Here is a 42927-nt window from a genome sequence, read left to right on the forward strand (position 1 = left end):
ACCGGCACCCACGAAAGCCTGCTCGACGCCAGCCAGTTCATCGCCACGATCGAGAAACGCCAGGGGTTGAAGGTGGCCTGTCCGGAAGAGATCGCCTTCCGCAAGGGGTGGGTCGACGCCGTACAACTGGAGAAACTGGCGCAGCCGATGCTGAAGAATCCCTACGGCCAGTACCTGGCCGGTCTGCTCAAGGAAAGGGTGTTTTGATGAAGGTTACACCGACCAGACTCGCCGGCGTGCTGATCATCGAACCTCGGGTGTTCGGCGACGAGCGCGGTTTCTTCTTCGAGAGCTTCAACCAGCGCGCCTTCGACGAAGCCGTCGGCGAGCATGTCGAGTTCGTCCAGGATAATCACTCCAGAAGCAGTCGTGGCGTGCTGCGCGGCTTGCACTACCAGTTGCCGCCGAAAGCCCAGGGCAAGCTGGTGCGGGTTGTCGCGGGCGAGGTCTTCGACGTGGCGGTCGACCTGCGAAAAGACTCGCCTACGTGTGGGCAGTGGGTGGCAGAGGTTCTTTCTGCAGCCAACCAGAAGCAGCTTTGGATTCCGCCTGGATTCGCTCACGGGTTCTTGACGCTAAGCGAAAAAGCCGAGTTTTTGTACAAAACCACTGATTATTATTCGCCCGAGCATGAGCAGTGCATTCGCTGGGATGACTGTCGGTTGGCGATTGATTGGCCATTGGAAAATAAGCCCATAGTTTCTGAAAAAGACAAAAATGGAATCTTTTTCGATAGCGAACTCCTGTTGCCGAGAGGTTAAGTCGATAGATGACGGGTTGCAACAATCTTATCGATAGTCCGTATCCAGGATGGCCGAACATCAGCTTTTTCGAATTTCCGTTTGAAGCTTGCCCCAGTTTCGCTATTGGGGGCGGCTGCAGTGGCCCGATGGCTGGTGAACCAGTCGGTCTCTTGGTAGAGGTGTAATTAATCATGCTGAATACCCCGTTTTCTCCCTGGCCCTGCTACTCAGCCGAAGAGGCTGATGCCGTTCAGCGTGTGCTGTTGAGCAACAAGGTCAACTACTGGACTGGTACTGAATGTCGTGAGTTTGAGGCGGAGTTTGCGGCCTGGGTCGGGTCCGGTTATGCGGTCTCGCTGGCCAACGGTACCTTGGCTCTGGATGTCGCTCTTAAAGCGTTGAATGTTGGGCCCGGTGACGAGGTGGTGGTGACGCCCCGTACTTTCATGGCCAGTGTGTCTTGTGTCGTGAACGCCGGCGCGGTGCCTGTGTTTGCAGATGTGGATTGCGATTCGGGTAATCTTACCGCCGAGACGATAGCCGCGGTTCTGACGCCGCGGACCAAAGCGGTGATCTGCGTTCATCTGGCTGGTTGGCCGTGCGATATGGACCCGATCATGGCGCTTGCTGAAAGGCATGGTATCCGGGTGATCGAGGATTGCGCCCAGGCCCATGGTGCTCGCTACAAAGGGAAGAGCGTCGGGAGCATCGGTCACATAGGCGCCTGGAGCTTCTGTCAGGACAAGATCATGACCACCGGCGGTGAGGGCGGTATGGTGACGACAGATGATGAAAGCCTGTGGCGTGCCATGTGGTCCTACAAGGATCATGGCAAAAGCTATGAAGCCGTATATGAACGGCAGCATCCACCGGGTTATCGTTGGTTGCATGAAAGTTTCGGCACCAACTGGCGCATGTTGGAAATGCAGGCGGTCATCGGGCGAATCCAGCTTCGTCGGATGGCTGAATGGACCGGTCTCCGTCAGGCTAATGCTGCCGCACTTTGCGAGGCCTTGAGGCCGTTTTCGGGAGAAAACGGTCCTGTGCGCTTGCCGAAGTTGGCCCTTGGTGGCGGGGCTGCAGGTTGCGATTCAGTTGGAGATGTCTCACGAATCGCTGGTTGCGTGCACGCCCAGTACAAGTTCTACGTTTACGTTCGTCCTGAAAACCTGCTTGCAGGCTGGAGTCGTGACAAAATCATAAGTGCGATTAATGCCAGAGGCGTGCCTTGCTACCAGGGGAGCTGCAGCGAGGTGTATTTGGAAAAGGCCTTTGATGGCACTGGCTGGCGCCCTGTCCGGCGCTTGCCTGTAGCCCGTGAGCTGGGGGAAACGAGTCTGATGTTCTTGGTGCACCCCACGTTGACGTCGAACGAGATCGATACGGCCTGCGATGTGATTGCAAGCGTCTTGAAAGAAGCAGGAAATGGCTGACCGACCGGGTATTGCATCATGAAGCAGCCGCTGCGCAAACTGGCTGTTCCCATTCTGGCCTTGCCTCGGGCGACAAAGCGCTTCGTCGCCCTGTCGGTGGATCTTGGATTGTGTGTGCTGACCGTCTGGCTGGCTTTTTACTTGCGGCTGGGAGAGTTCGTTACGCTCTCAGGCAGTGCTTCATGGGCGGTTTGGGGTGCAATCTGTATCGCTGTGCCGATTTTTATTGTTTCAGGTTTGTACCGTGCGATCTTTCGTTATAGCGGCTGGCCAGCTTTACTGGCGGTGGCAAGGGCAGTTGGTACATATGGTTTGCTGTATGCGTCTGTTTTTGCCGCGATTGGCGTGGCGGGCGTTCCGCGTACAGTGGGAATCATCCAGCCAATTCTTCTGTTGTTGTTCGTGGGGGCATCCCGTGCCATGGCGCGAGTCTGGTTGGGAGACCAGTACTTGAGTATCCTGAAGCAAGCCTCCCGTACAAAAGTGCTCATCTACGGCGCGGGAAGTGCTGGGCGTCAACTGGCTGCCGCCATGACTAACAGCCACGAAATGCAGGTTGTTGGTTTCCTCGATGATGATGAGCGCTTGCACGGTCGTGTTCTTAACGGGCAGCCGATCTACAACCCTGCCGATCTGGATACCCTTGCCACCACCTTAAATATCAACGATGTCCTGTTGGCCATGCCGGCGCTTTCTCGCAAGCGTCGTAACGAGATTCTTGGTCAGATTCGTAGTGCTCATGTTGCAGTGCGTACCTTGCCCAGTGTGACCGATCTCGCACAGGGGAAAGTGAGTATTTCCGACTTGCGAGATCTTGATATTGATGATTTGCTGGGGCGTGATCCAGTGGCGCCGAATCATGTTCTGCTGGAAAAAAATATATCCGGCAAGGTCGTTCTGGTCACTGGCGCAGGGGGGTCTATCGGCAGTGAGTTGTGCCGCCAGATACAGATTCTGGGCCCGAAGAAGTTGTTGCTGATCGAGCAGAGCGAATTTGCGCTCTATGCTATTCATCAGGAACTTGAGGAAAAGCAGTTCGAGCGGCGGGGGGGGGTTGTGCCGCTGCTGGCATCGGTTCAGGACGAACAGCGCATGAACGAGATCATGTCGACCTGGCGACCGGATACGGTGTATCACGCTGCAGCCTATAAACATGTGCCGCTGGTCGAGCATAACCCCGTGGAAGGTATCAAGAATAATGTCTTCGGTACGTTGCGCGCGGCGCAGGCTGCCGTGCGTAATGGCGTGGCCGATTTTGTCTTGATCAGCACTGACAAGGCGGTGCGGCCGACCAATATCATGGGCGCCAGCAAGCGAATGGCCGAAATGCTCTTGCAGGCACTGGCAATCACCGCTTCCGGAACCAAGTTCACCATGGTCCGTTTCGGGAATGTGCTCGGCTCGTCCGGTTCGGTTGTGCCGCGCTTTCGCCAGCAGATTCGCGATGGTGGGCCGATCACGCTGACCCATCCGGAAATCACCCGCTACTTCATGACCATTCCCGAGGCCGCTCAATTGGTTATCCAGGCGGGGGCGATGGCCAGAGGCGGTGATGTATTCGTTCTCGACATGGGGCAACCGGTGAAGATAATCGACTTGGCGCGGCGGATGATCGAGCTGTCCGGTCTGGAGCTCAGGGATGAAGACAATCCGGACGGCGACATCGCGATCGAGATTACTGGGCTGCGCCCCGGCGAAAAGCTCTATGAGGAATTGCTGATCGGGGATAGCCCGGAGCCGACTACGCATCCGCGCATCATGAAGGCGCATGAGGATTTCCTGGCTTGGCCAGCTTTGGAGCAGCGGCTGTTGGCCCTGCAGGCGGCACTTGAGATCAATGACGTTGTTGTCGTGAGGGCGATTCTTCAGGCGCTAGTCTCCGGCTATGAACCCTCCGGTGGCATTGTTGATTGGGTACATCGGGCGCAATCAGCCGAGGCTGGTTAAGCCAGAGGCGTCGTTGCATTGACAAAGCACGGTCCTTGCCCTAGCGTCCTGCCTCCTTCGATTTGAGCTCGCCGAACCATGGAATTCCTCGACCTTCCCCAACTGCTTTCCGCCGCCGGCAGCGTCCGCCTGCCCGGTTCGAAGAGTATTTCCAACCGCGTTCTGCTGCTCGCCGCGCTGGCCGAGGGTGAGACCGAGGTGCGCGACCTGCTGGCGTCCGATGACACCGAGCGCATGCTCGAAGCCCTGCAGACGCTCGGCGTCGGCGTCACCTCCCTGGGCGGCGAAGCCTGGAAGATCGTCGGTTGCGGCGGGCGTTTCCCGGTCCGCCAGGCGGAACTCTTCCTCGGCAATGCCGGCACCGCCTTCCGGCCGCTCACCGCGGCGCTGGCGCTGGCCGGCGGCGACTATGTGCTGAGGGGCGTCGCCCGCATGCACGAGCGGCCGATCGGCGACCTGGTCGATGGCCTGCGCCAGCTCGGTGCCGACGTCACCTACCTCGGCAACGATGGTTATCCGCCGCTGCAGCTGAAGCCGGCGACGATCCGGCCGGACGGCGCGGTGAAGGTGCGCGGTGACGTCTCCAGCCAGTTCCTGACCGGTCTGCTGATGGCGCTGCCGCTGACCGGCGAGACTGTCACGGTCGACGTCGTCGGCGAGCTGATTTCCAAGCCTTACATCGAGATCACGCTGGCGACCATGGCCCGCTTCGGCGTCGTCGTCGAGCGCGACGGCTGGCAGCGCTTCACGGTCAGGGCCGGCAGCCGCTACGTCTCGCCGGGTACGGTGTATGTCGAGGGCGATGCCTCGTCGGCGTCCTATTTCCTGGCGCTCGGCGCGATTGGCGGCGGGCCCATGCGTGTCGAAGGCGTCGGCGCCGATTCGATCCAGGGCGACGTCAAGTTTGCCGAAGCGCTGGCGCAGATGGGCGCGCTGATCGAAACCGGGCCGAACTGGATGGAGGCGCGTGCGCCGCAAGGCGGCCTGGTCGCGGTCGACCTCGATTGCAACCACATTCCCGATGCGGCGATGACGCTGGCCACGGCCGCGCTCTTCGCCAAGGGCACGACCACCTTGCGCAACATCGCCAGCTGGCGAGTCAAGGAAACCGACCGCATCGCGGCGATGGCGACCGAATTGCGCAAGCTCGGCGCGGTGGTCGAGGAGGGCGCAGATTTCATCAGGATCACGCCGTCGACCGTCAAACCCGCAGCCATCGACACCTACGACGACCACCGCATGGCGATGTGCTTCTCGCTGGCCGCCTTCGCGACGCCGTTGCGCATCAACGATCCGAAGTGCGTAGCCAAGACCTTCCCGGATTATTTCACCCGTTTCGCCGCGGTCACCCGGGCCGCGCCGGTGATCGCCATCGACGGCCCGTCGGCTTCCGGCAAGGGCACGGTGGCGGCGCGCGTTGCCGCGGCGCTCGGGTTTTCTTACCTCGATTCCGGTGCGCTCTACCGGCTGACCGCGCTCGCCGCAAAGCGGGCAAACGTCGCCTGGGACGACGAGGCCGCTGTTGCGGCGATCGCCGGCGGGCTCGATGTGGTGTTCACCGAAAGCGACATCTGCCTTGCCGGCGTGCCGGTGGGCGATGCCATCCGCAGTGAGGAAATCTCGGCCGGGGCCTCGAAAGTCGCAGCGCTGCCGGCCGTGCGCGAGGCGCTGCTGTTCCGCCAGCGTGCCTTCGGCAAGGCGCCCGGGCTGGTCGGCGACGGTCGCGACATGGGCTCGGTGATCTTCCCGCAGGCCAGCCTCAAGGTCTTCCTGACAGCCAGTGCCGAAGCGCGCGCTGAGCGTCGCTATAAGCAGTTGATCGAAAAAGGTTTCTCTGCTAATCTCCCGGACCTTCTGTCGGACCTGCAGCAACGTGACGCGCGCGATTCACAGCGCAGCGTGGCGCCGCTCAGACAGGAGGCGGATGCCCAGATGCTGGAAACCACGCATCTCACCATCGAACAGGCGGTGAAACAGGTGCTGGACTGGTACGCGGAAGCAACCGCGCAGTAAGGCGTTGCCGGCCATTCCGGTCGGCAGCTTGTGTGTAACCTCAACCCGCTGTGGGCTTCGCGGCTCGTGGCAAGGAACTCGCTCCGTAATGGAATCTTTTGCTCAACTTTTTGAAGAATCCCTGGCTCGCCAGGAAATGCGTCAAGGCGAAGTCATCACCGCCGAGGTGGTGGGCATCGATCACAATTTTGTCGTGGTCAACGCCGGCCTGAAATCCGAATCCTACGTTCCCGTAGAAGAATTCCTCAACGACCAGGGTGAAGTTGAAGTCGCCATCGGCGATTTCGTCCAGGTCGCCATCGAAATGCTCGAAGACGGCTACGGCTCGACCCGCCTGTCGCGCGATCGCGCCAAGCGCATCGCCTCGTGGAACTTCCTCGAGCAAGCCCTCAACGACGGCGCGCTGGTCTCCGGTACGATCACCGGCAAGGTCAAGGGCGGTCTCACCGTCATGTCCAACGGCGTCCGTGCCTTCCTGCCGGGTTCGCTGGTCGACATGCGTCCGGTCAAGGACACCACGCCGTACGAAGGCAAGACCCTCGAATTCAAGGTCATCAAGCTCGACCGCAAGCGCAACAACGTCGTCCTGTCCCGTCGTGCCGTCCTCGAAGCGACCGCCGACAAGGATCGCGAAAAGCTGATGGAGAACCTCAAGGAAGGTTCCGTCGTCAAGGGTATCGTCAAGAACATCACCGACTACGGCGCATTCGTCGACCTGGGCGGCATCGATGGTCTGCTGCACATCACCGACCTGGCCTGGCGCCGTGTCCGTCACCCGAGCGAAGTGCTCAATGTTGGTGACGAAGTTACCGCCAAGATCCTCAAGTTCGACGCCGAGAAGAACCGCGTCTCCTTGGGTATGAAGCAGCTTGGCGACGACCCGTGGGTCGGCATCGCCCGCCGCTACCCGGCCGGCACCCGCCTGTTCGGCAAGGTCACCAACCTGACCGACTACGGCGGCTTCGTCGAAATCGAACAGGGCATCGAAGGTCTGGTGCACGTCTCCGAAATGGACTGGACCAACAAGAACGTCCATCCGTCCAAGGTTGTTTCCCTGGGCGACGAAGTCGAAGTCATGATCCTGGAAATCGACGAAGAGCGTCGTCGTATCTCCCTGGGCATGAAGCAGTGCCAGCCGAACCCGTGGGACGAGTTCGCGATGAACCACAAGAAGGGCGACAAGGTGAAGGGCGCGATCAAGTCGATCACCGACTTCGGCATCTTCATCGGCCTGCCTGGCGGCATCGACGGTCTGGTTCACCTGTCCGACCTGTCCTGGTCGGCGACCGGCGAAGAAGCGATCCGCAACTTCAAGAAGGGCGACGAAGTCGAGGCAGTCGTGCTCGGCATCGACGTCGAGAAGGAGCGTATCTCCCTGGGCATCAAGCAGCTCGACGGTGATCCGTACGCCAACTTCATCGCCACGCACGAGAAGAACAGCATCGTCCGCGGCACCGTCAAGTCGGTCGACGCCCGTGGCGCCGTGGTCACGCTGGATGGCGAGAACGAAGCCTACCTGCGCGCCTCGGAATTCTCCCGCGAGCGTACCGAAGACCTGTCCCAGCACCTGAAGGTCGGCGACGAGATCGAAGCGATGATCATCAACGTGGATCGCAAGACCCGCGGCATCAACCTGTCGATCAAGGCCAAGGATCAAGCCGAGCAGCACGAAGCGATGCAGAAGTTCTCTTCTGACTCCTCCGCTGCCACCGGTACGACCAACCTCGGCGCGCTGCTCAAGGCCAAGCTGAACCAGCAAGGCTGATAGGCAGGCAACATGACCAAATCCGAGCTCATCGCCCGGCTGGCGGAGCGTTTTCCGCAGTTGGTGGCGAAGGATGCCGATTTCGCGGTCAAGATGATCCTCGATGCGATGTCCGAAGCGCTGGTGCGCGGGGATCGCATCGAGATCCGCGGATTTGGCAGCTTTGCGCTCAACTATCGGCCGCCGCGCGTTGGACGCAACCCCAAGTCGGGGGAGAAGGTCAGCGTGCCGGCGAAATGGGTTCCTCATTTCAAGGCCGGCAAGGAACTGCGCGAGCGGGTCGACCAGTCGATCTGAAGCCGGGCTTGGCCCAATGTGTTAGATTCGGGGCAGTGAGTTTCACTGCCCCTTTTCATTGAACGTCATGACAGCCCTGACCTGGTTCCTGCGCTTCATCATCTTTGCATTCCTGGTGGTCTTCGCCATCCAGAACACGGCACCGGTCACCCTGACCCTGGTGCTCGATCACCAGTGGCAGGCGCCGCTGGTCATCCTCCTGCTTGCCTTTTTCGCCGGCGGCGCCGTGCTCGGCGTGCTCTCGCTGATCGGACCGCTGTTCCGCCAGCGGCGCGAGATCGCACGCCTGAAGAAGGCGCTGGCCAATGCCGGGCAAGCGCCCGCGCCGGTGACGGACATTCTCCCCCCGCAGTCATGAACGAGCTTTTCGAATACTGGCAACTGCTGCTGGTCCCGGTGTTTTTTGCCATGGGCTGGGCGGCCGCGCGCGTGGACATGCGCCAGGTCGTGCACGAATCGCGGGCATTGCCGCGTTCCTATTTCAAGGGCCTGAATTTCCTGCTCAACGAGCAGCCGGACAAGGCGATCGATTCCTTCCTCGAGGTTGCCAAGGTCGACTCGCAGACGGTCGAGCTGCATTTTGCGCTCGGCAACCTGTTCCGCCGGCGCGGCGAGACCGAGCGGGCGATCCGCATGCACCAGAACCTGCTCGATCTGCCCGATGTCGAGGACAAGCATCGGCTGCAGGCGATGGTCGAGCTGGGCCAGGACTTCCTCAAGGCCGGTTTGCTCGATCGCGCCGAGGACATCTTCAACAAGCTCCTCGGTACCGCCCGCGAGGCCGATGCCAAGCGCTCGCTGCTCGAGATCTACCAACTCGGCAAGGAATGGCTGAAAGCGGTCGAGATCGCCCGCGAGATGCCCGATGTCGCCTCGCACAAGGAAATCGCCGAGTTCTACTGCGAACTGGCGGCCGGTGAGATCATGCGTTCGCGCCACGATTCGGCGCGCCAGTATCTCGACGTCGCGATGCAGGAAAACCGCAAGTGCGTACGGGCCGCGATGCTGCTTGGCGACCTGCACCAGCAGGCCGGGCGCAGCGAAGAGGCGATTGCCGCCTGGCAGGCGATCGAGCAGCAGGATCCGGCCTACCTGTCGCTGGTCGCCCAGCGCCTGCTCGATGCCTACCGCAAGCTCGACCGCCGTGGCGAGGGCATCGCGCTGCTGCGCGGCTACCTCGAGCATTACCCGTCGATCGACCTGCTCGAAGTGGTCTATCAGCTGGTCCTCGAGAGCGAAGGCAACGAGGCTGCCTACCGGCTGGTGCGCGGCGAACTGCAGCGCAATCCGACGCTGGTCGGTCTCGAGCGCCTGATGAGCGCGCGCCTGCCGCTGGCCTCGCCGGAAATGCGCGGCGATCTCGAACTCGGCAAGACCATCGTCCAGGGCTACACCCGCCGCCTGTCGCGCTATCGGTGCAATAATTGCGGCTTCAAGGCGCGCCAGTTCTACTGGCGTTGTCCGGCCTGCGGCGGCTGGGAAACCAGCCCGCCGCGACGCAGTGAAGAATTCGATCAATCCCTGTAGGTCCTCGATGCTGGAAAAACTCTCGCAGGTTCGCCTGCTCGTCGTCGGCGACGTCATGCTCGACCGTTACTGGTTTGGCGAGGTCAGCCGGATTTCGCCGGAAGCGCCGGTGCCGGTGGTCAAGGTCGAGCGCATGGAAGAACGCCTCGGCGGCGCCGCCAACGTCGCCCGCAATGCCGCCTCGCTCGGCGCGCGGACGACCCTGCTCTCGGTCGTTGGCGACGACGAGGCTGGGCGCTCGCTCGGCTGCCTGCTGGCCGAGGGTGGAATTTCGGCCGATTTGCAGGTCGACCGTGACATTGCCACGACGGTCAAGCTGCGCGTCATCGGCCGCCAGCAGCAACTGCTGCGCATCGATTTCGAGACGGCGCCGTCGCACGAGGTGCTGCAGGCCAAGCTCGCCGAATTCGAGCGCCGGCTGGCCGACTGCGACATCGTCATCCTCTCCGATTACGGCAAGGGCGGCCTCACCCACATCGCCGAGATGATCCGTCTCGCCCGCGCTGCTGCCAAGCCGGTGCTGGTCGATCCCAAGGGCGACGAGTGGGGCAAGTACGCCGGGGCGACGGTGATCACGCCGAACCGCTCGGAATTGCGCGACGTCGTCGGTCGCTGGTCGTCGGACGCCGACCTGTTCGCCAAGGCCGACAAGCTGCGCGGCGAACTCGGCCTCGAGGCCCTGCTGGTCACCCGCAGCGAGGAGGGCATGACGCTCTTCGCCGACGGCCAGACCTTCCACCAGGCAGCGCAGGCGCGCGAGGTCTTCGACGTCTCCGGTGCCGGCGATACCGTCATCGCCACGCTCGCCGTGATGCTTGCCGCCGGTGCCGACTGGGCCGAGGCCATCCGCATCGCCAACATCGCCGCCGGCATCGTCGTCGGCAAGCTCGGCACCGCCGTCGTCACCCGCGACGAAATCGCCGGCGCCCTGTAAAGGAGAGAACATGTACACCATCGTCACCGGTGCCGCCGGCTTCATCGGCTCCAATATCGTCAAGGCGCTCAACGAGCGCGGCGTGACCAAGATCATCGCCGTCGACAACCTGAGCAAGGCGGAAAAATTCAAGAACCTGCTCGATTGCGAAATCGCCGACTACATCGACAAGCAGGACTTCATTGCCCGCATCCAGGCCGGCCATTTCGACGGCGACGTCGATGCCATCTTCCACGAGGGCGCCTGTTCCGACACCATGGAAACCGACGGCCGCTACATGATGGAGAACAACTTCCGTTACTCCAGCATCCTGCTCGACTGGTGCCTCGACCAGGACGTCCAGTTCCTCTACGCCTCGTCGGCGGCAACCTACGGCGCGTCCAGCGTGTTCAAGGAAGAGCGCCAGTACGAGGGGCCGCTGAACGTCTACGGCTACTCCAAGTTCCTGTTCGACCAGGTCGTCCGCCAGCGTCTGGCGCAGCAGCCGTCGTCGCAGATCGTCGGCTTCCGCTACTTCAACGTCTACGGCCCGCGCGAGAATCACAAGGGGCGCATGGCCTCGGTCGCCTTCCACAACTTCAACCAGTTCCGTGCCGACGGCAAGGTCAAGCTGTTCGAGGGCTCGCACGGCTACGAGAATGGCGGCCAGATGCGCGATTTCGTCTTCGTCGGCGACGTCGCCAAGGTCAATCTGTTCTTCCTGGATCACCCGGAAAAGTCCGGCATCTTCAACCTCGGCTCGGGCCGGGCGCAGAGCTTCAACGACGTCGCCGTGGCTGCGGTCAACGGCTGCCGCAAGGCGCAGGGTGAAGCGTCGCTGGGTCTGGCGGAACTTCGGGCACAGGGCTTGCTCGAATACGTCGCCTTCCCCGAGGCGCTCAAGGGCAAGTACCAGGCGTTCACGCAGGCCGATCTGACCCGGCTGCGCGAGGCTGGCTACGAGGCGCCGATGGCGACGGTCGAGGAGGGCGTTTCCCAATACATCGACTGGTTGCACGCCCATGTATAAAACCCTGCAGGATTTTGTCGGAAACACGCCGCTGGTTCGCCTGCAGCGCATTCCCGGCGTCGATAACGAACGCCGTGGCAACGTCATCCTGGCCAAGCTCGAAGGCAACAATCCGGCCGGTTCGGTCAAGGACCGCCCGGCGCTGTCGATGATCCAGCGTGCCGAAGCGCGCGGCGACATCAAGCCGGGCGACACGCTGATCGAAGCGACCTCCGGCAACACCGGCATCGCGCTGGCGATGGCCGCAGCGATCAAGGGTTACAAGATGATCCTGGTGATGCCCGAGAACCAGAGCATCGAGCGCCGCCAGAGCATGCGTGCCTACGGCGCCGAACTGGTGCTGACGCCCAAGGACGGCGGCATGGAGCTGTGCCGCGACGTCGCCGAACGCATGCGCGACGAAGGCAAGGGCATCATCCTCGACCAGTTCGCCAACCCGGACAATCCGGTCGCCCACTACGAGGGCACTGGCCCGGAAATCTGGCGTGACACCGGCGGCCGTATCAGCCATTTCGTGTCGAGCATGGGCACCACCGGCACGATCATGGGCACCAGCCGCTACCTCAAGGAAATGAACCCGGCGATCACCATCGTCGGCTGCCAGCCGGACGAAGGCAGCCAGATTCCCGGCATCCGCAAGTGGCCGGAAGCCTACCTGCCGAAGATCTACGCGCCGACCAATGTCGACCGCATCGAATACGTCAGCCAGGCCGATGCCGAGGCGATGACCCGGCGCCTTGCCGTCGAGGAAGGCATCTTTGCCGGCATTTCGTCCGGCGGCGCGCTCGCCGTGGCGCTGCGCATCGCCGCCCAGGTCGAGAATGCGACCATCGTCTCGATCGTCTGCGACCGCGGCGACCGCTACCTGTCGACCGGCGTCTTCCCCGCATGAAGCCGGTCCTCGTCTTCGACATCGAGACCATTCCCGACGTTGCCGGTCTGCGCCGGATCAACGATCTGCCGGGCGAGCTGTCCGATGCCGAGGTCGCCGAACTCGCCTTCCAGCAGCGCCGGGCGAAGAACGGCAGCGACTTCCTGCCGCTGCACCTGCAGCGCATCGTCGCCATCTCCTGCGTGCTGCGTACGCTCGAAGGCTTCAAGGTGTGGTCGCTGGCCGAGCCGGATCTCGACGAAGGCGCGATCATCCAGCGCTTCTTCGACGGCATCGAGAAATTCACGCCGCAGATCGTCTCCTGGAACGGCGGTGGCTTCGATCTGCCGGTGCTGCACTACCGCGGCATGCTGCACGGCGTTTCGGCGCCGCGCTACTGGGACATGGGCGACGGCGACTACGCCGACTCGCGCGACTTCAAGTGGAACAACTACATCAGCCGCTACCACACCCGTCACCTCGACCTGATGGATCTGCTGGCGATGTACAACGGCCGCGCCAACGCGCCGCTCGACGAACTGGCCAAGCTGTTCGGCTTTCCCGGCAAGCTCGGCATGGACGGCAGCAAGGTCTGGGACGCCTGGCAGGCCGGTCAGGCCGCCGACATCCGCGATTACTGCGAAACCGACGTGGTCAATACCTATCTGGTCTACAACCGCTTCCGGCGCATGCGCGGCGAATTGAGCGCCGCCGAGGAGCTGGCCGAGCAGGCTTTCGTCAAGGCCCAGCTGGCCCGGATCGACGCCCAGCACTGGCGCGAGTTTCTTGCTGCCTGGCCAGAATGATGCCGGGCGACTGACGTTATAATTACGGTTTCACAAACCAGACGCAGAGAGCTCACGATGTCCCTGAACAACGTTTCTTCCGGCAAGTCCCTGCCCGACGACTTCAACGTCATCATCGAAATCACCGCCAATTCCGATCCGGTCAAGTACGAAGTGGACAAGGAATCCGGCGCCGTCTTCGTCGACCGTTTCCTCGGTACGTCGATGCACTATCCCTGCAACTACGGCTACATCAACAACACCATCGCCGGCGACGGCGACCCGGTCGACGTGCTGGTCGTCACCCCGTTCCCGCTGCCGCCGGGCGTCGTCATCCGCTGCCGTCCGCTCGGCATGCTGGCCATGGAAGACGAAGGCGGCCAGGACGCCAAGCTGCTGGCCGTGCCGGTTTCCAAGCTGACCCCGCTGTACAACGACGTCAAGACCTACGAAGACATCCCCGAGCTGCTGCGCAAGCAGATCTCGCATTTCTTCGAGCACTACAAGGACCTCGAGCCGGGCAAGTGGGTCAAGGTGGTCGGCTGGCAAGGCATCGAAGCCGCCCAGAAGGAAGTCATGGACGGCGTCGCCCGTTACCAGGCCGAAGCCAAGTAAGTCATGTTGCGTGTCGCCGTTGCCCAGTTCAACGCCGTCGTCGGTGACCTGACCGGCAACGTCGACCGCATCGTCGCCTGCGCAGCCGCGGCGAAAGCCCGCGGTGCGCAGGTGCTGCTGACGCCGGAGCTGGCGCTCAGCGGCTATCCGCCGGAAGACCTGCTGCTGCGCCCGGATTTCTACCGGGCCTGCCAGCGGGCGCTCGACGATCTGGCCGCCCGTGTCGACGGGATTGCCTTGGTGGTCGGCCATCCGGAAGAATTCAACGGCGTCTGCCACAACGCCGCCTCGGTCATCGAAAATGGCCGGAAAACCGCGGTTTACCGCAAGATTCGCCTGCCCAACTACGACGTCTTCGACGAGAAGCGCTATTTCGAGCCGGGCCACGAAGCCTGTGTCGTCACGCTCGGCGGCGTCAATGTCGGCATCAACATCTGCGCCGACATCTGGGAAGCGGGCGCCTATGAACTGGCCTGCGCCGCCGGCGCCGAGCTGGTCCTGGTGCTCAATGCCTCGCCCTGCCATCTGGAAAAACACCACGAGCGCGCCCGCGTGCTCGGCGAGCGGGTCGAGGCCACCGGCGTGCCCGCCATCTATTGCAACCTGGTCGGCGGCCAGGACGAACTGGTCTTCGACGGCGCCTCCTTCGCCATCGACGAGCGCGAGCAGATCTGCATGCGCCTGCCGCAGTTCGAGGAAGCGCTCGGCATCGTCGATTTCGATCGCGGCCGGCTGCAGTCCGACGAACATGCCGAACCGCTGTCGCTCGAGGCCGAAGCCTATGCCGCGCTGGTCCTCGGTGTGCGCGACTACATCGGCAAGACCGGCTTCAAGGGCGCGATCATCGGCCTCTCCGGCGGCATCGATTCGGCGCTGACGCTGTGCGTCGCCGTCGATGCGCTTGGCGCCGACAAGGTGCACGCGGTGATGATGCCGTCGCCCTACACCGCGCAGATGAGCCTCGACGATTCGCGCGAGATGATCCGCCAGTTGGGCTGCAGCTACGACGAGATCGCCATCGCCCCGGCCATGGCCACTTACGAGGCCATGCTGGCGCCGCTGTTCGCCGGCCTGCCCAGCGACACCACCGAAGAGAACATCCAGGCGCGCATCCGCGGCAACATCCTGATGGCGCTCTCGAACAAGACCGGCAAGCTGGTCCTGACCACCGGCAACAAGTCCGAGATGGCAGTCGGCTACTGCACGCTGTACGGCGACATGGCCGGCGGCTTCGCGGTGATCAAGGACGTCTACAAGACCCTGGTCTATCGCCTGGCACGCTACCGCAACACCTTGTGCAGCGGTGCGCCGGTGATTCCCGAGAACATCATCGTCCGCCCGCCGTCGGCCGAGCTGAAGCCGGACCAGAAGGACCAGGATTCGCTGCCCGAGTACGAGGTGCTCGACGCCATCGTCCGCGCCTACATGGAAGAAGACCGCAGCCCGCGCGAGATCATCGCCGCTGGCCTGCCCGAAGCCGACGTCCGGCGCGTCGTCCGCCTGCTGCGCATCGCCGAATACAAGCGCCGCCAGGCGCCGGTCGGCATCCGCATCACGCCGCGCGGCTTCGGCAAGGACTGGCGTTACCCGATCACCAATCGCTACGCCGACGAATTTTGAAGATCAAACAGAGAGAAGAGGGGTATCCAGCATGAAGAAGATCGAAGCCATCATCAAGCCGTTCAAGCTCGACGAAGTCCGCGAAGCGCTGTCGGAAGTCGGCATCACCGGTCTGACGGTCACCGAGGTCAAGGGTTTCGGCCGCCAGAAGGGGCACACCGAACTCTATCGCGGCGCCGAGTACGTCGTCGATTTCCTGCCCAAGATCAAGATCGAGATCGTCGTCGCTTCCGACCAGGTCGAGCCGGCCATCGACGCCATCGTCAAGGCGGCGCGCACCGGCAAGATCGGCGACGGCAAGATCTTCGTCACCTCGGTCGAACAGGTGGTGCGCATCCGTACCGGCGAGACCAACGAAGCAGCGATCTGATTTTTGCCCGGATCTGACGGTCGACCGTCAGATTTCAGCAAAAACCGACGGGGCGGCTCAGGCTGCCCCGTTGTTGTTTCTGGGGGCGCGCAGCAGCACCAGTAGGGCGCCTTCGCCGCCGTCCTGCGGTTTCGCCTGGCAGTAGGCGAGTACCTCGCTGCGCTGGGCCAGCCAGCCGCGCACCAGCTGGCGCAGGATCGAGAGCTTGTCCGGTGAGCCGTGGCCCTTGCCGTGCACGATGCGCAGGCAGCGCTTGCCCTGATGCAGGCAGGTGTGCAGGAAACCGGCGACGAGCTGGCGCGCCTGTTCGCGGTTGAGCCCGTGCAGGTCGACTTCGTCCTGGATCACCCAGCGGCCGCGGCGCAGGTCGCGCAGCACCGTCTGGGCCAGACCGGGGCGCAGGTAGGCGGCTTCGTCGCCGCCTTCGAGGCGGTCCTGCAGCGCGATCGGCGCATGCAGGCTTTCGTGCAGCACGGCCTGGCGGTCGGCCAGCGACTGCTGGGCTGCCGGTTGCGGCCGGGGCCGCTCGAGTTCGGCGAGGTTCCGGTCGGGGATGGGGGCGACGCCGGCCATCGCGAGCACGAAGGCGGCCTGTTCCGGGTCGTCGGGCAGACGCCGCGGCCGGCTGTCATCACGCCAGCTGGCCGGCAGGGCATCGTCGTCGGCGCGCCGCCGCGGTGCCTCGGCGGCGGTTGGCGTCGGCCTGGGCGCGATCCGCCGTGACGGCGGCCGCGCCAGGATGACCCGGTCGGATTCGGGCAGCGGCCGGGCGCCGGCGGCGGCGCGGCGGAACAGCGCAAGGTCGTCGTCGGCCGCCGCCGGGCTTGCCGGCGGTTGCGCGGCCGGCGGGCTGGCCGCTGGTTGCGCCCGGCGTTCTCGCCAGACGGCCCGCAGCCCGTCCTTCAGGGCCTTGGTTTCAGGCTTGGTGGCCAAGGTTGTCGAGGTAGCGCTCGGCGTCGAGTGCCGCCATGCAGCCGCTCGCCGCCGAGGTGCAGGCCTGCTTGTAGATCTGGTCCTGCACGTCGCCGGCGGCGAAGACCCCGGGGATGCTGGTCTGCGTCGCGTTGCCGTTGCGCCCGGCCTGGGTCACCAGGTAGCCGTGGTCCATCTCCAGCTGGCCGGCGAAGATGTCGGTGTTCGGCTTGTGGCCGATGGCGATGAAGACGCCATGCACATCGATGTTCTGCGTGCTGCCATCCTTGGTGCTCTTGACGCGCAGGCCGGTGACGCCGGAGTCGTCGCCGAGCACCTCGTCGAGTGTGCTGTTCCACAGGATCGTGACCTTGCCTTCCTTTTCCTTCTGGAACAGCTTGTCCTGCATGATCTTCTCGGCCTTGAACTTCTCGCGGCGATGGATCACGGTGACGTGGCTGGCGATGTTGGCCAGGTAGAGCGCTTCCTCGACCGCGGTGTTGCCGCCGCCGACGACGGCGACCGGCTTGTTGCGGTAGAAGAAACCGTCGCAGGTGGCGCAGGCGGACACGCCCTTGCCCTGGAAGGCCTGCTCGGATTCGAGGCCGAGGTACATGGCGGAAGCGCCGGTGGCGATGATCAGCGCATCGCAGGTGTAGGTACCGGCGTCGCCGATCAGTGTGAACGGCTTCTCGGTCAGCTTGGTCGTGTGGATGTGGTCGAAGATGATCTCGGTATCGAAGCGGGTGGCGTGCTTCTCGAAGCGCTGCATCAGCTCCGGCCCCTGGACGCCGTCGGCGTCGGCCGGCCAGTTGTCGACTTCGGTGGTGGTCATCAGCTGGCCGCCCTGGGCCATGCCGGTGATCAGTACCGGCTTGAGGTTGGCGCGCGCCGCGTAAACGGCGGCGGTATAGCCGGCCGGGCCGGAGCCGAGAATGATCAGCGGGGTGTGGCGGGTGGTTTTGGACATGTTCTTCTGCCTGTGAGTTGGACCGAAAAATTATAGCCGGCTAATGGAGAATCGTTTTGTGGAGGATCGTAACCGATCTATCAAACCGGTTTATAATTCCATGCTAACTGTATGACGCATAATGATTTAGCCCGTTTTCGACTTGCTCGGAAGCGGTCGAGGAAAAGCCGATGGCCAAGAGAAACGACCCCAGTCCGATGCCCGACAAGATCGGCAGCCTGCTGCAGGAGTCCCGCTGGCTCGGGGTAGGCGCGCTGGCGGTGTTCCTGGTGATGGCCCTGTGGGGTTTCCAGCGCAGCGATCCGGGCTGGTCGCATGCCGCCGGTGCGGCCGGCCTACAGAACCCGGCCGGCCGCGCCGGCGCCTGGGTCGCCGACCTGATGCTCTACGTCTTCGGGATTTCCGCCTGGTGGTGGGTGGTGCTGCTCGGCATGCTCGTCTGGTGGGGCTTCCGCCGCCTGCACGCCAGTGGCGGCGCGGCACATCCGGTCTATCTGGCAGCCCCAGGCTTCATCATCCTGCTGCTCGCCAGTTGCGCGCTCGAGGCGCTGCGCTTCCACTCGCTCGCGGCACAGTTGCCGCTGGCGCCGGGTGGCATGCTCGGCCTCGAACTCAGCCGCTGGCTGGCCGGCCTGCTCGGTTTCACCGGCGCCACGCTGTTCCTGCTCGGGCTGATGGCGGCCGCGTGGAGCGCGTTTTCCGGGATGTCGTGGATCTGGGCCTTCGAGAAGCTCGGCCTGATCCTCGAGGCGCTGACCCTGCTCGTCTACGGCCGCATCGACGCCTGGCGCGACCGCAAGATCGGGCGCGAGGTCGCGCAGCAGCGCGAAGTCGTCGTCGAGGAAGAGAAGCGTCGGGTCGAACTGCACGAACCGATCGTCATCGAGCCGCCGGCACCGGTCGAAGTGCCGGTCTCGAAGAAGGCCGAGAAGCGCGTCGAGCGTGAAAAGCAGGCGATGCTCTTCCCCGAGGCGATCGTCGGCGGCACGCTGCCGCCGCTGCACCTGCTCGATCCGGCGCCGCCGGCGACCGAGACGGTCAGCCCGGAAACCCTCGAATACACGTCGCGCCTGATCGAGCGCAAGCTCGCCGACTTCGGCGTCCAGGTCAAGGTGCTTGCCGCGATGCCCGGCCCGGTGATCACCCGCTACGAAATCGAGCCGGCGGTCGGCGTCAAGGGCGCCCAGATCGTCAATCTGGCGCGCGACCTGGCGCGGGCGCTGGCCATGGTCTCGATCCGCGTCGTCGAGACGGTCCCCGGCAAGTCGTGCATGGCGCTCGAATTGCCGAATCCGAAGCGGCAGACCGTCAAGCTGTCCGAGATCATCTCGAGCAAGCCGTACAACGACATGAGCAGCCCGCTCACCGTCTGCCTCGGCAAGGACATCGGCGGCCAGCCGGTGGTTGCCGACCTGGCCAAGACGCCGCACCTGCTGGTCGCCGGCACCACCGGTTCGGGCAAGTCGGTCGGGGTCAACGCGATGATCCTGTCGATGCTCTACAAATCCGAGCCGGAAAATGTCCGCCTGATCATGGTCGACCCCAAGATGCTCGAACTCTCGATCTACGAGGGTATCCCGCACCTGCTGGCGCCGGTCGTCACCGACATGAAGCAGGCGGCCAACGCGCTGCACTGGTGCGTCACCGAGATGGAGAAGCGCTACAAGCTGATGTCGGCCATGGGCGTGCGCAACATCGCCGGCCTCAACGGCAAGATCAAGGACGCCGAGAAGCGCGGCGAGCACATCCCGAACCCGCTCAGCCTGACGCCGGAAGCGCCCGAGCCGCTGAAGACGATGCCCTTCATAGTCGTCATCATCGACGAGCTGGCCGATCTGATGATGGTCGTCGGCAAGAAGGTCGAGGAGCAGATCGCCCGTCTGGCGCAGAAGGCCCGTGCCGCCGGCATCCACCTGGTGCTGGCGACGCAGCGGCCGTCGGTGGACGTGATCACCGGTCTGATCAAGGCCAACATCCCGACCCGCCTGTCCTTCCAGGTCTCGAGCAAGATCGACTCGCGCACCATCCTCGACCAGATGGGCGCCGAAGCCCTGCTCGGCATGGGCGACATGCTTTACCTGGCGCCGGGCACCGGCTATCCGACCCGCGTGCATGGCGCCTTCGTTTCCGACGACGAGGTGCACCGCGTCGTCGAGCACCTCAAGGCCACCGGCGCGCCGGAGTACGTCGAGGACATCCTCAACGGCGCCGCCGGCGATGACGAGGGTGGCGGCGAGGCCGGCGAGGGCGGTGGCGGCGATGCCGAGAGCGACCCGCTCTACGACCAGGCCGTCGATATCGTGCTCAAGAACCAGCGCGCCTCGATCTCGCTCGTCCAGCGCCACCTGCGCATCGGCTACAACCGGTCGGCGCGGCTGATCGAAGCCATGGAAAATGCCGGCCTGGTGTCGGCGATGGATGGCCGCGGCGGCCGCGAAGTGCTGATGAAGAAGCCGGCCGAATGAGCCGGCACACCGAACAATCGCTTACATACTGACACAGCGCCGGCGGCAGCGCCGGCGTAAGCTGCGCCCATGAAAATTGCCCGAAAAATCCTGTCGACCGTCATGTTCGCTGCCCTGCCGCTGTTCGCCCACGCCGGCGCCATCGACCAGTTGCGCGGTTTCCTCAACGACACCCGCAGCTACAAGGCCGACTTCGAACAGGCGGTGATCGGCCGCAATGGCCGCAAGCCGCAGGAATCCTCGGGAACGCTGGCGATCCAGCGGCCGGGCAAGCTGCGCTGGGAAGTGGTCAAGCCCTACCCGCAACTGGTCGTCGGCGACGGCGAGAAGATCTGGATCCACGATCCCGAACTGCAGCAGGTCACCGTGCGCAAGGCCGGCCAGGCGCTCGGCGGTTCGCCGGCGGCGCTGCTTGCCGGCAGCAACGAGCTGGAAAGGAACTTCACGCTGCGCGAAGCCGGCGAGGCCGACGGCCTGGCCTGGGTCGAGGCAGTTCCCAAGGTCGCCGACAGCGGCTTCGAGAAAGTCCGCATCGGCATGGCCGGGCGCGAGATGAAGGCGATGGAACTGCACGACAACTTCGGCCAGACCACGCACATCCGCCTGCTGCGCGGCGAACGCAACCCGGCGCTGGCGGCCGGACTGTTCCGCTTCAAGCCGCCGGCCGGCAGCGACGTCATCGGCGAGTAGGGGCGTCTGGCGGTCCCGGTATTCGTCCGGGATTGAGCTTCCGGCAAGGATTGGGCAGGATAGCGGCTTTTTGTCCGCCAGCTTGCCGTCATGCGCCACTTTTCGCCTTCGCTCGCCCTTGTCCTCGCCGCACTGGGAGTACCAGCTGCTGCCGAGGATGCCGTTTCGGCGACGACGGTCGTCGAACTGCCGCTGCTCAATGTCGTCAGTGCCCGGCGGCGGGAAGAAGCCGTGCAGGAGGTTCCGGCGCCGCTGTCGCTGGTCGACGGTCGACTGCTCGAGCGCCAGGGTATTTATCAGGTGCAGGATTTGCCACGCCTGCTGCCCGGTCTCAATGCCAATTTCTTTCATGCCCGCGAATCCAGCCTCGCCATTCGCGGCATTGGCAACAACACTGCCAACGACGGCCTGCAGGGAAGCGTCGGTCTGTATCTCGACAACGTCTATCTCGGACGCCCCGGCCAGCTGGCCGTGGACCTGCTCGACCTCGAGCGCGTCGAGTTGCTGCGTGGCCCCCAGGGGACCTTGTTCGGCAAGAACACCAGTGCCGGGGTGCTCAGCGTAAATACCCGCGAACCGATTTTTGCCAATGCCCAGCAGTTTGACCTGTCGACGGGGAGCCGCAATTACCGCCAGTTCAAGGCCATGATCAACGCGCTGGTCGCCGACGGAAATGCCTTGCGCTTGGCGGCCTATGCGACGCATGACGACGGATGGCTGAAAAACCTGCGCGACGGCGAAATGCTCAACGGCATCGACCGCCAGGGCGTGCGCCTGCAGTGGCTGCTTGCCGGCAGCGAAGGAACGCGCGTGCGCACCATCGTCGAACACCATCGTGATGATTCGTCGACCGGCACATTGCTGCCCTATGCTTACGGGCCGCTCAACTGGGGGGCGGCGGCCGGCAATCTGCCGCTGGGAACCCCGGGAAGCAATGCGACGACCTACGGCCAGCTGGCCGCGGCACTCGGGGCCGGCGGTCCGGTGCGGTCCCGGCCGTCTGCCTACGAGGTCAGCCTCGATGGCCGGCAGCGGGCGCGCGCCTGGCAGAGTGCGATGTCGGTGGAAGTGACGCGCAATCTCGGCGAGCACCGCCTGACCAGCATCAGCGCCTGGCGCGACTGGCATTTTTCGCCCGACAACGATACCGACAATACCAGCCTGGCGGCGGTGACCGGCGGCTTCGACGTCGATGAGCGCCAGTTCTCCCAGGAGTTCCGTCTCGCCTCGCCGAAATACGCCAGCCACGACTATCTGCTTGGCGGCTTCTTCCTGCATCAGGACGTCGCCAGCCGGAATGAATTCCTGACCGGACCCAATGCCCTGGCCATCGCGTCGGTGCCGAACAACGCCGTCCTGGCGGGCACAGGGCGGATGCAGATCAACAGCGCCGCGTTGTTCGGGCAGGTGACGCGGCGTTTCGGCGAGCAGTTCGAGTTGCTCGCAGGGCTGCGCTTCAATCATGAACGGCAACGGGCGACGGTCGTGCAGCATGCGGTCTCGCCGGCGTTTCCGGTCTCGCCGCTGTTCATGCATTACGATTCCGGGCCGCTGCGCGCGCTGGAAAATTCGCTTTCCAGCCAGTTGACCGTCAGCTGGCGTCCGCGCGACGCCTGGCTGGTTTACCTGTCGCATGCCCGGGGCGAGAAGTCGGGCGGCTTCAATCTCAACGGCGCGCTTTCCCCGGGATCGGTGCTGGGCAATGCCGCCTTGCGGGTGCGCCCGGAACGCGCCGCTGCGTTCGAACTCGGCCTCAGGCACGCCAGCGACGACGGCCGCTTCAGCGTCTCCGGCAACCTCTTCGAGAGCCGGGTCAGCGACTATCAGGCGATCACCAATACGACCTGGAACGGGACCTACATCAGCTACCTGGGCAATGTCGGCGACCTGACTTCGCGCGGCGTCGAACTCGAGCTTGCCTACCAGCCGGCCGACCGCCTCGATGCCCGGGCCAGCCTTGCCTACACCGACGCCCGCTTCGACAACGGTCGGGCGCCGACGCCGGCCGAGGTCTTCAACGGCAGCGGCGGTACCGCCGATAGCGGTTACGGCAAGGGCACCCGCAGCATCGCCGGCAATCGCGTCAACGGTTCCCCGCGCTGGAGCGCCGCGCTGGCGCTGCACTACCGTTTCCCGTCGGCTTTCGGCGAGCAGTACGTCAACGCCAGCTATGCCTGGCGCTCGATGGCTTATGGCGACATCAACAATTCGATCTATTCCCGCTTGCCCGCCTACGGCCTGGTCAACCTGGCCACCGGCTGGCGTTTCGGCGGGAGCGGGCGGCACTGGGATATCTCGCTGTGGGCCAGGAACCTGCTCGACAAACGCTATTACCTTGCCTTGCTCGGCGGGCAGAATGGCTACTTTGCCTCGGCCGGCCAGCCGCGAACGCTGGGTGTCTCGGTGCAACTGGCGTTGTAGGCATGTGATCCCGGATGTGATGCGGAGCGAGGCTTTGGCAGCTAGATTCGACGGTTTTTTCTTGGTGGAGGCGTGATGCTGGGACCGCGGGTTGGGTTGCTTGAAGATGATCCGCGCGTACGCGCGCGTTTCGAACAGGCGATTGCCTGCATGCCCGGATGGCGCCTGGCATTCTCCGTCGGCAGCATCGCCGAGGCGGCGCAGGTCCTGCGCAACGGGATTCCCGATGTCCTCCTGGTCGACCTCGGCCTGCCCGACGGTTCCGGACTCGACGTCATTCGCTACGCTTCGTCGACGTCGGCCGCCTGCCAGATTCTGGTCATTTCGGTCTTCGGTGACGATGACAAGATTTTCCAGAGCATTGCCGCCGGCGCTGCCGGCTATCTGCTCAAGGGGGTGACCGAGGACGAACTGGTCGCCCACCTGCACGACCTGCACGCCGGCGGTTCGCCGATGTCGCCAAAGATTGCGCGGCGGGTGCTCAGCGAGTTCCGTGGCAGCATGGCCCGGGACAATCCGCCGCTGGCCGCCGTGAGGCGCGATCCCCTCGATCCTGATTTGACCGGCAAGGAGCAGGAAATCCTTGGCGCCCTGGCCCTCGGCCATTCCTACGGGGAGGTGGCGCAGATGCTCGGGATCAGCCTGAATACCGTTCGTCACCACGTCAAGAGCATCTATGGCAAGCTGTTTGTCCATTCGCGCTACGAGGCGGTGCGGGTTGCCAGTCAGCGCGGCTTGATCGACCGGGTGGGCAGTGGCTGATCCTCGGGCGCTGCTTCGCTGGCTGCTCGGCGGCTGCCTGCTGACGCTGGCCCTGCTGGTGCAGGCGGGCGAGGTCTGGCATGCGCAGATCGCACCGGGGCGGGTGATGCCGGCCCAGGTATCGGCCGCCACCTGGGCGCCGGTGCCCCTGGACGACAGCTGGCGCCGCCAGAAACCCTGCCGGAGCGGCGACTGGACCTATGCGAGCGAGCTGTGGCTGGACGGGCCGCCAGGGCAGCCCTACGGCATCTTCATCCACCGTGCCGGCAATCGTCTGCATCTCTGGCTCAATGGCACGCGCGTTGCCGCTTTCGGTGATCTCGACAATCCCCGTGCCGATTATTCGAACGCACCGCTCTACGCGCAGCTTCCCGTTTATCTGCTGCGTCCCGGCAGCAATCAGATACTGATCCAGGTGGCGGGAGACTGCCGGCGCTACGCCGGGCTGTCGCATTTCGAGATCGACAGTCACGAGGTGCTCGAGGAGCGCTGGCGGCAAAGCAGCCGGATGTTCGCCTGGCAGAGCGCCGCGATCATCAGCATCTGCTGCACCTTGAGCCTGGTCAGCTTCGGTGTCGGCATCTGGCGGCGTGACCGCTTGGCCATGCTGCTCGCGGTCGCCTCTGCGTTCTGGGCCTTGCGTGCCGGTTTGTGGGCGATGAACGAGTTGCCGGTCAGCTACGAGTTGTGGTTTTTCCTGATCGACTTCTGCTACGGCATCTGGATGGTGCTGATTGCCCTGCTGGCAACCGGCATTACCGGTGTTGACGGCCCCTTCCTGCGGCGCCTCCAGTGGTGCTGCCTGGCTTTTTTCTGTGCCACGTCGATCGCCAGCGCGCTCGGCGCGCCGATCTATCTCAAGGCGCTCGGCATCGATGTGACCGTACTTGGCGGCTTTGCCGGGATTTCGCGTGTGTGGTACGAGGCTTTCCGGCGCCCCAACGGTGCCAACGTGGCGATCAGCATCGCCGGGGTCTTCATGCTCATCCTCGGTCTGATCGATCACTGGAACGTCTGGTTCTCGGATGCGCGCGACGCCTACCAGCGCTTTTACTACACGCCCTCGATCGTGCTTTTCTTCATTCTTTCGATCGGCGTCGTCCTCGCCCGTCGCTTCGATCATGCCCTGAAAAGCGAAGCCCGCTACCGCGAATCGCTGGAGCAGGAAGTCAAGCGCCAGCGGGCCGAGCTGGAGCGCAGTTACCGCGAAGCGCAAGCGCAGATCCGCCAGGAAGCCGTCGATCAGGAGCGCCAGCGCATCGTCCGGGAAATGCACGACGGACTGGGGTCGCAACTGGTTGGCATTCTTTCCTCGGTGCGTCATGCCGATGCACCGACCCCCGAGGTCGAACGGGAAATTCAGGAAGCACTCGATCAGCTGCGCTATACCATGGATACCTTGAGCGGCGATTTTGAAGACCTGTCGACGGTACTGGCGCAGTTCCGTTTTCGCAGCGAGGCACGTCTAAAGCGTGCCGGGATCGTCCTGAACTGGACGGTTCGTCCGCTGCCGCCGGGGGAATGGGAGGCACCGGCGCTGCTTCACTTCGAACGCATCCTGCGGGAAGCCCTGGCCAACATCCTCAAGCATGCCGGCGCCAGCGAAATCAGCGTCGATGCCGGATGCGACGGCGACGCCTGTCACATCGCGATCCGCGACAACGGGCGCGGCTGCGATCCGGCCACCCTGGCCCCGGGGCGTGGCCTGCGCCACATGCGCGAACGGGCCCGCGAACTTGGCATCGCGTTGACCTTCACCTCGGCGCCTGGTGACGGGGCAACGATCACCCTGAGCTGGCGCCAGACGGTCAAGGCATAGTTTTTTGCATGCTGATCACATCGATATGTGATGTGGCGGGGTGCGCATTGCGAAATACTTCGGGCGAAATTTTTGCCCGGCGTGATGCGCCGAAACCCAGTTCACATCAGGAGATAACGCATGCAACACAACAAGCGCCACCCGCTATTCCGGCCGACTGCCATCGCCCTGGCTGTCGCCGGCGTGCTGGCAGCTCCGGTCGCCATGGCCGCAAGTTTCAACACCGGGGCAGTCACGCAGGGCGTCGTCGCTAGCGGTAGCAACAGCGAATTGTCCGCAGTTGTCGACATGCCAGTCGGCTCGGCCGTCCTTACGCCAAGAATCCGCCTCAGCGCTGATGGCACTACCGTTGCCGGGGTCTATGACACACAGTCTGGCGGCGCTGTCGATGTATTTGTTGCCACTAGCAGCGGTTCGCAAAAAAATTCGACGAATCTTTCTTCCGTCGCATTTCTTGGGGCCACAGATGATGGCAAGAACGTTCTGGTGAGTGGCGTCAGCGGCGGTGTCCGGCGCTTGGTCGTCTATAGCCAGAATTCTGCAACTACGAATCTTGGCGTCACTCAGTTGACCGCGCCGAGTTCGCTGAACGGCAAGACAGATTGGGAAATCCTGGACGGGGCGATCTCCAGCGACGGCATCATGGTTCTCGCCAATCTCCGGAGTTCGGCTGGCGCCGACGAGCAGGGGATCGTGTTTAACGGTACTGGCATGTTGACGAGTGCTTCGCCGCAGATCGTACTGCGTGATGACTTCGGTAACGTCGCTAACGGCAACACCGTGAACACCCGGGGCAAGGCCTTTGCCACGACATCCAGCGGCTATCGTCTGGCCGGTGAACTGGAAAACAGGATGGCCGACACCATAACGGCAGCTGTCTGGGACTTCGGCAACACGGCCGGTGGGGTCAATGCCGAGGTAATCGATGCCACTTCGATGTTCTCCACGCTTGGAATTGTCTCTTTGAGGAAAACCCGTGCTGATGCCATTTCGGCCGATGGCGAGGTGGTGGCCGGTCAGATCTATGGCAATGACAATGGTGGCAACCAGATCGACAGCGTCTACGCATGGCGCCATCCGGGTGCCGGAGGTAGCACGACGCAGTTGCTGCAGCCGGGTTCAACCATCAGTAACAGCACCAATTACTACCGTGTCGCAGGTGTTTCCAGTACTGGTAACGTGATTGCGGTGAATGGCGAAAACGGCACGGCGACCAACCAGAGTATCCGCGAAGCCTTTGTCTGGACTTATGACAACGGCACCGGTCTTTACTCGGGACAGAGTATCGGCGAACTCGATGCGACGCTGCCCAACGCCGATCGCAAGACGGTGATCAAGGCCGTTTCGGGAGATGGCACCACCGTTGTCGGGAACGGCATGCGGACAGCTTCCGGTGGCGGCATTGAAGCGGCAGCCTTCCGCTGGACGGCCAGCAGCGGCATCAAGGCGATCAGCCAGTGGCTGACCGATGCCGGTGTCAATGTCGGCAACCAGCAAATGGTGACCGCTGAAGACGTCAGTGACGATGGTAGTGTCGTTGTTGGCTATGCCAGCAATGGCGATACCGGCAACGACTACTACTACGTGGCGCGAGTCGGCGGCAGCGGCTGGTCGTCCGGCGTCATCAATGTCGGCCAGTTCAACGGTACCCTGGCGCAGGGCGGCGAGCGTCTGGTGGCGCTCAACGATCGCCTGGTCAACATGGGGCTCAATGGCGCCCATCACCGGGTGTTGATGGATAACGGCATCGCCGCCGGTCAGCGTTGTGCCTGGGCCGTGGCCGATGTCGGTGGTGGTCGCGACAGCTCGCAGTATCTTGCCGAATCCGGTCTTTGCGGCGATTTCGGCAACTGGCGCCTGGGCCTCGGCATCGGTGCCGCCAAGGGGCGTTATGACCTGAGCCAGGGCGGGCGTGCCCAGCTCGACGGCTATTTCGTCACCGCTGAAGCCAATTATGGCTGGGCCGAGCGCTCGCGCATCCTGAGTGCCACCCTGTTCTACGGGAACTGGGATGCGTCGATCAAGCGCGGCTACCTGAACGGGGCGGCAAGCGACCACTCGCGTGGCGGCGATGGTGTCCAGAGCGCTGCGCTGCGCATGCGCTTCGACTGGAAGGATGTCGCCCGCTACCAGCAAATGGCCTTCTCGCCCTTCGTTTCCTACACCTACAGCCATAGCCGGATCGATGGCTACACCGAGCGCGGTGGTGCCTTCCCGGTGCGTTACGACGACCGCACGATCTCGGTCAACGAAGGGCGCGTCGGCATGATCGGCAAGGTGGCCCTGGGCGAACGCAGCGACCTGCGCCTGACCGCGGAGGCCGTCAGCCAGTTCGGGCGTAGCGACGACAAGGTGCGTGGCCAGATCGTCGGCCTCAACAGCTTCAACTTCGATTCCGGCAACCGTGCCAAGAGTTGGGGTCGTGTCGGCGTCGAGCTCGATCACCGCCTGAGCAGCAGCACCTTGCTGTCGGCCAGCCTGACGGCCTCCGGCAGCGGTGCCGATTCGGCCTTCGGCGGCAGCGTCGGCGTCAAGATGGCTTTCTGATCGCCTCTGCTTTTCCCCCGGCCCTCCGGTCGCTTCGGCGTCGGGGGGCCATTTTCATTGGTGGCCGGCTTTCGGCCTAGACGCTGATCCTGCCCTTGAGATAGCTGACGCAGGCGCCCGATACGAAAACGCTGTCCTCGCCCAGCCGGCAATGGAGCACGCCGGAACGCCGCGACGCCTGGCAGGCAAGCAGTTCCCGCTTGCCCAGGATTGCTCCCCAGTAGGGCGCAAGGCCGGCGTGAATCGAACCGGTCACCGGATCCTCGACGCCGCCGTTGGCCGGCCAGAAATAGCGCGACACGAAGTCGAAGCCATCGCCGCGCGCGGTGACCACCACGTCGAGCGGCCCCAGCGATTTGAGCCGCTCGAGGTCCGGCTCGACCAGGCGGACTGCCGCCTCGTCGGCCAGCACCGCAAAATACGCCTGCTGGTTTTTCAGGTAGGCGACCGGGGCGATCGACAGCCCCCGGCGCAAGGCCTCGGGCACCTCGGTCAGCGGCTGCGGCGCCCGGTTCGGGAAAGCCATCTCGATCAGGCCGTTGCCGGTCTTCCTGACCGGCAACCTGCCGACCGCCCTGGCTTCGAAAACGATTTCGCTCAGCGCCGGGTCGGCGGCGAAGATGACAAAGGCGCTGGCCAGCGTTGCGTGGCCGCAGAAATCGATCTCCTTGAGCGGCGAAAACCAGCGGATTTCATGGATGCCAGCCGCGTTGCGGACCACGAAAGCGGTTTCCGAGAGGTTGTTCTCGCTGGCGATGCTCTGCATCAGCTCGGGCGCAAGCCAGGCGTCAAGCACGACCACCGCCGCCTGGTTGCCGGAGAACTGGCGGGTGGTGAAGGCATCGACGATCTGGATGTTCAATTCGGGCATGGTTTTTTCGTCTCCTGGCGAAGGCGTCCGCGCTGCGCGCCGGAAAATCGGCAAATATCACGGTCGACCGTCAGAATGGCATAAAAACCCGCCTGGAGGGCTTGCCTGTGATGCAGGCAAGCGCGGTCATTTGCCGCCAGTCCGTTTGCTAGCCGTGTTGGGTGGGAGATATACGTACTGCTCGTGTTCATTTCCCTTGCGCTTCCTGTCGGCCCCGTCGCAACTGCCGCATTCGCAACAATTTGCGAAATCGAAAATCGACGAACAGGACTTGCTGGCCGGCGTATTGCAATTGAAATCGCCCGGCAGGTCGCACCCCAGGTCACAGTCGCCACGTTGTCTGCGATGCGGCCGTCCATGCACTGGCGAAAAGCGGCGATGGGCTACGCCACAAAGGTAAGTGCGACGACGCAGCACCGCCAGACCTGCGATAACGCCGTAGCGGCGAACGGCACGAAACCCCAGCGCCGAACAGCTTTCGCGGCCGGTGTGAATGCGATAGGCGCAGCAGAAGCCTTTATACGGCGATACGTAGCGTTGGTAGGCCGATATTGCTCCGAGGACAAATCTGCGCATTCGGGTTTGGCGACCTAATGCTGCAAAGCAACGGAGACAGAAAACATAGCGTAGCGGCACTTTGGGCGTCCTTGTGCACTTGTGTCGTTAGCCATTATTTGATGCTACTGCTTTAATTTTTTTTGAGAGATACCAATAGTAGGCGGCTACTATTGCTGATATAAGGGCAACCCGCATCGGATTGTTTTTCAAATTCTCTTCGGTAAGAGATTCTGGATAAAAAATAAAAAATTCCAGAATTCCAGCAACGATAAGTACAGGAAACATCACGGCCAGCAGGCGAATCGCTACAGGGAGGCCAATACATATCACTCTAACAAGGAAGTCCTTGTTGTCGCCACGTGAATTTATCTTGTAACAGTAGTGGACGCCAATTATTGATATGCAGAGCGTTATGACCGATAGTATGGTGTCGTAATGATTATAAGATCGTCCAATATGCAAGGCTGGTTCTGATGCAAAAACCATGGCAATGGAAAAAAACAGCATGTACTTGAACTCTTCCTTTTGGCTGACGTTTCCTGACTTGAAATCTTCAACGAGAGAATCAACTTTCCATAAGTACATTGATTTTTCCTTTTATGGTTAACATTTGAGGTAAAAGGCGGCCCATTTGCGGGACGTTCAGCGATCGGAGGGGGCGAGGTTGATGGTTAGATATTTCTCTTTGCCGATCAAAGTACGCGACGAGTTCGTCGTTTGCGTCGGTTAGCCATTTGGCTAGAGCTTCAAAGTGGCCTGAATTTCAAAACGTTTCAGCAGGTCTTGAATGCGAGGATCAGTACAGCCATTTGTGCGAATGGCCTCGTCGATTGCCTTTTCTACGGCGCTGGAACGTTGTTTCAAACCATCAATGATCTGTTGCTCCGATTGGTTTGAATTTCGTTTTTTCAATTCTTCAACAGCGCGGAAAGAAACCACCTTGAAGTTTGCGAGGAAATTTGAAAGGGTTTTTTGATCGGGCTTCGAGCATCGGCTGGTTGCGTAACTCGCTTGAACAAACTGCCCCATGATTTGCACGATGTCGAGTTGTTGAGCAACTGCGAAGGGCGAAATTGTCAGTACGATTACAGTAAGAGCCGTTGTAAGTAAGCGTTTCATGTGTGTTCCCTGGATTGAATGGCTAACGAAGCTTTAGAAAAAGTATCCTCATGCCCGCATCGTGCCGTGAACCATATGGAATAACAAGGCTCCGGGCTGCACTTGAGTTCAGCAGGCGGCAATGGCACGCTACGAAGCAATCGACGCCAGCCCGAGCTTCCTGGCGGTGGATCTGGCCCAAGACCAGCGAAGCACTGCCAGCGTTGATGTGAAGCGGGTTGGACCCGCGCGGGGAGAGCCTGATCACCTCCAGGAGATGAAGTCACTCTCGGCTAACGAATGAGTCCCCCGCGCGCGTCTTTCATCAGGGTCCGGGCAAATGCCCAACATGACCGGTTGTAGTACCGCAGTCCTTCACCTTCTCGCATCGACACGGCAGGAATGGATGAGTCGCAGGAACACAGGATCAGGAATGAAACGATAAAAATTCAGAATGCCGCTTGCGGAAAACGGGGAAGCCCTTGTAGTAGAGCTAACCGGCGCTGCGCCGCGCCGCTTTTTGGCGCAGCGTCTAGCGACCGCAGGGAGCGAGGTTGAGCGCAGGGTTAGGCATTTAGCAAGGCCGCTATTTTTTTTGAGAAGGAGCCATCTACGGCTTCTTGTCCGGGGATAAATTCGTGCTTACTAACGAGTTTAAGTTGCGGATCATATAAAGATAACTCAAGGGGGATGGACTGAAATATGTGGCGAACATTAACGTCAAAAGCATGAACTCCCTCAATAAACTCTTTGATAGCGCTGTGATAACGAGGATCGGCTACTGCTACAAGGCATACCATCTCGGCCGTGTTGGAGCGGACACGGTACCAATCTTGGACAATTGACGAGAATTCACCAGCCTCGGGTAAAAGCTTATCGATGTCTTCCAAATTGGCGACGAGGATGATCGAAAATTTTTCCGCTGTTCCGTTTTGTCCTTGACGAACCATTTCTCGTTGATCCATATGCTCTTTCGAAAATGCCTAACGTTCGAGATCAGGGGCCGCCGAGGAGCGCAGCGACGAGGGAACCGGCAAGCAAGCGAAGCGCCGCTTGCCGGCGGTCCCCTGGATCGAAGGGTTATGCATCGGGCGTACCGCCATTTGGCGCAAGCGACTTGGCGGCCTCAAGGAAAGCCAGTTGCGCCTTCGCGAAGTCACCAAATGTCTTGGTGGTGTGATTTTTTGCGCTCAGTACCCAAGGCCGCGAGCGCTCCCTGTGGTTTGTTTCGACAACGTCTTCACCATCGAATACTAGGTCGTAAGCGATGGCCTCAAAGTTAAGCGAGACGTCAGGGGTCTTTATGAGCTTTCCATTCTTGAACATCCGGTGCAGCGAGATAGCCTCCCCATCGCGCTGAACAATCCACCCCAACTGCTGGAGGTTGTTGGTGTGGCAAGCGGCAAACTCCTCAACGGATGAGCAGATGGTCGGAGGAACGGGAAGCGTACCCGCCAACACAGAGGGAACGCCTTCAACGGCAAGTTCCATTTTTTCGAGCAAGAACGTCTTGGTCTCACCGGTAGGAATGCAGCGAGCGCGAACCTTTCCGTCTTTCAACGACAGAGGATGCAATTCGCGTTCAGCGCCGGGAGAGGAGCCGCCGAAGTAGCGCACGCGAATGGAGCCTCCGCTATCAATGGCTTTGAGGATCGCCTCTTGGACCATCACTGTGCCTCTGTGATAGATGCATAACGTTAAATGTGGAACCTAATTGACGGGAAGCTATCCGTCATATAGGCTGGATAAAAAAACAGTATCATGTTGTTTCAGTGACTTGGCAGATTTTAGGGGGGCGCGATGAACACCTTGAATCCTTCGTCGCAGAAGCCTCCTGGCACTACGGCCCCCAGGTTGCTTGACCGAGTGCGCGAGAAAATTCGCTTGAAGCACTACAGCTTGCGTACCGAAGAGGCTTATACCGATTGGATTAGACGATTTATCCTGCATCATGGCAAGCGTCATCCTGATGGGATGGGTGCTGTCGAGGTGGCGGCGTTTCTGACGCATCTTGCCGTGGCGGGAAAGGTGGCGGCGTCGACGCAGAATCAGGCCAAAAGCGCCTTGCTGTTCCTGTATCGCGAAGTTCTTGAAATTGACCTTCCGTGGCTGGATAACGTCGAGCGCGCCAAGGCGCCGAAACGTTTGCCCGTGGTCCTGACCAGGGGCGACGGCAAGGGCTTCAAGGATCGGGGCACCATGCTGCCCGCCTCCGCCATTGAACCTCTACAGGCGCATTTGCTGCGGGTTCGCGAACTGCATGAGCGCGATCTGGCGGATGCTGTGGCGCCGGTTTTCCTGCCTTATGCCCTGTCGCGGAAGTATCCGGGGGCCGGGCGTGAATGGGGGTGGCAGTACGTGTTTCCGGCTGCCGGGTTGTCGGAAGATCCGCGCAGTGGCGAGGTTCGGCGCCATCATCTCCTTGACCAGGCATTCCAGCGTGCGATGAAGCAGGCTGTCCGGGAGGCAGGTCTTGTCAAGCCAGCGACGCCGCATACCTTGCGCCATTCCTTCGCCACCCATCTGCTGGAATCGGGTTACGACATCCGTACCGTGCAGGAACTGCTGGGCCACTCGGACGTGTCGACGACGATGATCTACACGCATGTGCTCAATCGGGGCGGGCGGGGTGTGGTGTCGCCGCTGGATGCGGTGCGCGCTTTACAGTAGCCGGCGTTGGCAATACTCTCCGGCAAAACTTGGATGTTGAACCTTGAGCGATTTGTTTTCTTCTACCGAAGTCGACCGTTCCGCCCCGCTGGCCGAACAGTTGCGCCCGCAGACGCCGGACGAGGTTATCGGCCAGCAGCATCTGCTCGGGCCGGGCAAGCCGCTGCGTCTGGCGTTTGCGTCCGGGCAGCCGCATTCGATGATCCTGTGGGGGCCGCCGGGCGTTGGCAAAACCACCTTGGCGCGGATGATGGCGACGCAGTTCCAGTGCGAGTTCATCGCCCTGTCGGCAGTGTTTTCCGGGATCAAGGAGGTGCGCGAGGCGGTGGCGCAGGCCGAACTGTGGAAGGCGCAGGGCAAGCGGACCATCCTCTTCGTCGATGAAATCCACCGCTTCAACAAGTCGCAGCAGGACGGCTTTTTGCCCTTTGTCGAAAGCGGGCTGTTCACCTTCATCGGTGCGACCACCGAGAATCCCTCGTTCGAGGTCAATTCGGCGCTGTTGTCGCGGGCTTCGGTCTATGTGCTGAAGTCGCTCGACGAGGCCGAGATGGGGCAATTGTTCGACCGCGCCCAGGCACGGGCGCTGGCCGACCTGGCGTTTGACGACGAGGCGAAGACGCGCCTGACCGGGCTGGCCGACGGCGACGCGCGGCGCCTGCTCAACCTGCTCGAACAGGTGCGCACGGCGGCGCGGGCGGCCGGCGTGGCGACGGTCGACGGCGGTTTCATCGAAGAAACCATGGCGCAGAACCTGCGTCGTTTCGACAAGGGCGGCGACGCCTTCTACGACCAGATTTCGGCGCTGCACAAGTCGGTGCGCGGTTCCAGCCCGGACGGCGCGCTTTACTGGTTCGGGCGGATGATCGATGGCGGCGCCGATCCGCGTTACCTGGCCCGGCGCATCGTGCGCATGGCCTGGGAGGACATCGGCCTGGCCGATCCGCGGGCGATGCAGATCGCCAACGACGCGGCCGCCACCTACGAGCGCCTAGGTTCGCCCGAGGGCGAGCTGGCGCTGGCCCAGGCAGTCATCTATCTGGCCGTCGCGGCCAAGTCGAACGCCGGCTACATGGCCTGGAACCAGGCCCGTGCCTTCGTCGCCAAGGATGCGTCGAAGCCGGTGCCGGTGCATCTGCGCAACGCGCCGACCAAGCTGATGAAGGAACTCGGCTACGGCAAGGAATACCGCTACGCGCACGACGAGCCGGAGGCCTACGCCGCCGGCGAGAGCTACCTGCCGGACGGCATGGCCGAGCCGCGCTGGTACCAGCCGACGCCGCGCGGGCTGGAAGGCAAGATCGGCGAGAAGCTGGCCCACCTGCGCGAACTCGATCGCAAGGCGGGCAAGAAGTAGGCGGTTTTTCGGTCGATTTGACGGTCGACCGTCAGCGGTCAGTGTTTTTCGCCAGCCTTGATGTTGCGGCCCATCCAGCCCAGCATGTCGTCCCACATCGCCCGCTGGTCGCGCGCCGGCGGCATCGCGCTGGCGTGCGGCAGTTCGATGGTGACCACCGGCACGCTCTTGTAGTGGCCGCCGTAGTTGCCGAGCGAGCCGGGGTAGACGCCGAGCCGGTTGAGCGCCAGCCGGCCGAAGCGCAGCGGCTGCGGCGCCGGGCCGTCGTAGTCGAGCAGGTTGTAGGGGGCGTGCACGCTGATGATGACGTCCGGCTTGAAATCGTCGATCTGCTTTTCCAGCCACTGCGTCTCGATTTCCGAGCCGGCGGCGTCGCCCGGGTAGCGGCGCGGGTCGCGCTTGGTGCGCTCGATCCAGTACTTGTGCGCGTCGCTGTTCCAGTCCGGGGTCGGGAAGTTGCGGTTGAGGTCGACGCCGCGCGCGTTGGCGCGGGTCGGCGGGCGCTGGTAGAGGCCGTCCGGGTTGGCCAGCGGGATCACCCGCCAGCGGTACTTGCCGGCCTCGGCTTCGCCGATCCAGTCGAGCCAGCGGAAGACGATCGAGACCGAGGTCAGCTCGTCGCCGTGGATGCCGCCGATGACCAGCACGCGCGGCGCCTGCGCCAGAGGCTTGGTGCGCGGGGCGATGTCGCGCCAGACCAGGGCACGCTTGCCCTCGGTCCGTTCGGCGCCGGCGACGAAGGCCTGGGCACGGCAATTGTCGGCATTGACGCTGCGCAGGCGGTGACCGAGCGCGGCACACCAGGCGTCGGTGGCCGGGTCGCTGGCGTGGGCGGCGGGGGCGAGGCAGAGGGTGGCAAGCAGGCAGGCGAGGGGACGCAACATGGGCAAGGCGGGCAAGGCAAAAGCGGAATGATAGCGCGGCCGCGGCTGCCGGTCCCGCGCAATCCGCCCTCGCGTATAATCGCCGGCTTACCGAAAGCCGCGGTTTTTGCGATCAAACCACGGTCGACCGCAAGAAAACAGGAAAAACCATGCTCGACATCCAACAACTCCGCTCCAACCTCGATGCCGTCGCCGCCGGTCTGGCCAAGCGTGGCAAGCCGCTCGACTTCACCGCCTTCTCGGCGCTCGAAGCCGAGCGCAAGACACTGCAGACGCGCACCCAGGACCTGCAGGCGCAGCGCAACAGCCTGTCCAAGCAGATCGGCATGCTGAAGGGGCAGGGCAAGGATGCGTCCGAGGTGATGGCCCAGGTCGGCGCGCTGGGCGACGAGCTGAAGGCGTCCGAAGCCCGCCTGGCCGAACTGCTCGGCGAGTTCAACGCGATCCTGGCGGCGCTGCCCAACATTCCCGACGAATCGGTGCCGGTCGGCGCCGACGAGAGCGCCAACGTCGAGATCAAGCGCTGGGGCACGCCGCGCGTCTTCGACTTCCCGGTCAAGGACCATACCGATGTCGGCGAAGCCCTCGGCCAGCTCGACTTCGCCACCGCCGCCAAGATTTCCGGCGCCCGCTTCTCGCTGCTGAAGGGCGGCCTGGCCCGCCTGCACCGCGCGCTCGCCCAGTTCATGCTCGACACGCACACCGCCGAGCACGGCTACACCGAGCTCTACGCGCCCTACCTGGTCAACGCCGCCAGCCTCTACGGCACCGGCCAGCTGCCCAAGTTCGAGGAAGACCTGTTCAAGGTCCTGCGCGGCGAGCAGGATCCGCTCTACCTGATCCCGACCGCCGAAGTGCCGGTGACCAACATCGTCCGCGACGAGATTCTCGACGCCGAGGCGCTGCCGCTGCGCTTCGTCTGCCACACCCCCTGCTTCCGTTCCGAAGCCGGTTCGGGCGGGCGCGACGTGCGCGGCATGATCCGCCAGCACCAGTTCGACAAGGTCGAGCTGGTCCAGATCGTCCATCCGGAGCAGTCCGCCGCAGCGCACGAGGCGCTCACCCGTCACGCCGAGGTGATCCTCGAGAAGCTTGAGCTGCCCTATCGCCGCATGGTGCTGTGCACCGGCGACATGGGTTTCTCCGCCGCCAAGACCTACGACCTGGAGGTCTGGCTGCCGGCACAGAACACCTATCGCGAGATTTCCTCGTGCTCGAACTTCGGCGCCTTCCAGGCACGCCGGATGCAGGCCCGTTTCCGCAACGACAAGAACAAGCCGGAAATCTGCCACACGCTGAACGGTTCCGGCCTGGCCGTCGGCCGCACCCTGGTCGCGATCCTGGAAAACAACCAGAACGCCGACGGCAGCGTCACCATCCCGGCCGTGCTGCGTCCCTACATGGGCGGCCTGGACAAGCTCAGCGTCTGAGCCTGAGGCCGGGCATGCCGGCGCCGATGCCGATCTTGCCGTCGGCCGGCGCCACGCCCGGCAGCGCCGCCTCGTTGCGCAGCAGGATGTCGTAGTAGCTGCGGATGTTCTCGACCAGGATCACCGCCTCGCCGCCGCGCGCCCGTCCCGATTTCAGCCGGCTGTAGTACTGCGGCTTGGCCAGCAGCGGCAGTACCCGCTTCATGTCGTACCAGGCGTTGGGGTCGACCTTGAGCTGCTTGCCGATGGTCCGCGCCGCGTTCAGGTGGCCGGGGCCGATGTTGTAGCCGGCCAGCGCCAGCCAGGTCCGGTCGGGTTCCTCGACCTCGGGCGGCAGCGTGTCCTTGAGCAGGTTCAGGTAGCGGGCGCCGCCGATGATGCTTTCGCGCGCGTCGAGCCGGTTGCCGACGCCGAGCCGGTCGGCGGTTTCCTCGGTCAGCATCATCATGCCGCGGACGTTGGTGTAGCTGGTGGCGAACGGGTCCCAGTGCGATTCCTGCCAGGCCAGCGCGGCGATCAGCCGCCAGTCGATGCCGGTTGCCTTCTCGGCTTCGTGAAAGAAGGGGCGTAGCGTCGGCAGCGTCGTGCGCAGCTGGCCGAGGAATTTCTCGACGTCGCCCTGGGTCAGCCGGCGGACGTGGCCGAAATAGCGTTCCTCGAGCCGCGCCAGCGTACCGTCCTTGCGGATGCGATCGATGAATTCGTCCACCCGCGCGGCCATTTCCGGATTCGGGTGGCGGCCCAGCCACCAGGCGATCGGTGCCCGCTCGCCCAGCTTCAGCGTCGCCCGCAGGGTCGGGAAATACTGGTTGGCGAGGTCTTCGAGGCGGCCGTCCATGGCCACGTAATTGACCTTGTGGTCGCCCAGCGATTCGAGCAGGTCGAGGATGTCGCCCTGGCCGACCTCGATCAGGCGCAGGTCGGGAATGCTCTCGGCCAGCCGGCGGATGGTCAGCGCCTGGCGCGAGCCGGCCAGCGCGTGCACGGTCTTGCCGGCGAGCTGTTCGAGCGCGGTCAGCGGCAGCGAGGCTTCGTGCTGGGCGAGGACGTCGTCGGTGAAGAACAGCGCCGGGCTGGCACGGACTTCGGCATCGTCGCTCGGCGACAGCCAGGCCGCGGCCAGGTGGTAGCGGCCTTCAGCCAGCCGGGCGTCGAGCGCTTCCGGCGGCAGCACCTCGAATTCGACGCGGACACCGAGTTCGGCGGCGAAGGCGCTGACCAGATCGTATTCGAGTCCGCTCGGTTGTCCGTTGTCGTCGACCGCGTAGGTCAGGGGCCCGGGACGGGTGACGACGACGAGGTCCTGCTTGCCCGGTGTCGGGAAGGGCAGGGGCGGTCGCCAGCCCTCGCCGCAGCCGGCGATAAAAAGAATCGCCAAAAGAGCCAATAGACGGTGGATTCCGCGCATACCTGTGCTATTATCTCGGCCGCTGCGGAGAGGTGGCAGAGTGGTCGATTGTACCTGACTCGAAATCAGGCGTACTGAAAGGTACCGAGGGTTCGAATCCCTCCCTCTCCGCCAGCATTACACGATGTACGACGGCCAGCGCAACGCTGGCTTTTTTTTCGTCGGTCGTCATCGGGCGGTTCCGGCGCGTCATCGGGTTTCCTGTGCATTCGCGGATGGCGGCGATCTTACCGCATCGCTCCGGCAGGATTTGTATCGAAATGCTAAACCGGGTGAAGCTGCCGCAGCAGTGGTCAGCGCCTGTTTGCGCGCCTTGCCTGCGCGTGCCGGGCGCCGCCCGGCTGGCCGGGGAAGGGGATCGGTGCGTGCGCTTCGGCGTCGGCGGCCGGGTCGTGGCGGGTGGCTCCCGGCCAGATCCAGCCGAGCACGTAGATCAGCAGGGCGGTGGCGAGGATGACGGCGAGCGGCGGGATGAAGAATTGATCGAGCATGCTGGCGATTATCCTTTTTTCATTATGCGGGATGGATTGTACGGAGGTCGCGCCCGGCCCGGAAGAGGCGCCGGCGCGAAATCTGACGGTCAACGGGTCAATTGGGCATAAAACAACGGCAGGCGCAGCGGCAGTTCTTCCGGGCTGCGCAGCACCGCGTAGCCGGTGGCGCCGAACAGGTGCGGCAGGTAGCCGCCGCCTTCGCGGTCGATTGTCAGGCAGAAGGGAACGAGGCCGAGCCGGCGCGCCTCGTGTACCGCGGCGCGGGTGTCCTCGATGCCGTAGCGGCTGTCGTAGAGGTCGAGGTCGTTCGGCTTGCCGTCGGAGAGCAGGATCAGGATCCGCCGCGCTGCCCTTTCCTCGGCCAGCAGCTGCGTTGCCCGCCGGATCGCCGCACCCATGCGCGTGTAGTAGCCGGGGCGGATGGCGCTGACGCGGCCGCGCACGCTGTCGTTGAACGGCTCGGCGAATTCCTTGAGGCGATGGAAGCGGACCTGGTTGCGACGCACCGAGGAGAAGCCGCAGATCGCGAAGCGGTCGCCGGTGGCGCGCAGGGTTTCGCCGAACAGCAGCAGGGCGTCGCGGATCACGTCGATGACGCGGGCGTCGCTGGAGACCCAGGTGTCGGTCGACAGCGAAAGGTCGGCGAGGACCAGGCAGGCGAGGTCGCGTTCGCGCTTTTCCAGCGACAGGTGCAGCTGGCCGGCCGGGTGCAGGCCGCAGCGGCGGTCGGTCGAGGCGCGCACGACCGCGTCGAGGTCGAGCTCGCTGCCGTCGGGTTGTCCCTTGAGCCAGCGGCGACCGGGCTGCAGCGCGGCGAACTGCTGGTGCAGGCGCCGTGCCGTGCGTGCCAGGCGCGCCGGCAGCGGCGTCGGGGTCGCGTGGCGCGAGGCCATTTCCTGCAGGCAGACGTGGTCCGGCTGCATCTTGTCCTTGCGGTAGTCCCATTCCGGCAGCGCGATGCCGGCGCCGATCGGGATGTCGTCCTCGGCCGCCGACGGCAGGTCGAGGTCGAAGCGGATGCGCGAGGCGATGCGCTCGCCGTCCTCCGGCGTCGCCAGCGCCAGCTGGTCCATCTCGCGGGCGGCTTCCTCGGCGTTCTCGTCGGGGTCGTCGTCGACGCTGCGGTTGACGCGCAGGAACTCGGCGACCGAGAGCAGGCTTTCGGCGCGGAAGAACATCAGCACGCCGTTCTTTTCCTTGGGCATGTCGACGCGCTCGGCGCGGTGGGCGTCCTTGTTGGCGTCGCGGACTTCGCCGCCGCCATTGGCTTCGCTGCCGCCGCCGTCGCCGGCACGGGCGGCGGCGAGGGCGATGTCGTCGCGCCATTGCAGCCAGAGCAGGACCGGCTGGTACGGCGGCGCCTCGGCCGGCACCGCCGGCAGCGCGGCGACGCTGCCGGGATCGGTGAGCGCCTGGCGGATCGCCCGTTCACGGTCGACCTCGCCTGGCGGCAGTTTTTCAGGCGCCAGGCGTTCCTTCAGGTAGTGCTCGACCAGGCGCCGGTAGCGCGCCTGCAGCCCCGGCCAGGTGGCGAGCGCCGCCTGCGTCGCCAGCTGGTTGCGGCGGAAGTCATCGCCGGCCTCGGCCGGCAGGCGGTCGAGGCTGGCGGCGAGCGCGGCCAGCCAGTAGTAGAGGTCGCGGTTCAGCGCCGGCTCGGCGAAGGCGTCGATCTGCGGCGGCAGGCGCAGCGTGCTGCTGTCGCGACGGGCCAGGGTGATCCGCTCGCCGCTGCCGGCGACCCGCGCCAGCCAGCGCCGGCGGCTGCCATGGACGTCGGCGGTGGCGGCGGCGACACGCAGCCCGGGATCGCCGCCGAGGGCGCGGAAGAAGATGCCGAGCGGGCGTTCCATCGTCTTCAGTTCGACCGCCGCCTGCGGATGACTGCCGCCGGCGGCGCGGGTGATCCAGCGGTGCCAGACCTTGCCGACCCATTCTTCCATCAGCGTATCTCCTCTTTGCCGGGGCGGAAGCCGGCTTCGTTGCTGCGCGCCTGGGCATCCTTGACCCAGTGCAGCAGCGCGCCGCCCGGGTTGTCGGCCTGTGTTTCGGCGCAGGCGCTCAGGCATTGCCCGCACTGCGTGCAGGTGAACATGTGGCGTTTGATGTTGCGCGGGTTGAGCCGCATCGGGCAGACCATGTCGCAGGCCGAGGCCCGTTCCGGCAGGCATTGCGTGCACGCGGCGCCGCGCTTGCGTTCGAAACCGACGACCATGCCGTCGCGGTTGCCGATCCAGATCAGCGACTGGAACAGGCCGACGGCGCAGGCATAGCGGCAGAACAGGTGGCGCGCGAAGAGGAATTCGATGCTCAGGGCGACGGTGCCGGCGCCGATGAAGATCGCCTGGTTGCGCGTCAGGCTGCCCTGCCACAGGTTGGCGTAGATTTCGGCCGGCGGCAGCAGGTAGGTGAGGAAGGCGACCGCCCAGCAGAAGGCGAAGCCGACCGCCGCCGGCAGCACCAGCAGCCACCAGCGCCAGTCGTGGCGGCGCGGCTGGCCGTCGGGCAGCCACGGCGGCAGGATTTCCTTTTCCCACAGGCTCGGCTTGCCGCTGGCGCGCAGCATCAGGCCGTTGATCGCCTCGACCACCGAGAAATGCGGGCACAGCCAGCCGCAATAAAGCCGGCCCCAGCGCCGGGCGACCAGCAGGAAAGCCGCGGCGCCGGCGAAAAGCGGCAGGAACAGGCGCAGCAGCACATTGGCGGCGGCTTCGCCGGCGCCGATGCGGCCGGCCAGGAAATCGTCGAGGCCGAGCCGCCATTCCCAGCCGAGCAGCCAGGCATGGCCGGCGTCCAGGTCGTAGCGGAACAGGTTGAGCACCGGCGCCACCAGGAAGAGCACGAAGAAGCCGGCCTGGAAGGCCAGCCGCTTGCGTTGCAGCGCGTCCTTCATGGCAGCGGCGGCCCGATCAGCGGGAAGCGCCAGGCATGGCCGTTCATCGCCCGGATCATGCCCATCACGCCGAGGTAGATCAGGCCGGCATGGACGAGCACAAAATAGAGCACGCCGATCACCCAGGTCCACGGATTGGCGAAGCCGCCGAGGCCGATGATGGCCAGGCTGAAGCCGACCAGCACGGCGCCGCCCCACAGGCTGGCGACGACGTTCTGCTGCAGGTGGTTGCGCACCAGCGGATCGGCATGATCGCGGTGGCGCAGCCAGAGCACGAGCAGGGCGACGAAGCCGAGGCCGGGCAGCAGCATCAGGTTGACCAGGAAGAGCACGCCGGCGGCGATCGCCAGCGGCGGGCCGGGCATGACGTGGTTGAGCGGATCGGGGCGTTCGATGGTCAAGGAATTTCCTGGTGACGGATGGGTGCAGGCAGTCTAGGAAGGGCGGCGGCCAGCGGCCTTGATGCGCGCTAAGAAAGCGCCGGTAAACAAAAAAGGGCGGCCGAAGCCGCCCGAAAACTCAATGAGGAAGGGTTTTTCACTGAGCTGTTGCTTTGTCCTCGCCCTTGACGAAGAAGGAGACGATGTAGGTGACGAGGCCGACGAGGAACATGAGGCCAGCCCATTCGCGCATCCAGTAGAAGAGGACGACCTGATCCTGGGTTGCCATGAAGCCCATGGGGGTGTCGGAGACGCGTTGGAGCCAGACCTGGAGGATGCCGGCGGCGGTGAGGAAGAGGGTGATGAAGACCA

At 63.6% G+C, this 42927-nt stretch carries 38 protein-coding genes, 1 tRNA gene and 2 pseudogenes; 26 read left to right on the forward strand and 15 right to left on the reverse strand.

Features of this window, described 5'->3' with window-relative positions; translation table 11 throughout:
• The 16 genes and pseudogenes from DFR40_RS12615 to DFR40_RS12690 all read left to right on the forward strand — a co-directional run.
• Positions 1-207 (forward strand): annotated as a pseudogene (locus DFR40_RS12615) (glucose-1-phosphate thymidylyltransferase RfbA); the annotation flags it as partial.
• Positions 207-761, forward strand: coding sequence for a dTDP-4-dehydrorhamnose 3,5-epimerase (gene rfbC, locus DFR40_RS12620; RefSeq protein ID WP_121458871.1), 555 nt, complete (start codon positions 207-209; stop codon positions 759-761). The pseudogene DFR40_RS12615 and the gene rfbC, both read left to right, overlap by 1 nt.
• Before the next feature lie 173 nt (positions 762-934).
• The gene (locus tag DFR40_RS12625; RefSeq protein WP_121458872.1) at positions 935-2176 is read left to right on the forward strand and encodes a DegT/DnrJ/EryC1/StrS family aminotransferase; all 1242 of its coding nucleotides are present in this window, start codon (positions 935-937) and stop codon (positions 2174-2176) included.
• A gap of 18 nt (positions 2177-2194) precedes the next feature.
• Positions 2195-4123: a polysaccharide biosynthesis protein gene (locus DFR40_RS12630; protein WP_121458873.1), complete on the forward strand. Its 1929-nt coding sequence runs from the start codon at positions 2195-2197 to the stop codon at positions 4121-4123.
• 78 nt (positions 4124-4201) lie between these two features.
• The gene (locus DFR40_RS12635; RefSeq protein WP_121458874.1) at positions 4202-6136 is read left to right on the forward strand and encodes a bifunctional 3-phosphoshikimate 1-carboxyvinyltransferase/cytidylate kinase; all 1935 of its coding nucleotides are present in this window, start codon (positions 4202-4204) and stop codon (positions 6134-6136) included.
• A gap of 88 nt (positions 6137-6224) precedes the next feature.
• Complete coding sequence (gene rpsA, locus DFR40_RS12640) at positions 6225-7901, forward strand: 30S ribosomal protein S1 (protein ID WP_121458875.1); 1677 nt, start codon at positions 6225-6227, stop codon at positions 7899-7901.
• Between the two features lie 12 nt (positions 7902-7913).
• Complete coding sequence (locus DFR40_RS12645; RefSeq protein ID WP_028995306.1) at positions 7914-8198, forward strand: integration host factor subunit beta; 285 nt, start codon at positions 7914-7916, stop codon at positions 8196-8198.
• A gap of 67 nt (positions 8199-8265) precedes the next feature.
• A complete protein-coding gene (locus DFR40_RS12650; RefSeq protein WP_245985682.1) occupies positions 8266-8556 on the forward strand; it encodes a LapA family protein in 291 nt (96 codons plus the stop codon).
• Entirely contained in the window at positions 8553-9725 is a 1173-nt protein-coding gene (gene lapB, locus DFR40_RS12655) for a lipopolysaccharide assembly protein LapB (protein ID WP_121458877.1), read from the forward strand. Before DFR40_RS12650 ends, lapB begins: the two co-directional genes overlap by 4 nt.
• A 7-nt stretch (positions 9726-9732) precedes the next feature.
• Complete coding sequence (gene rfaE1 / locus DFR40_RS12660; RefSeq protein ID WP_121458878.1) at positions 9733-10659, forward strand: D-glycero-beta-D-manno-heptose-7-phosphate kinase; 927 nt, start codon at positions 9733-9735, stop codon at positions 10657-10659.
• A gap of 10 nt (positions 10660-10669) precedes the next feature.
• A complete protein-coding gene (rfaD, locus tag DFR40_RS12665) occupies positions 10670-11668 on the forward strand; it encodes an ADP-glyceromanno-heptose 6-epimerase (protein WP_121458879.1) in 999 nt (332 codons plus the stop codon).
• Complete coding sequence (gene cysM / locus DFR40_RS12670; protein WP_121458880.1) at positions 11661-12560, forward strand: cysteine synthase CysM; 900 nt, start codon at positions 11661-11663, stop codon at positions 12558-12560. Before rfaD ends, cysM begins: the two co-directional genes overlap by 8 nt.
• On the forward strand, positions 12557-13345 hold the full coding sequence (locus tag DFR40_RS12675) for a 3'-5' exonuclease (RefSeq protein WP_121458881.1): 789 nt from the start codon (positions 12557-12559) through the stop codon (positions 13343-13345). Before cysM ends, DFR40_RS12675 begins: the two co-directional genes overlap by 4 nt.
• A gap of 57 nt (positions 13346-13402) precedes the next feature.
• Positions 13403-13939: an inorganic diphosphatase gene (ppa, locus tag DFR40_RS12680; RefSeq protein ID WP_121458882.1), complete on the forward strand. Its 537-nt coding sequence runs from the start codon at positions 13403-13405 to the stop codon at positions 13937-13939.
• 3 nt (positions 13940-13942) lie between these two features.
• A complete protein-coding gene (locus tag DFR40_RS12685) occupies positions 13943-15559 on the forward strand; it encodes an NAD+ synthase (protein WP_121458883.1) in 1617 nt (538 codons plus the stop codon).
• A 31-nt stretch (positions 15560-15590) separates the two neighbouring features.
• Positions 15591-15929 (forward strand): P-II family nitrogen regulator, encoded by a 339-nt coding sequence (locus tag DFR40_RS12690; protein WP_121458884.1) that lies wholly within the window; start codon positions 15591-15593, stop codon positions 15927-15929.
• 57 nt (positions 15930-15986) lie between these two features.
• Here the strand turns inward: DFR40_RS12690 and DFR40_RS17395 are convergent, their stop codons facing one another.
• Both DFR40_RS17395 and trxB read right to left on the reverse strand, forming a co-directional pair.
• Entirely contained in the window at positions 15987-16862 is an 876-nt protein-coding gene (locus DFR40_RS17395; RefSeq protein ID WP_121458885.1) for a Smr/MutS family protein, read from the reverse strand.
• On the reverse strand, positions 16846-17811 hold the full coding sequence (gene trxB, locus DFR40_RS12700; RefSeq protein WP_121458886.1) for a thioredoxin-disulfide reductase: 966 nt from the start codon (positions 17809-17811) through the stop codon (positions 16846-16848). The genes DFR40_RS17395 and trxB overlap by 17 nt, the downstream gene beginning before the upstream one ends.
• Before the next feature lie 170 nt (positions 17812-17981).
• Between trxB and DFR40_RS12705 the strand changes: the two genes are divergently transcribed.
• The 6 genes from DFR40_RS12705 to DFR40_RS12730 all read left to right on the forward strand — a co-directional run bounded on the left by DFR40_RS12705 (position 17982) and on the right by DFR40_RS12730 (position 28515).
• A complete protein-coding gene (locus tag DFR40_RS12705; protein ID WP_121458887.1) occupies positions 17982-20276 on the forward strand; it encodes a DNA translocase FtsK in 2295 nt (764 codons plus the stop codon).
• A gap of 69 nt (positions 20277-20345) precedes the next feature.
• A complete protein-coding gene (lolA, locus tag DFR40_RS12710) occupies positions 20346-20966 on the forward strand; it encodes an outer membrane lipoprotein periplasmic chaperone LolA (protein WP_121458888.1) in 621 nt (206 codons plus the stop codon).
• A 90-nt stretch (positions 20967-21056) separates the two neighbouring features.
• Complete coding sequence (locus tag DFR40_RS12715; protein ID WP_121458889.1) at positions 21057-23387, forward strand: TonB-dependent receptor; 2331 nt, start codon at positions 21057-21059, stop codon at positions 23385-23387.
• A gap of 75 nt (positions 23388-23462) precedes the next feature.
• The gene (locus DFR40_RS12720) at positions 23463-24149 is read left to right on the forward strand and encodes a response regulator (protein WP_121458890.1); all 687 of its coding nucleotides are present in this window, start codon (positions 23463-23465) and stop codon (positions 24147-24149) included.
• Entirely contained in the window at positions 24142-25968 is a 1827-nt protein-coding gene (locus DFR40_RS12725) for an ATP-binding protein (protein ID WP_121458891.1), read from the forward strand. Before DFR40_RS12720 ends, DFR40_RS12725 begins: the two co-directional genes overlap by 8 nt.
• 120 nt (positions 25969-26088) lie before the next feature.
• On the forward strand, positions 26089-28515 hold the full coding sequence (locus DFR40_RS12730; RefSeq protein WP_121458892.1) for an autotransporter domain-containing protein: 2427 nt from the start codon (positions 26089-26091) through the stop codon (positions 28513-28515).
• Between the two features lie 76 nt (positions 28516-28591).
• Here DFR40_RS12730 and DFR40_RS12735 read toward each other — a convergent pair whose 3' ends face one another.
• The 6 genes from DFR40_RS12735 to DFR40_RS12745 form a co-directional block, all read right to left on the reverse strand.
• On the reverse strand, positions 28592-29386 hold the full coding sequence (locus DFR40_RS12735; protein WP_121458893.1) for a PhzF family phenazine biosynthesis protein: 795 nt from the start codon (positions 29384-29386) through the stop codon (positions 28592-28594).
• A gap of 126 nt (positions 29387-29512) precedes the next feature.
• Positions 29513-29962 carry a membrane protein insertion efficiency factor YidD gene (gene yidD, locus DFR40_RS17590; protein ID WP_121458894.1) on the reverse strand — a complete coding sequence of 150 codons (450 nt, stop codon included), beginning with the start codon at positions 29960-29962 and terminating at the stop codon, positions 29513-29515.
• An 87-nt stretch (positions 29963-30049) separates the two neighbouring features.
• Positions 30050-30529 carry a hypothetical protein gene (locus DFR40_RS17040; RefSeq protein WP_147431327.1) on the reverse strand — a complete coding sequence of 160 codons (480 nt, stop codon included), beginning with the start codon at positions 30527-30529 and terminating at the stop codon, positions 30050-30052.
• Positions 30530-30682: 153 nt separating this feature from the next.
• Positions 30683-31063 carry a hypothetical protein gene (locus tag DFR40_RS17045; RefSeq protein ID WP_147431328.1) on the reverse strand — a complete coding sequence of 127 codons (381 nt, stop codon included), beginning with the start codon at positions 31061-31063 and terminating at the stop codon, positions 30683-30685.
• A 545-nt stretch (positions 31064-31608) separates the two neighbouring features.
• Entirely contained in the window at positions 31609-32007 is a 399-nt protein-coding gene (locus DFR40_RS17050; RefSeq protein ID WP_147431329.1) for a hypothetical protein, read from the reverse strand.
• 115 nt (positions 32008-32122) lie between these two features.
• The gene (locus tag DFR40_RS12745) at positions 32123-32713 is read right to left on the reverse strand and encodes a WYL domain-containing protein (RefSeq protein WP_170160218.1); all 591 of its coding nucleotides are present in this window, start codon (positions 32711-32713) and stop codon (positions 32123-32125) included.
• Between the two features lie 129 nt (positions 32714-32842).
• Between DFR40_RS12745 and DFR40_RS12750 the strand changes: the two genes are divergently transcribed.
• Both DFR40_RS12750 and DFR40_RS12755 read left to right on the forward strand, forming a co-directional pair.
• A complete protein-coding gene (locus tag DFR40_RS12750; protein WP_121458896.1) occupies positions 32843-33712 on the forward strand; it encodes a phage integrase N-terminal SAM-like domain-containing protein in 870 nt (289 codons plus the stop codon).
• 43 nt (positions 33713-33755) lie between these two features.
• Positions 33756-35069 (forward strand): replication-associated recombination protein A, encoded by a 1314-nt coding sequence (locus DFR40_RS12755; RefSeq protein ID WP_121458897.1) that lies wholly within the window; start codon positions 33756-33758, stop codon positions 35067-35069.
• Between the two features lie 38 nt (positions 35070-35107).
• Here DFR40_RS12755 and DFR40_RS12760 read toward each other — a convergent pair whose 3' ends face one another.
• Complete coding sequence (locus DFR40_RS12760; RefSeq protein WP_121458898.1) at positions 35108-35953, reverse strand: M14 family zinc carboxypeptidase; 846 nt, start codon at positions 35951-35953, stop codon at positions 35108-35110.
• 149 nt (positions 35954-36102) lie between these two features.
• On the opposite strand from DFR40_RS12760, the gene serS reads away from it, so the two are divergent.
• Entirely contained in the window at positions 36103-37383 is a 1281-nt protein-coding gene (gene serS, locus DFR40_RS12765; RefSeq protein ID WP_121458899.1) for a serine--tRNA ligase, read from the forward strand.
• Here the strand turns inward: serS and mltF are convergent.
• Complete coding sequence (gene mltF, locus DFR40_RS12770; protein WP_170160219.1) at positions 37373-38761, reverse strand: membrane-bound lytic murein transglycosylase MltF; 1389 nt, start codon at positions 38759-38761, stop codon at positions 37373-37375. The two genes, serS and mltF, sit on opposite strands and share 11 nt — an antisense overlap.
• Before the next feature lie 56 nt (positions 38762-38817).
• Here mltF and DFR40_RS12775 point away from each other — a divergent pair.
• Positions 38818-38905 (forward strand) — tRNA-Ser (locus DFR40_RS12775).
• Between the two features lie 179 nt (positions 38906-39084).
• On the opposite strand, the gene DFR40_RS12780 is transcribed toward DFR40_RS12775, so the two are convergent.
• The 5 genes and pseudogenes from DFR40_RS12780 to DFR40_RS12800 form a co-directional block, all read right to left on the reverse strand.
• A complete protein-coding gene (locus tag DFR40_RS12780) occupies positions 39085-39282 on the reverse strand; it encodes a hypothetical protein (RefSeq protein WP_121458901.1) in 198 nt (65 codons plus the stop codon).
• A gap of 89 nt (positions 39283-39371) precedes the next feature.
• Positions 39372-41225 carry a nitric oxide reductase activation protein NorD gene (locus tag DFR40_RS12785; protein ID WP_121458902.1) on the reverse strand — a complete coding sequence of 618 codons (1854 nt, stop codon included), beginning with the start codon at positions 41223-41225 and terminating at the stop codon, positions 39372-39374.
• Positions 41225-42175 carry a 4Fe-4S binding protein gene (locus tag DFR40_RS12790; protein WP_121458903.1) on the reverse strand — a complete coding sequence of 317 codons (951 nt, stop codon included), beginning with the start codon at positions 42173-42175 and terminating at the stop codon, positions 41225-41227. Before DFR40_RS12790 ends, DFR40_RS12785 begins: the two co-directional genes overlap by 1 nt.
• Positions 42172-42576, reverse strand: a complete 405-nt coding sequence (locus tag DFR40_RS12795) for a magnetosome magnetite crystal formation protein family (protein ID WP_121458904.1) — start codon at positions 42574-42576, stop codon at positions 42172-42174. Before DFR40_RS12795 ends, DFR40_RS12790 begins: the two co-directional genes overlap by 4 nt.
• 136 nt (positions 42577-42712) lie before the next feature.
• Positions 42713-42927, reverse strand: a pseudogene (locus DFR40_RS12800) (nitric-oxide reductase large subunit); the annotation flags it as partial.

Source organism: Azonexus fungiphilus (assembly GCF_003634965.1).
Lineage (GTDB): Bacteria > Pseudomonadota > Gammaproteobacteria > Burkholderiales > Rhodocyclaceae > Azonexus > Azonexus fungiphilus.

Coding starts and splice junctions, on each gene's coding strand:
- rfbC (WP_121458871.1), top strand. CDS start 207: ATGAAGGTTACACCGACCAGACTCGCCGGCGTGCTGATCATCGAACCT.
- DFR40_RS12625 (WP_121458872.1), top strand. CDS start 935: ATGCTGAATACCCCGTTTTCTCCCTGGCCCTGCTACTCAGCCGAAGAG.
- DFR40_RS12630 (WP_121458873.1), top strand. CDS start 2,195: ATGAAGCAGCCGCTGCGCAAACTGGCTGTTCCCATTCTGGCCTTGCCT.
- DFR40_RS12635 (WP_121458874.1), top strand. CDS start 4,202: ATGGAATTCCTCGACCTTCCCCAACTGCTTTCCGCCGCCGGCAGCGTC.
- rpsA (WP_121458875.1), top strand. CDS start 6,225: ATGGAATCTTTTGCTCAACTTTTTGAAGAATCCCTGGCTCGCCAGGAA.
- DFR40_RS12645 (WP_028995306.1), top strand. CDS start 7,914: ATGACCAAATCCGAGCTCATCGCCCGGCTGGCGGAGCGTTTTCCGCAG.
- DFR40_RS12650 (WP_245985682.1), top strand. CDS start 8,266: ATGACAGCCCTGACCTGGTTCCTGCGCTTCATCATCTTTGCATTCCTG.
- lapB (WP_121458877.1), top strand. CDS start 8,553: ATGAACGAGCTTTTCGAATACTGGCAACTGCTGCTGGTCCCGGTGTTT.
- rfaE1 (WP_121458878.1), top strand. CDS start 9,733: ATGCTGGAAAAACTCTCGCAGGTTCGCCTGCTCGTCGTCGGCGACGTC.
- rfaD (WP_121458879.1), top strand. CDS start 10,670: ATGTACACCATCGTCACCGGTGCCGCCGGCTTCATCGGCTCCAATATC.
- cysM (WP_121458880.1), top strand. CDS start 11,661: ATGTATAAAACCCTGCAGGATTTTGTCGGAAACACGCCGCTGGTTCGC.
- DFR40_RS12675 (WP_121458881.1), top strand. CDS start 12,557: ATGAAGCCGGTCCTCGTCTTCGACATCGAGACCATTCCCGACGTTGCC.
- ppa (WP_121458882.1), top strand. CDS start 13,403: ATGTCCCTGAACAACGTTTCTTCCGGCAAGTCCCTGCCCGACGACTTC.
- DFR40_RS12685 (WP_121458883.1), top strand. CDS start 13,943: ATGTTGCGTGTCGCCGTTGCCCAGTTCAACGCCGTCGTCGGTGACCTG.
- DFR40_RS12690 (WP_121458884.1), top strand. CDS start 15,591: ATGAAGAAGATCGAAGCCATCATCAAGCCGTTCAAGCTCGACGAAGTC.
- trxB (WP_121458886.1), bottom strand. CDS start 17,811: ATGTCCAAAACCACCCGCCACACCCCGCTGATCATTCTCGGCTCCGGC.
- DFR40_RS12705 (WP_121458887.1), top strand. CDS start 17,982: ATGGCCAAGAGAAACGACCCCAGTCCGATGCCCGACAAGATCGGCAGC.
- lolA (WP_121458888.1), top strand. CDS start 20,346: ATGAAAATTGCCCGAAAAATCCTGTCGACCGTCATGTTCGCTGCCCTG.
- DFR40_RS12715 (WP_121458889.1), top strand. CDS start 21,057: ATGCGCCACTTTTCGCCTTCGCTCGCCCTTGTCCTCGCCGCACTGGGA.
- DFR40_RS12720 (WP_121458890.1), top strand. CDS start 23,463: ATGCTGGGACCGCGGGTTGGGTTGCTTGAAGATGATCCGCGCGTACGC.
- DFR40_RS12730 (WP_121458892.1), top strand. CDS start 26,089: ATGCAACACAACAAGCGCCACCCGCTATTCCGGCCGACTGCCATCGCC.
- DFR40_RS12735 (WP_121458893.1), bottom strand. CDS start 29,386: ATGCCCGAATTGAACATCCAGATCGTCGATGCCTTCACCACCCGCCAG.
- yidD (WP_121458894.1), bottom strand. CDS start 29,962: ATGCGCAGATTTGTCCTCGGAGCAATATCGGCCTACCAACGCTACGTA.
- DFR40_RS17040 (WP_147431327.1), bottom strand. CDS start 30,529: ATGTACTTATGGAAAGTTGATTCTCTCGTTGAAGATTTCAAGTCAGGA.
- DFR40_RS17045 (WP_147431328.1), bottom strand. CDS start 31,063: ATGAAACGCTTACTTACAACGGCTCTTACTGTAATCGTACTGACAATT.
- DFR40_RS17050 (WP_147431329.1), bottom strand. CDS start 32,007: ATGGATCAACGAGAAATGGTTCGTCAAGGACAAAACGGAACAGCGGAA.
- DFR40_RS12750 (WP_121458896.1), top strand. CDS start 32,843: ATGAACACCTTGAATCCTTCGTCGCAGAAGCCTCCTGGCACTACGGCC.
- DFR40_RS12760 (WP_121458898.1), bottom strand. CDS start 35,953: ATGTTGCGTCCCCTCGCCTGCCTGCTTGCCACCCTCTGCCTCGCCCCC.
- serS (WP_121458899.1), top strand. CDS start 36,103: ATGCTCGACATCCAACAACTCCGCTCCAACCTCGATGCCGTCGCCGCC.
- DFR40_RS12780 (WP_121458901.1), bottom strand. CDS start 39,282: ATGCTCGATCAATTCTTCATCCCGCCGCTCGCCGTCATCCTCGCCACC.
- DFR40_RS12785 (WP_121458902.1), bottom strand. CDS start 41,225: ATGGAAGAATGGGTCGGCAAGGTCTGGCACCGCTGGATCACCCGCGCC.
- DFR40_RS12790 (WP_121458903.1), bottom strand. CDS start 42,175: ATGAAGGACGCGCTGCAACGCAAGCGGCTGGCCTTCCAGGCCGGCTTC.